Origin of the sequence: Mesorhizobium shonense (assembly GCF_040545255.1) — a bacterium.
GTDB lineage: Bacteria > Pseudomonadota > Alphaproteobacteria > Rhizobiales > Rhizobiaceae > Mesorhizobium > Mesorhizobium shonense.
Genome location: NZ_JBEPLM010000007.1, coordinates 224,647 through 280,165 on the forward strand (window position 1 = coordinate 224,647; position 55,519 = coordinate 280,165).

Below are 55,519 nucleotides of genomic sequence, written 5' to 3' on the forward strand. Positions count from 1 at the left end.
AGCGGTGCTCAATCATGTCCGGGCCAGCCGCGCAACTTTCGACGGCGACTTCGCCATTTCGATCGAGGATATCCGGCCCGGATGGGGGACAGACGACTTGCTTGTCCTCACCTATGTCGAGGCGCAGCAGCGCGCCGGCAAGCAGAGCCGAAGGCGTTCGAGCGCCGTCTTCACCACCAATTCATCGGCACCGAACGGCGTCGAATGGCGACATCTGCATGAAACCTGGCTGCAGATGCCACAAGACTGAACAGGCAAAGTATGAAGTCGTGCAACGAAAGGGGAACAGCAATGACAAAGAAACTATTCCAGATCGGCACCGCGCTCGGTCTGCTGATGGCGGCCAGCGCGGCGAATGCGGCCAACTGCAAGATCACCGTGGGCCTGGTGATGGAACTGACGGGTCCGGCAGGCGAATACGGCCAGGCCGGCGCGAAGTCGGTCGAGATGGCGTTCCGCGACATCAACGATGCAGGCGGCGTCCGCGGCTGCGATCTCGCGACCGACACGCGCGACAGCCAGAGCCAGGGCAACATCGCGGTCGACGCCGCGACCCAGCTCGTGCAGGTCAAGAAAGTGCCGGCCATCATCGGCGGCATCATCTCGTCGGTGTCGATCCCGATCCTGACCTCGGTCACCGCGCCGGCCAAGGTCGTCCAGGTGTCGCCCGCCTCGTCCTCGCCGACGCTGACGGCGCTGGGGCGCGAAGGCAAGACCAGCGGCTTCTTCTTCCGCACCATCACCTCGGATGCGCTGCAGGGTGTCGCGGCCGCCAAATACGCCATCGACAAGGGTTTCAAGAAGCTGTCGGTCATCCATGTCAACAACGACTTCGGCGTCAACATGGTGGCCGAATTCTCGCGTGCCTATAAGGCGCTGGGCGGCACCATCGTTTCCGACACGCCCTACAATGAGAAACAGTCGAGCTACGCGTCGGAAGTCACGGCGGCCATGGCCGGCGAGCCGGACGGGCTTTATCTCGTCAGCACGCCCGTCGACGGCGCCACCATCGCCCGCACCTGGGTTTCGCAGGGCGGCGTGCAGAAATTCCTGCTCAATGACGGCATGAACAGCCCCGACTTCATCGACTCCGTCGGCGCGGACTATCTGAAGGATGCCTACGGTACGTCCTCCGGCACCAGCCCGACCGCTTCGACCGATTATTTCAACAAGAACTATAAGGCCTTCTCCGGCATCGAGCCGTCGAATCCGGCGGCCGACCGCTCCTACGATGCCGGCGCCATCGTCGGGCTTGCTATCGCCATTGCCGGCTCGGAGGAGCCAGCCAAGATCAGGGATGCGATCTACAAAGCGGTCGATCCGGCCGGCACGCCGATCCATGCCGGCAAGGACGAATTCGCCAAGGCGCTCGGCCTGATCAAGGAGGGCAAGCCGATCCGCTACGAGGGCGTGATCGGCCCAGTGTCCTTCGACAAATACGGCGACATCACCGGCCCGTTCCGACTTTGGAAGATCGTCGACGGCAAGGTGACCACCGACGGCGAGATGACGACAGACGACGTTAACGCCCTGCAGGCGAAGCTGAACAAATGAAGTGTTCGACACGCAGAACTGGGCCCCGGATCGCTGATCCGGGATCCAGCGACCGCGGATAAGTAAGTCAGTATATCTTGCGTTTCCGGGGTTGTCCGACGTCAGAATTTGAGTGCCCGAATGCGACGTTCGGCGCCCTTGGTGAGAAAGACCGTTTAGCGGCCAATCGCGGCCGTTGAGGGTGCCTTTTGCGCTTCCTGAAATCCGACATCCCAAGCGACCACACCGGCCGACCTGCTCACAGTTCCGGACCTTGGCCGCCAGGGCAAGCAAGGTCGGCACACGGACTGCGAGCGGACAACGGAGACCCCTTATGAATGGACCACGAACTCTGGTGGCCCCCTCCCGCCTTTGGGTTGTAGGTCCGCTTCGAAATGCCGATTTCGTATCAAATCGGTCGGCGATTAGCGCAATCGCCGGCTTCGCAAAGCACCTGTTGGGCCAATTGCAGGTCCGATGTGGCAGATCCCTCGGTAAACTTGCGGTAGAGCGCCGCGAGCAGGTCGTGAGCTTCACCGCCCCGATTCTCCTTGATCCACAGTCGGGCTAGGCTGGTCGTCGCGCGCAACTCCCACAAGTCAGCGGATTGCCGCCGCGCTATTGCGGCCGCGTGCTTGAACCGTGCCTCGACCTTGGCCTGATCAACAGTGGGCAGTTGCAGCATCAGTTCGCCTGTCAGCCGATGCAGCTCCGGCTCGAACCAGCGCTCGCCGGTTTCACGCACTCGGCCTAGCCCATCGGCGAGCAAGTCCAAGCCCTTTTTCGCCCCGCCGGCCTGGGTTTCGACGTGCGCGAGCAAGCTTAGAAAGAATGGAACAAGGAAACCGGCTCCCGTCGTCTGCCAGGACACTAAGCCTTCTCGAATCTGCGCAATGGCCGGCTGCAACTCGCCCGTCTCCCCCAGCGTCCAGCCTCGAACGACCATACCCGCCCCGACGAAGTGCGGAGACCCTTGTGCTCTCGCGAGCGTGATCAGTGAATTCGCCCGTTCCCGGGCTTCTCGCCAGTCGCCGCGAAGCTGCGACAGGATGCAGCCATAAAGTAAAGCATAACCCAGCGTGTTGCGGTGAGATAGCTCCCTAGCGTCCGCCAACGCCTCGTTGCTCCTCGTCTGCGCCTGCTCGGGATAGCCGAGAGTTAGCAGGGTCCAGGATAGGACCGACAGCCCTGCCACCCGAGGGTCTTGGGCGAACAGGAACGCGAGAGAGCGATGTCGCTGTGGATCGTAAAGGGCGAGCGATCGCTCCAGATTTTCACGGGCAACGGTCACCTCGCCGCGAAGGAAGGCATCGGTTCCGACGATGCGGTTGCCAACGACCTCGGCGGCCAGATCCTGTTCTTCCCGCGCGCGACGCAGCAGTTCCTCTCCTGCCTTCCGGCCCGCCTCCAGCTCCGCCCGCACGACATGGAATACCCAGTCCCCGTAGAGGACAGGGAAGAGCCGATTTGTGTCACCGAGCCGTTCGCATAATTCGCGCGCTCGCGCGTTGGCCCGCCCAACTTCTGGCGCTGCCCAGCCCTTGGCAGTCATCAGCGCGACGGCAAGGGCGACTTGCAGTTCGAGTTCCTGCCGCCATTGCGTGCCATCATCAGGTAGGGCTTCAAGCAGCTCCAGCCCTCTTGTCAGATGGGTAATTGCTTCCTCAGTTGCGGAGCGAGCAATCTCCGCTTGCCCTGCCTTGAGCCAGTAAGTGATCGCTGGTTCCGGCAGTCCCGCCTCCGTGAAGTGCTGGGCTAGAAGTTCGGGTTGCGTTTGGACCATTTCCGGGAATCGCTGCTCGATTGCATTGGCGATTCCCGCGTGCAACCGCTGTCGTTTCGAGCGCACAAGTGTCGCATAGGCCGCGTCGCGCACGAGCGCATGCTTGAAACTGTAGGTCGCCTGCGGCGAAATCCCGTGGCGGAACACCAATCCCGACGCAATAAGGTCGTCCAATGCTCGCTCCACCTCGCTGGTCGGCAACGGCACGGCCGCCATGAGCAACTCGTGCGAGAATTCTCGTCCGATTGCGGCCGCCACCTGCGCCACCTCCCTGGCGGGGGCAAGTCGGTCGAGCCGGGCCAATAACGACTCCTGAAGCGTGGTGGGGATCGCTATGGCCGACAGTGGACTGGCGAGAGCGTAGTGATCGCCCTCATCTCTTAGCAGGTTGGTCTCGATCACGGCCCGCGTCAGCTCTTCCACGAAAAGCGGCACGCCGTCGGTTTTGGCGACGATCTGGTTGAGCAATTCGGTCGGCAGAGCCCTGCCGCCGGTCAGCCGCTCGACCATCGCTGCGCCTTGCCGTCGGCTCAAACGACTAAGCGTCAGTGCGGTGACGTGAGGATAGTGCATCCACGGTTGCAGGAACTCGGAGCGGAATGTGATGAGCACCATCACCGGCGCGCCCTGCACGCGGTCAATCACAAGATCTAGCAACTCCAGGGAGGTCGGATCTGCCCAATGTACGTCTTCGTAGACAGCCAAGACGGGCTGGCGCGCTGCGAGCCCAATGAGCTGATCGACCAATACCTCCAGCGTCCGTTCCTTCTGTCGGTGCGGGCTAAGCTCCAACGGCGGATAGCGGTCGTCTGCTGGAAGCGACAACAGCGCCGCGAGCAGCGGGACCGCGGCGACATCTTCCGTCGAAAGCGCGACCAGTGCCTCGAGTTTATTCAGTCTCACTCCGGGAAGGTCGTCTGCGGCGAAACCAGCCGCCCGCTCCAGAAGACCGATCACCGGATGAAGCGGGCTGGCCTGATGGTACGGCGAGCAGTAGTGACTCACAATCGTATGCGGTTCGCTTTCTAGCCGCCGACGTAGGGCACGGACGAGGCGTGACTTGCCGATGCCAGGCTCACCGGCTAGCAGCACAACCTGGCCTTCGCCTTCTTTGACTGCTTCCCAGTGCTTGAGCAGCAGTCCAATCTCATGCTCGCGACCAATTAGCGGGATGAGGCCCGCCCCACGCATGGCTTCGAAACGGCTTTCCGCAGCGCTTTCACCAAGCACGCGCCAAGCACGTACGGAAGCAGGAAAACCCCTTAGCGGGGGAAGGCCGAGTTCGGCGAGATCGAACAAGCCACCGATCAACTGCCGCGTGCGAGCTCCAATAACCACAGTTCCAGGCTCGGCCAGACTTTGCAGACGCGCGGCGAGATTCGGCGTTTCACCGACTACCGTCCTCTCACGCGCTGCACCTTCACCGATCAGTTCACCGACAACTACGAGGCCTGTGGCGATTCCGACACGGGCTTGAAGCATCACGCCGTGCACCGGTTGCAGATCCCGCACTGCCTCGACGGCTGCAAGCCCCGCCCGCACCGCCCGTTCGGCCTCATCTTCGTGAGCGTGCGGATAGCCGAAGTAGGCTAGCACGCCATCGCCCATATATTTGGCGATATGTCCCTCGAACCGTGCAATCGCACCCGACACCGCGCCTTGATAGCCACGCAGCAGTTCGCCCATCTCCTCTGGATCGAGTCGTGATGAAAGCGCAGTCGAGCCAACTAGGTCAACAAACATCACAGTGAGCTGGCGGCGCTCCGCCGCCGGGAGCGACATGGATCTGGTTGCTGTAGATGTATCTCTACCTGGGCTGGTCGCTTGCCGATCGATCTCGCGCAGCGAAGCTATGGCAGCAAGCAGTTTGCGGCGGTGCCCGACTGAAGCGACGCCGAGTCCAATCAGGTCCTCGGCGGAAAGATCTCTGAGGACTTCATCATCGATATCGTTTTGGCGGAACGCTTCCTCGTACTGTCCCAGTCCTTGGTCGCGCAGCCAAGCACCGACGTCCATGGCTCCTTCTCCGTGTGTTCGGAGCGCAAGGTTCTGCAATATACTCCAAAAAGCCTCCGAACGGCACTAAGAAAACCCTCCTGCGGTGTCGGGACATGTGACGGCTACGACCGGATTGGGTATCTCGGCTTGCCGTAGTCCTTTTCAACGGGGAATGGCAGAGAAGGGTCAGCTCACGACGACGCACGCAGGATGCCTGAAGGTCCGTTTCTGACTATTCGAGCCTCGAAGCTGCCCGTCAGCTTCTGATGCGGTGGACGGCTCTCCTCCCGCCCAGCGATATGATTGTGGGGCCAGAGCTGGAGGAGATCTATGATGGGCAACGTTACTACGATTGGTCTGGATATTGCGAAGTCAGTGTTTCAAGTCCACGGGGTGGATGCGGCGAGTGAGGTTGTCGTTCGCAGGAAGCTGACGCGCGGGCGCGTGCTGGCATTGTTCGAGAGCCTGCCACCTTGCCTGGTCGGAATCGAAAGCCTGCAGCTCAAGCCTGCAGCTCATCGCACTATTGAGCGGCAAGAGGTTCGTGGCGATTCTGCTGGCGATACTGCCCTTGGGGAACGACGCATCCGGGCCACTGTTCGAGGATCAACCGCAAGGCTTGACAAAGTTTGCCTCTCAATGGATCGTAAAGCGGTTTACTAAAGCGCTTTACAAGACGCTGTAGCAAAGGAAGCTGCATGAGCGACAGAACCGCCAGCCTGAAGGACGTCGCCGGGGCAGCCGGCGTTTCCGTGGCGACTGTCTCGCGCCTGCTCAACGGCTCGCTCTCTCTTCCCGAAGAGACTCGCAAGCGCATTGAAGACGCAATCCGCGACCTCAACTACAGGCCCAACCCGCATGCGCGTCGCCTCAGCCGCGGCCGCTCGGACACAATCGGCCTGGTCGTGCCCGACATCGCCAATCCGTTCTTCGCCGCCTTCGTTGCCGCGGTCGAGGCGGAAGCCGACAGCCGCAACCTGGCAGTCTCGCTTTTTGCCACGCTCAACCGAACCGGCCGCGAGGTAGCTTATCTGGAGCTGATCGAGCGCAAGCATGTGGACGGGCTGATCTTCGTCACCAACCATGCCGACGACGGCCAGCTCGCAACTCACATCAACCAGGTCGGCAAGGTCGTCATCGCCGACGAGGATGTGCCGGGTGCGGATGTGCCTAAACTGTTCTGCGATAACGAACAGGGCGGTTACCTCGCTGGTCGCCACCTCGCCGCGCACGGGCATCGCGAAGTGCTGTTCGTTGGCAGCGAGCAGCAGATGATCAGCGGCCGTCGTCGCTTCGACGGCTTACGCCGCGCGCTGCGCGAGCATTGGGGCGAGGACATCGTGCCGGCAAGCTATCGTGGAAACTACACGGTCGAGTTCGGCCGCGAGGCCGCCCGCCGCTTCATCGCCAATGGCATGCCGGGCACCGCGATCTTCGCCACATCGGACGAGATCACCATCGGCATGATCGAGGTCTTCCGGGCGGAGGGCATCTCGGTTCCCGGCAACGTCTCCATTGTTGGGTTCGACGACGTCGCGCCCTTCCACCTGTTCGCGCCGTCGGTGACAGCCGTGCGCCAGCCCGTGCGGGACATCGGCAGACGGTCGCTGGCGCTGCTTCTCGAAACGAATTGGCAGGATCTCGCGTCACCGGCGCCGCAGGAACTGATGCCAGTCGAGATCGTGGTGCGGGAATCCGTTGCCCCGCCCGCGAAACGTTAAGCCGGCAATGGAAGAAAACTTCACAGAGGAGAAACGAATATGACCTTGACCACAACTCGCAGAACCTTCGCTGCAGCTCTCGGCTTCACCGCACTCGGCATCTTTGCCGGCGCGGTTTCGCCTGCCGTCGCGCAAGACCAGAAGACCTACGCGCTGGTGCAGATCAACCAGCAGGCCCTGTTCTTCAACCAGATCAACCAAGGCGCACAGAAGGCTGCGGACGCCGCCGGCGCCAAGCTGGTAATCTTCAACGCCAACAACGACGCCGCCGCCCAAAACAGCGCCATCGAGACCTACATTCAGCAGAAGGTGAACGGCCTGATCGTCGTGGCCATCGACGTCAACGGCATCATGGCGGCGGTCAATCAGGCGGCGGACGCCAAGATCCCGGTGGTGGCGATCGACGCCATCCTGCCCAAGGGTCCGCAGAAGGCGCAGATCGGTGTCGACAACGCCAAGGCCGGTGCCGACATGGGCGCGCATTTCCTCGACTATGTTAAGGCCAACATGGGCGGCAAGGCCAAGATCGGCATCGTCGGCGCCCTCAACTCCTACATCCAGAACGTGCGCCAAAAAGGCTTCGAGGACGCCATCAAGGGCAAGGACGGCATCGAAACGATAGCTGTGGTCGATGGCCAGAACGTGCAGGACACCGCGCTTGCCGCCGCCGAAAATCTGATCACCGGCAATCCCGACATGAACGCGATTTACGCCACCGGCGAGCCGGCGCTGCTCGGTGCCATCGCTGCCGTGGAGAGCCAGGGCAAGCAGGACCAGATCAAGATCTTCGGCTGGGACCTGACCGCGCAGGCGATCTCGGGCATCGACAAGGGCTACGTCACGGCCGTCGTTCAGCAGGATCCTGCCGGCATGGGCGAGGCCGCCGTAAAAGCGCTCGACACCATTACCAGGGGCGGCAGCGTGGACAAGAACGTCGCGGTGCCGGTGACCATCGTCACCAAGGACAATGTCGAGCCGTACCGGGCAGTCTTCAAATGACCGAGCACCAGGCCGCAATGTCTGCCGTCGCCGGGGGGACTTCCCCCCGGCCTGCCGGCGGGCCCGCCGACGGCGCGGCGCCACGCGTTTCACTGCGCGGCATCGTCAAGACCTTCGGCTCGCACCAGGCGCTCCGCGGCGTCGATCTCGACATCTATCCGGGTGAGTGTCTCGGTCTTGTCGGCGACAACGCCGCGGGCAAGTCGACGCTGACCAAGATCATATCCGGCACCTACATTCCCGATGGCGGTACCATCACCATCGAAGGTCGGCCGGTGGTGCTCTCCGGCCCGGCAGACGCGCGTTCCCGCAACATCGAGATGGTGTTTCAGGACCTTTCCCTGTGCGATCATATCGACGTGATAGGCAATCTCTTCCTTGGGCGAGAGCGCACCAAGGGGCCATTCCTCGATCACCAGGCCATGCTCGAAGGCGCACGCCACATGCTGGAGGCTCTTGAGATCCGCATTCCCCGCCTCACCGCCAAGGTGGAGAAGCTGTCTGGCGGCCAGCGGCAGGCCATCGCCATCGCCCGCGCCGCAGCCTTCAACCCGAAGGTACTGATCATGGACGAGCCCACCTCGGCGCTCGCCGTGGCGGAAGTCGAAGCAGTGCTGGCACTGATCAAGCGCGTCAAGGCGCGCGGCGTTTCGGTTATCCTCATCACCCATCGCCTTCAGGACCTGTTTCGCGTCTGCGACCGCATCGCCGTCATGTACGAAGGCACCAAGGTTGCCGAGCGCCGGATCGGTGAAACGGACCTCGAAGACATCGTCAAGCTCATCGTCGGAGAAGGCGCACACCAATGACCGTCTACACCGAAAGGGCGAAAGGCTCGCCATGGGCCGACTTCCTGGCTGAGAACGCTCAGATACTCTCCATCGCGATCTTCTTCTTCGCATGCATCGCCTTCTTTGCCGTCGGCACGAACACCTTCCTCACCGTTGGCAACATTCTGAACATCCTGCGACAGGCGGCCCCCATACTGATCGTCGCTGTGGCGATGACCTTCGTCATCATCACAGCTGGTATTGACCTGTCAGTCGGCTCGCAGGTGGCGCTGGTCAACGCGCTGGCTGCCATCCTGATGGCTGCAGGCCTACCATGGCCTGCCACCGTTCTGGCCATGCTGGCCCTCGGCGTGCTGACGGGGCTTGGGCAAGGCTGGTTCGTGGCCTATCAGGACGTGCCAGCCTTTATCGTCACGCTCGCTGGCCTTTCCATCCTGCGCGGGCTGGCACTTTACCTCACCCAGGGCTATTCGATCCCGATTGAGAACGCTGCAGGCTTCCTCATGCTGGGCCGCGGTGAAATCGTCGGTATCCCAGTTCCCGCGCTCATCGCTGTGGTCGTAGCCGTCGTCGGCTATGTCACGATCCGCTCGACCCGCTACGGGCGGCAGGTGGTGGCGGTCGGCTCCAATATGGAGGCGGCGCGTCGCGTCGGCATGCCGGCGCGCTGGGTCATCGCCTCGGTCTACATGATCTCGGGCATTTCCTGCGCCGTCGCCGGCCTGCTTATCGCCGCTCGTCTTGGCTCGGGTTCGTCCAACGCGGCCGTCGGCTTCGAACTGCAAGTGATCGCAGCCGTTGTCCTTGGCGGCACCTCGCTGATGGGCGGGCGCGGGACCATCCTCGGTACCCTGCTCGGCACGCTCACCATCGCCGTGATAGGCAATGGCCTTATCCTCATGCACATTTCGCCCTTCTTCACCCAGATCGTCACCGGCGCCATCATCCTGATCGCCATCTGGCTGAACACCCGCATCTTCAATGCCAAGTTCCGGCTACCGAGCAGAGCGGGAGGCAAAGCGAAATGACGGCCACCCCGCTCTCCGAGGCGCATGTGCGCTCGGGCAAGGTGATGACGGTGGCCGGGCCGGTCGTCGCCTCCGACCTTGGCATGACGCTCATGCACGAGCATGTGCTGAACGATTGTTTGTGCTGGTGGCACAGGCCGAAGGAGCCTGAGCGGCAATATCTGGCTGGCGGCTTCGTGTGCATCGAGATCCTTTCGGAGCTGCGCCAGGACCCCTTCGTCAACCGCCACAACATCACTCTGGACGATGAGGCGCTGGCGGTGAAGGAACTGAAGCAGTTCGCAGCCGTCGGCGGGCGCACCCTGGTCGAGCCTACCTGCCAGGGCATCGGCCGCGATCCGCTGGCCATGCGCCGAATTTCGGCGGCGAGCGGGCTCAATATCGTCATGGGCGCCGGCTACTATCTCGCATCCTCCCACCCGGCCAAGGTGGCGTCGATGTCAGCCGACGACATCGCCGCCGAGATCGTGCGCGAGGCAGTGGACGGCGTTGAGGGCACCGGGGTAAGGATCGGGCTGATCGGCGAGATCGGCGTTTCCGCCGACTTCACAAAAAGCGAAGAGAAGTCCCTGCGCGGAGCCGCCCGCGCCCAGCAGCTGACGGGGCTGCCGCTTATGGTGCATCTGCCCGGCTGGTTCCGTTTCGGCCATAAGGTGCTCGACATCGTTGAGGAGGAGGGGGCGGAGCTGCGCCACACGGTGCTGTGCCACATGAACCCCTCGCACGACGATTTCGCCTATCAATTGTCGTTGGCCGCTCGCGGCGCCTTCATCGAATATGACATGGTCGGCATGGACTTCTTCTATGCCGACCAGCAGGTGCAGTGCCCGAGCGACGACGAGGCGGCGCGTGGCATCGTGCGCTTGATCGACGCCGGTTATCTGGATCGCATCCTGATCTCGCACGACGTGTTCCTGAAGATGATGCTCACTCATTATGGCGGCAACGGATATGCCTACGTGCCGAAGCACTTCCTGCCGCGCCTGGGGCGACATGGCGTGCCGGAGGCCGCGCTCACGCGGCTGATGCATGACAATCCGCGCTTGGTCTTCGACGCGACGGTCTGACGTTGGAAGGCCCCAATTTCCCATAGAAGAAAGCGAAAGACGACATGACAAAGAAGGTTCTCCTGGTCGGCGAAAGCTGGGTAAGTTCGGCCACCCACTATAAGGGCTTCGATCAGTTCGGTTCCGTCACCTTCCATCTCGGCGCCGAGCCGCTGGTAAAGGCGCTTGAAGGCTCAGAATATGAGCTGACTTACATGCCGGCCCACGAAGCAGTGGAGAAGCTGCCCTTCGAGATGGCGGGGCTAGACATCTACGATACCATCATCCTGTCCGACATCGGGGCGAATTCGCTGCTTCTGCCGCCGGAGGTGTGGCTGCATTCGCGCACCGTGCCGAACCGGCTGAAGTTGCTCAAGGCCTGGGTGGAAAAGGGCGGGGGCCTGCTCATGGTCGGCGGCTACTTCTCTTTCCAGGGCATCGACGGCAAGGCCCGCTGGCGCCGCACGCCAGTGGAAGACACACTGCCCGTCACCTGCCTGCCCTATGACGATCGCGTCGAGATACCCGAAGGCACCGTGGCCGAGATCGTCGCCGCGGATCATCCGGTCATGGCGGGACTGACCGGCCAGGCATGGCCGCCGCTGCTTGGCGTCAACGAGGTTGAACTTCGGCCAGGTACTAATGCTGAGCTGCTCGCGCGCCTGCCGCAGGACCAGGGTGGCTTTCCGCTGCTTGTGATTGGCAGCCATGGCAAGGGCCGCACGGCGGCCTGGACCTCTGACATCGGCCCGCACTGGCTATCGCCGGCCTTTTGTGCCTGGGAAGGCTACGGCAGGCTGTGGAAGAACATCCTCGGCTGGCTGACCGCCGAGCGCTGACCTCAAAGGTGCGCCAGGATCGCTCTCATTTCCTCGATGCTCGGAAAGGCGCCCAGCGTGCCTTTCCGCGACACGGTGAGTGCGCTCGCTCGGGTCGCATGGATGAGCGCCAGTTCGTCAAGGCGGGTGCCGCGCAGGAACGCGGAGGCCAGGGCCACGCCCATAAACGTGTCCCCCGCGCCGGTGGTGTCCACGACGTTAGCGGGCATCGCGGCCACCCGCAGCGGAGCACCGCCGCCGCTGAGCAGGGCGCCGTCCGCGCCGAGCGTCAGGACCACATCGCGTACGCCGCGCGCATGCAGCACGGCGGCGGCCGCGTCGCTCGACTCGCCCGTCAGTGCCATCGCCTCGCCTGCATTGAGGAAGGCAAGGTCTACCAGCGGCCACAGATCCTGAAAGGAAGGCCTGAGCGGCGACGGATTGAAGGCTGTGACGATGCTGCGCCGGCGCGCTTCGCGCAGCAGCGCCTCTGTCGTCACCTCGCTCAGATTGCCTTGGAAAACTGCAAGGTCGCCCGGTTGTGCTTCGCGGATAGCAAGCAGCGCATCCTCGGGCCGAAGGTTCTCGGCCGCGTCCGTCGTGGTGACGATGGCGTTCTCCCCGTCGGGAGTTGTGAATATGATGGAGAAGTCGCTGCTGCGGCCCTCCTGTCGCAGGAGTCGGCATTCGACTGGCTCGGCGGCGAGCCGTTCGGCGATGCTCTGGGCGCGGAACTCCACACCCACAGGCGCTACGAGGGTGGTGCTCAGGCCGCAGCGGGCCATGACCACCGCTTGGTTTGCGCCCTTGCCGCCGAGATCGCTGGAGCCGTGGCTGCCGAAGATCGAGGCACCGGCCAATGGCCACTGTTCGACCCGGATGGTCTCGTCAACCGCCACATTTCCTATGACATAAGCATGCATGAACACTCTTCCGAAGGACTTTTGAAATGCAGCAAATCTCGGACAATCCCGCCAGCGCCATAAGGGAAATATTCGGGCGCGACAAGGCGCTGATCGGCATGATTCATTGCCCCGCCTTCCCCGGTGCCCCCCGTTATCGCGGCGCCGATATGAAAACCATCTACGATACCTGCATGCGCGATGCCGAAGCCCTTATCGAAGGCGGGATGCATGGCCTGATCATCGAAAACCATGGCGACGTGCCCTTCTCGAAGCCTGACGACATCGGCTATGAGACGGCTGCCTTCATGTCGGTCGTCACCGACCGCATCGCGCGCGCGGTCGGCGTGCCGCTTGGCATCAATGTGCTGGCCAATGCGCCGATACCGGCCTTTGCCATCGCCGTGGCGGGAGGCGCGAAGTTCATCCGCGTGAACCAATGGGCGAACGCCTATGTCGCCAATGAGGGTTTCATGGAGGGCCGCGCGGCGGAGGCCATGCGTTATCGTTCGACTCTCAGGGCCGAGCACATCAAGGTCTTCGCCGACAGCCACGTCAAGCACGGCAGCCACGCCATCGTCGCCGATCGCAGCATTGCCGAGCTGACGCGCGATCTCGCCTTTTTTGATGCCGACGGCGTAATTGCCACCGGCCAGCGCACCGGCAACGCCGCTACCATCGAGGAGATCGAGGAGATCGCCGCCGCCACGCATCTGCCGCTGCTGGTCGGCTCGGGCGTGGACAAGACCAATGTCGTGGGGATCCTCAAGCGCACAAGCGGCGTCATCGTCGCCTCGTCGCTGAAGGCAGACGGCGCTTGGTGGAACCCGGTCGACATCGAGCGCGTGCGCGCCTTCCGCGCCGCTGCCGAGCCGGCTCTGGAAGCCTGACGGATGACGGGCGAAACGCTGTCGGAGCGCATTTTGCGCGAAAACGAGGCCGTCTTCGAAGCCATGGTTCGCCACCGCTTCACCACCGACATCGAGGGCGGTCATCTGGCGGGCGAGGTGTTCGACCGCTACCTTGTCTACGAGGGCGCCTTCGTGGATACGGCCATCTCGATCTTCGCGCTTGCCACCGCCAAGGCCGGCACGATCGAACAGAAGCGCTGGCTGATCGGTGTGCAGGATGATCTGGCCAACCAGCAGATCGCCTATTTTGAACGGACACTGGCGGCCCGCGTCATCGATCCCAGCAGCTTCAATCTCGGCGATCCGCGCGTGAAGGCATTCTGCGCCGGGATGCTGGACATAGCCGAAAAGGGAGCATTCCTCGACACCATCGTTGCGATGTTTGCGGCGGAATGGATGTACTGGACCTGGTCGAAGCGCGTCGCGGCCGCGGCCATTGCCGATCCGCTGCTCAAGGAGTGGGTGGCCATGCACGCCGGCGATACCTTCGCCAGGCAGGCTGGATGGCTGAGGCAGCAGATCGACGAGGCGGACGCCAGCCTCGATGATGCAGGGCAGGCCCGGCTCAGCGCCGTCTTCGGCCGCGTGCAGGCACTGGAGATTGCCTTCCATGATGCCGCCTATGGAAACATTGTATGAGCGAGCCTCGGATAGACGCCGAGCGTTTCTTTAATCGTCTCGATGCCTTGGCCAGGCCAAGGGAGGTGTCAACCGGCAGGCGCTTTCGCCGCAGGACCGGAGCGCGCGACGCCTTCTGACGCAGCTTAGTCGGGCACGAGGTTTCGGTGTTGCTCAGGACGCGATCGCCAACTTGTTCATTCGCGCGAAGGCAAGGTTCGCGTAGCCTTCAGACAACCTTTTGATTTACTTGCGGAAACGGTGGCGGCTGCGACGCTGGCGGTGCATCCGAATAGCGGAAGTGCGATCGGATCGGTCTGACGTTTATGAAAACACCGCCTAATTCATGGGGCGCCGATTTCACGAGTCAACGATCAGTCCGCGCAGGTAGCCTTCGAGCATCGTCGAACGGCGGAGAGGCTTCGCTTTCCCGTTCAGCCAGGAGGTTAAGGTCGGCGACGGGCAGTCGCGCCAGGGTCTTGTCCACGGCCTTGCCCCGCCACTCGTCGGCGTCGAGAACATACGTCGCCCACATGCCGTAGCGGGCAGCACGCGCTCTAGACTGCGCAGCGAGATATCGCGTCACCGATGATGAGCGAGGCCTCCGACGCCGCCGCGCGGCTTGTTCGAAAGCATCGACTTGATGGCGGCCCATGCGCAGTCTGTGAGTTCGTACCGCATGGTTCGAGGCTCCGTTTTGAGGAGCTGGAATCACACATCCGGAGTCGGTGTCAAAGCCGACAGGCATCGCGTCCCGCCTCGGCGCAAACTGCGGCTCTCATCGAGTAAGACCCAGACGGGTCCGGCAACCCATCTACTCCGACTATGGACGCCGGCGGGCGGGCTGAGGTTATCGGATCGGCATGACGAAGGACGATCCTCCACGCGCCTTCTTCCCGCCGGAATATGATGGTGACCCGAGCGCAATCGGTACCAGTTTGTCGCCACCACCGACTTTGGATCGCAACCGCTCGATCTCGATGGTGTATCCCAAGTCCGCCGTCGCGTACTCGGAGATGCGCTCAAAGCCGGTGGCCTCGCCGTCCCGGTAATTGGTGGCAGCCCGTTCCATGGTCGCGGCGGCCTTTTCCCACCCCTTCGCCGGCGTCCGAACGGATTAGCGATAATGACGTCATCCCGTTGCGAATAGAGATCTTTCAGAGGTTCAGGATCGCCCTTCACGAAAGCATCTAAAGCGAGATGATCCTGCTCGAGGAGAACTCTATACGAAAAGCCGCCCCCCGCCCGCGAGCTTCAATCAGTTGCGCTCTCCGTGGCAAAATGGTCCCTGGCGGCGTTTGTCCTGGCACTGTTGGCTCTAATATTTTCGACGCTGACCGGCAACAGGTTGGAAGGACCATGAACGACCGGCAGTTTGCCATGATGAAGTCCCTGCTCGAAACAAGGCAAGTCATCGCCGAAGACGAGCCAAGGGAGCATCTCGCCGACCATGATATGTGCTTGAGGCTTCACGAGCGTCAAATCTTCGAGCGTGCAGGCAAAGATCGAGAGCTCTCGTGGGTTTTCGTAGGAGATCGGTGACCCGCATCGCCCGCAATGCGTGCGCTCGACACCATCCGATGACTCGTACGATATCGGCCTTCCCCGGGTGTAACGGAAGTGCGCCTTATCGATATTGAAAAACGTCACGAAAGCGCTAGAACTCTGACGCCGGCAGCTCTCGCAGTGGCAATGGACTACGTCGAACATTGGCCCCGTGAGTTCATAGCGGACATTCCCGCACATGCATCGGCCTTTCGTCGTCTGCGTGCCTTCCATGTCTAATGCTTCAGGCTTGGAATGTTCAGAGCTCATAGTAAGCCTCCTTAGTTGAGCCCCTGGGTAAACTCCCCCTGGGGTAAGCACGGCAGCGAATGGTGCCGGCACGAGCCATATCTGGCCGGAGCAGCGGTGGGTGAGTCCGAGCGTCACTGCTCGTCGACCCGCCTAGCACCCCCTAGCGCAACCCGCTTCGCTGGCCCAAGTCGCGCAGCAACTTCTCGTCATCGGGTCGCATCCTGTTTGCCCGAATGAACAACTCGTTGCCGTTTTCCGGGCTTTCGCTGTTGACCACCTGTGCCAACTGCTTCGCCTCGTCAGTCCGGCCGGCTGCGGTCAGCGCCAAGACCGCAACACGCCTCACATGGGCGTGAGCGTTGCGATGGAGCGTAGCGCGCAAGGCCCAGGCAGCAGCCTCGTCGGCTCTTCCGAGTCGCAGCAGGGAAATGGCGCGCACCGCCTGGTTAGGAGCGAGGAAGGGATCGAACGGCGACAGTTCTCTTGCATGGTCGGCTGCCTGGATGGCCATCCTGGCATCCCCTGAGTGGGCTTGGATAAAGGCTCGCGAGTAATGCCCGAAGGCATATGAAGGGCTGAGGACCGTGGCGCGCTCCAGAGCCTCGGCGGCTTCTTCGCGCGCACCGACGATCCAGAGCGCGCGCCCGAGAGCGCAATGCGCCGCGGGGTCGTATGGATCGACCGCCACCGCGCGGGCCGCAAGATCGTGAGCGAGCCGGCCTTCCGCGGAGAGATGCGACGGATCAAACAGATACGCTCTCAAAAAATGTGTAAACGATAGGCTCGCATAGGGACCTGCAAAGCGCGGGTCGAGGTCGATCGCCGCCTTGAACAGATCCTCGGCGACCGTATTGTCCTGGCCGGTGAACATGTGCATGTGCCCCAGGCCACGATGATAGGCCTGCCATGCGTCCAGCTCGTGAAGAGGCCGCCGGACCGCGATATTGCGCTCCGCGAGATTGACCTCGTCGGCGATCAGCGTTGCGATTTCGTCGGCCAGGGTCTGTCCGAACTGCGAGATGGATGCGAGAGGCCTCGAGAATATTTCGGAGAAAATCACATGGCCACCGGCGGCCGCGATCAACTCGACATCGACCCGAAGGGTCGCTCCATCCAGCGTGATGGTGCCGGCGCAGACATAGTCGCAGCGAAGCAGCCGGGCGGCCTTCAGGCTGTTCAGCCCGACCGACGACAAGGCCTGCAGTGAGTTCGCCGCGATGACGAAGACGGTTCGCAGTCGGGCAAGGTCGCGGATGATGTCCCGCAGCAACCCGTCCCTCAAGACGTGGAGGTGCCGGGAAGCGATGTCCTCGAGCGCAAACGGCAGCACCGCGACCGCCGGCCTGTCGCGCCCGGAGGTGCGAACCGGCTGCGCTTCGGCCGATCGTGCCGACCCCACAAGAGGCACCGTCGACCTGCTTTCATCGACCAACAAGTCGAAAGCGCTCTGCAACGATCGTTCGCCGGGCAGATCCGCATCGGCGTGGGGTGTTACAAGCGTATCGAGCTGAGTTTCCGGTGAGGGACTTCGCTGCCCGAAGTCTTGTGCCACTGCTTGAGGTTCTACACTGGTGGCGCCGCGACCCTTTGCTTCGTCCTGCGATTGCAGCGTGAGCATGTAGCCGCGCTTTGCAACCGTCTTGATCAGAGCTGCCCCGTCGTCGCCAAGGACGTTTCGAAGGTCGCGGATCGTCTGTGTCAATGCGTCATCGGTTACGACGAGCCCCTTCCACACGACCTCGAATATCTGATCCCGGCTCACCACGCGGTTTGCGTGCTCAACGAGAAATACCAACAGCGAAAACGTCCTCGCGCGGACATCAACGGGTCTGCCCTTGTCCAAAAGGAGACCCCGCTCCCGGTCGAAGGCGCATGCGCCAAGCCGGATGGTGGCCCTGTCGCGATTATCGGCCTCTCCCAACGGCGTCTCCCTTGAAGAGCGCGCCCTACAATAGCGTAGCTAGGCATATTAGGAAATTCGCAACTATAACCCATCGTGACCTTGGCGCGATCCAATTTCATCTCGATTTCGGAAATGTTTCCGCTGGGTATCAGGCCTGGCGCTGAAAGCTCGCCTAGTCTCCACCTGCCGCCCATGAAAAGGCGGCTAGATAGGAGAGAACGCCATGGCCACCATCGAATTCCCCCACAGCGCGGCGGCGGGACGCAAGGAGAGCCGTGCTGTCCATTGCCTTTTGGCGCTTCTGCACGGAAGCGCTGCTGCCGTTCTGTGGCTACCGCGCTTTTGGGTACAACGCAGGCAGCTTGCGGTCCTCGCGTCGATGAGCACTCGCGAGCTCCTGGATATCGGCCTGAACACCTGCGACATCGCCAACGCCCTCGCGCAGCGAAATGACCAGGACCCGACAGTGTATCTGGCAAATGTCGTCCGCGAGCGCAGGTTGCGCAGGCAGGCTTAGGGCATTGGTCAAAGACTTGAACATCCATCCGGCCTGGCACTGCGGATCGAGACCGCTTCCGCGCCAACTGCGCTTAAACTTGCTGGTTGAACCGCTACCGGCGCAGTGTCGTGTGTTGGCCGCCGGTGGTTCGCGCCGGGAACGGCGGAAGCGCCGTGAGCGCCCTGGTGTTTCCCATTGTGGCAGGAAACCAATGGCTCATTACGTGTTACTGTCGAATTTCACAGATCAAGGCATCAGGACCATAAGGGACACTCAGAAGCGTGCTGAGGCCTTCAAAGAGAAGGCGAGCAAAAGCGGGGTCAAGATTCACACCCTGTTGTGGACGCAGGGCAAGTATGACGTCGTGGTGGTTGCCGAAGCAGAGGACGACATTGGCGCGACCGCGCTAGGCTTATCAATCGCATCGATGGGCAACATCAGAACCGAGATGCTGAGGGCGTTCGACTCTGCAGATATGGGCAAGATACTGGCCAAAATGGCCTGACGGCTGCTTCACCGACGCGTTGGTCGAGGTCTGCGCTGGGCCGGGGCGCTCGGCGCACACCTCGACTAGGGATGTCTCGTCACGTCAGATCATCGCAGCCCGATAGCGGATCATGCACGCAGCAGGCGCTTGAAAAAGCCGCTTATCCCGTTTGGTTAGGGACCACAACATGTTGCGAAGGATGGACGAGGGAGTCCCTGCCCCCTCTTCCGGCATGGAGGGGATACAGTCGGCATGACAACATTTGCGAGCAATCCCCGGTAAATGGTATTCTCATATTAGAAGGGCGCATCATGCAGATTATCGACCATAGCCTTCAGCCGACTGAAGAGTGGCGTCCCGGGGTGTTGACCAAGATGCAGGTTTCTGCAGCCACCGACGCAGCCGCACTCTGCATATTTGAACAGTGGGTCGCACCGGGAGCTGGCACACCGTCTCACACCCATCCCGTCGAGGAAGTCTTGACCGTTCTGGAAGGTCGGGCCGAGCTTTGGTTGGGCGATGAAAGAACAACGGTGTCAACGGGACAATCCGTCATCGTGCCGGCTGGCAGCTGGCACGGGTTTCGCAATTCCGGAAGCGTGACATTGCACATGCAGGCTATATTGGCCGCGCCAGCCTTCGAGGCCTCATATAAGGAGCAGCCCGAAGTGATCACACGCTGGGCTACTGCAAAAGCCTAAGTCTGCCATCTGCGATGACGGCAACGGGTCGAGTTCAGAAATTCGAACTGAGACACACGTCGCCGAGACAGAGGGCCGTGAAATAAGGCAGGACTGTTGCCAACGAACGTTCGGCCCGAGTCGAGATGGCAATGCTCCTGCCATTTTAGCAAATGCTGGCCCGGAACCGTCTAGCGAGCCTGTGCGATCGAACTTGTGCCCCTCGGCGCGAAGAAGCACGTCCACCTGAATCTCTGATAGGCTTCGAACTTCATATGGGGAGTGATCGTTCGGTAAAACGTCATCAGACGCTCGCAGATATGGTACCGATCGTCCGGCGCGGCCTGGACACGCTCCCTGGGAATGAACCACTCTGCTTCTTGTGGCTCGTTCATGTAGGCGGGGCGAGGTAATCTGACGTAATAGCCGCCTTTGGTCTCCCTGACGACATCGGAATCGATAGGGTGGCAATCCTTGTTGCCGCAGCAATCATATTGAAGAACCGGGTCAGTCTTGCCGGTGTACCAATCGTGGGCGTTCGCATCGTTGGCTAAGACAAGCCACATCAATGCAATAGGTCTTTGGAACTGTCGCATGGATCAGCCTCTCGCGTTTGCATAGCATATTAGTAAATGCTAATCTATTAAATGAAGCCGCATCGCCCAGCGCGACATCCAACGGGTCACCTGGCTTGACCGCGAATGGTGTTGTGGACGATGACGACTTTCGGTCGCCGCCGGGAGCGGCTCTTCGATGCACTTGGTCAGCACTCGACAACGCGCTGGGCTCGCAACCCTGATGGCCACGGTTGCGGCGCTGGAGAGTGGTTCTGCGTTAGCGCATAGCGCTGATCGGACCTGGACCTATCCGCCAGCGTGCTGTCACGGCGATGCAGTCACCGGCGAATGTGACAGGATACCTGCCACGACAGTAACGCCCCGGCCAGATGGCTACGTCATCATCTTGCGGCCGGGCGATCACCGGAAAGTCACTCATCAGAACCGTTATTTCGTTCCCTACGACGTGGTGATTCCATCCGGTGATGACAATTTTCACATCTGCCTGCATCCCACCGAAGAAGACGGGAATTGCTTCTTCGCGCCGGTCGACGCGATGTGACTCTTTTCAGGCCTCTCGGAAGTCCTTGAGGGAGGAGTTGGCAAGGCTTCTCTCCATGGAGCGTGCGGCGCATTCGAAACAAGCAGTATTCGCAGCGGTGCCGTCCGGCCACCTTTCGGCATCCGAGGCAGCGCGGACCTGAGTCCGCATCGGGCGTCTCGAGGCGCGCTCTCCGTGGTCCGCGCCCATCGATGAAGCGAGCCGCCGCTCGGTGGCAATCGCCGAAGACGCGCGATCCCGATCCGCAGGCGCTGCTGGCCCATCCGAGTAAGCCGGCGCGGCCACTGCTCCTCACCTCCCCGTAAGCGCTGTGACGTGCAGAGGGGACTGCCGTCTAGTTCAGCACCCTCTGATCAATCTCCTCGACACTCCTTGTCCCCGTCAGCGCCATGGTGACGGAGAGCTCCTTGCGCAGGATCTCGATCGCTTTCGCCACGCCGGCCTCGCCGCCGGCGTCGAGGCCGTAGACGTAGGCGCGCCCGACCAGACAGGCGCGGGCGCCCAGCGCCAATGCGCGCATCACATCCTGGCCCGAGCGCACGCCGCCGTCGAACAGCACCTCCACCTCCGAGCCTACCGCTTCACGACACGAACCCAATACGGCGGATCGAAGTCGAGCCGGAGCCACAGAGCGAAGCTCAGGGCGGGCAATGCAACGATGGACGTCGAAAAGAAGGCGGGGCCGTCTGCCGAATCTGCAAAAAGAATAGCCCAAGCCGCACCCCCGCACTGCGCGTGCGAGCGTCAGGAAGCGTGAAAACACGCCCCCTTTGCGGGGCATAGATCGGGAGCGCCGATAAGCGCGGTATTGCGGCCCGCCGCCTTGGCCGCCAGGCTACCGCCGCCAGAAGTCACGGTGGGCAGCGAGAAGTTCGTCCTCAATTTCGGGGAAGGGGCCGTGAACCTCGATCTTCTTCTGCCCGGAGCCGAGCACAACGCGCGAGGGCAGGCTCATCGTCGGGTTTTCAGGATGGTCCCCAGTCAGCGCGAGAAGCTTGGTCTCCTCGAAGCCGTAGACCAGACGGCCGATATTCGCCCAGTAGAGCGTTCCGGTGCACATCGCGCAGGGCTCACCGGTTGAGACCAGCGTGCAGGTCCAGAGAAACTCCGGCGAATAGGCTTCCGCCGCGCGCCGCGCAAGTTCGGTCTCGGCGTGATGCACGGTGTCGATGTTGCCTTGGCGCATGAGGATCGCGTCGTCGGGGCCGACCAGCACCGCACCGAAGGGATGATGGCCATGCGCGGCAGCGTCGCGGGCAACAGCATCTGCCGCGAGTATGTGAGCGATCATCCGGTCGCGCGTCATATCAATACTCCTGTACTCCTGTGTGGCCGCCCCATGGAAATCCTCGCCTTGGATATAGCATATTAGCGAGCACTAATTCTATGACGGAAGTCGCATCGGCCGGCGCATAGGTCCAATCAGCCGTCCTCGGTGCTAGTTGGCTGACGGCCGCGCCTTTGCCGGGACGATGCAGGTCAGGCCCGGCTCAGCGCCGTCTTCGGCCGCGTGCAGGCACTGGAGATTGCCTTCCATGATGCCGCCTATGGAAACATTGTATGAGCGAGCCTCGGATAGACGCCGAGCGTTTCCTTAATCGTCTCGATGCCTTCGCCAGGATCGGCGCCACGCTTAAGGGAGGTGTCAACCGGCAGGCGCTTTCGCCGCAGGACCGGAGCGCGCGACGCCCTCTGACGGAGCTTAGTCCGGCACGAGGTTTCGGTGTTGCTCAGGACGCCATCGCCAACTTGTTCATTCGCGCGAAGGCAAGGTTCGCGTAGCCTTCAGACAACCTTTTGATTTACTTGCGGAAACGGTGGCGGCTGCGACGCTGGCGGTGCATCCGAATAGCGGAAGTGCGATCGGATCGGTCTGACGTTTATGAAACCACCGCCTAATTCATGGGGCGCCGATCTCACGAGTCAACGATCAGTCCGCGCAGGAAGCTTTCGGGCATCGTCGAACGGCGGAGAGGCTTCGCTTTCGCGTTCAGCCAGGAGGTTAAGGTCGGCGACGGGCAGTCGCGCCAGGGTCTTGTCCACGGCCTTGCCCCGCCACTCGTCGGGGTCGAGAACATACGTCGCCCACATGCCGTAGCGGGCAGCACGCGCGCTTGCCTGCGCAGCGAGATAGCCCGGGCGCCAGTCGGACGCCGTGACCCGTGCCCAGCCCGACTGAAGCATGAGAAGCGCGAGATCTTGCCCTGCCGCGGCGCAGAGACCAGTCAGCGCGGCCGCCCCGGCAGCGGACGTCGAGATCGTGCAGACAACCTGCCTGCGGCCAACAGCCCTTTTCAGCCACGCCTTTGCCAGCGCCCCGCAGGGGACCGGCTTGAGCACCGAACGCGACCCGTAGGCCGTTGGATCGAACGACCATTGTGCAGGCTCGCAACTGTCGATGCCAGCCAGCCGGACCATTACGGCTTCTCGCGGAAACCAAAGCGTGTGGCCGTCGATGACTGCAGCGCCGCCCGCGATTGTAGCGGCTCGTACCCGTGCGGGCCGAGCCTTGTTGCCCGCAGCGTCGGTGGCGCCGGCGAGACAAGGCGCGGCGATCGCCAGTTGCAACAGGACTAGGCCTGGCGTTGATATCCTCATTGGGCGCCTCGCTTGGCCTGCCTTGCGCGTGCAAGCAGAAAGGCAGGATGCTGGACGTCACCGAACTGCCAAAGGCCGGCATTTCTGTCGCGGGCCATCTGTTCGACGACGGCGTAGGGCGGGTATTGCGGGAGCCCGTCAGCCCTGACGGCTGCGAAGGCAAAGCCCGACGCGATGAGGAGATCGGCGAGATCGAGCCTGTCGGAACCGACGCTTGCCGAGCACGCGACATAGGTCGTGGCGGCACTCGTGAAAAGCACCGCGCAAGTCGGCCTTGTGTCGCGCACATAGGCGCCAAGCACCGCCAAGGAGGCTTCGCCGCAGTCCCGTCTCTTGCCGCTTCGGTCGGTATAGGTGCTTCCGCGCAGGCACGCCTGGACGCCGTAGAGGCGATAATGGCGCCCGTCCATGGTCCAGCTGTCGCCGGTCTCTAGCGTCACACCGGGCAGGAGCGTAAAGCTCGCGGAACCGGCTTCGCTGCTAAAGCCGGCCGAAACCGTGATTGCCAATATTGCTGTTCGGATTACGGCTTGAATTTTCATTGACCCTTGATCCTTGGGTCGGCCCACATGCCATAGCCGCTGCGGCCAATCTTTTCGGCCTCCATCAGTTCGGGACGGGCAGGGGAGCCGTCCGTCTTTCTGGCGATGCGGTGGCTGCCGAGGGAGACCAGTTGCTCCTCGAACATATCCACTGAATCGAGGCTTCCGGGAAAATTGTAGTAGCCATAACAGGTCGCATCCTGGACCTGCGCTTGCTGCTCGGCGAGGAATGCGCGGCACAGGATCACCCTTGGCGACTGCAAAAGGGTCGTCAGCCCATGCCTGGCAAAGTCCGAGCAGCTTCCGGTGTAATTTTCTTTGCGGTTCACCATGTCGCCGGCGCAAGGCTCTATGCCGAACAGGCGCAGCGACAGCTTTTGATCGACCCGGATCTCGGTCGCGGAGGCCGCCTTGTAGCCATTGGACGAGGCGTATCCTTTGCGATCCACAACCCTTGACTGGCCATCGTAGTATTCGACCACCAGCACCGTCTTGCCGGGCGTCGCAAGCGAACGGATGTAAGCCTTGTCGACAGGTGGCGCCGCGACGGCGGAGGAAGCCGCGGCAGCCGCGGCCATGCTGCCGAGGATCTTCAGACCAAAACGCATTTCATTGCCTTTCTGCTTGTTCGTTGTCGCGAGCTCTCTTGCTATTCCTGCTTGACATACCAGGTATCCTCGATCATTTTCCAATCAAATTGATTAGTCAATCTGTTTTCGCAGGAAAGGACCGGCAATGGCGCGCAGGCCGAAATTCGCAAAGGGCGCGAAGCTTGCAGCACTGTTGGCAGTGTGCCCCCTGGCGGCATTTGCCCTGCCGGCCGAGTCGGCCGAGAAACAGCTTATATTACCAGTTGTTAGACAAATTGAGGTCCAGCACGCTGACACCCGCGCAGCGCGGGACGATTATGTCCTGAAGGCTTCGGACACGAGCGCCAGCATCCAGCTGACCGGCGCAAGAGACGACCGAGAGCTCAGCTTCGCCCATCAATTTGATAATGCGGAAGACCGATCCAGCGTTAGCGCTAAGGACCAATCCCAGTCCGCAGGCTCCAATCAATTCGGTAACGTCCGTCCAACGCGGGCAATGTCGGGCACTGGCGCTCGCCCCGGCGCATGTGGCCCGTCCCCCTACGAGCCCGACCAGATCGCAGCGCTGGTGATAGCGGCCGCCAAGCGTCACCGGGTCGAGCAGTCGCTTGCGGTGGCGGTCGCCGCCGTCGAGAGCGATTTCGACCGAAATCGCAACTCACCCGCCGGTGCCCGGGGACCCATGCAGCTGATGCCGCAAACCGCGGCGCGGTTCGGCCTCGATGACCCGTGCGAGCCTGTCGCCAACATCGACGCCGGCGTACGCCATCTTGGAGAGCTGATCGAGGAGTTCCAGAACCCGATCCTTGCGGTGGCTGCCTACAATGCCGGCGAGGACCGCATCTATCAATATGGCGGCATCCCGCCCTTTTCCGAGACGGTCAGCTACGTCGCCAAGGTTCTGAACCATCAGCTTGGCATCTCGGTCCCGCGGCGCGCGAAGAACGGCTCACCTTACAAAGGATCCGCAGTTTCGCCTCTCGCCGATCGCGGGGTGATCACCCCTGACCGCCGCCGCCAGTGGGCGGGCGGGGTCATGCAGTTTTGAGCCGAAATTTTCCAAGGAGCGCTACCATGCAGCCAATCTCGAGTGCGACGCAAACGATGAGGGGGCGTGTTGTCCTCATCATCTGCCTCGGCGCGGCCTTCCACTTTGCCGGCGCGGATCTCGCTTTCGCCCAGGGTTCGGGTGGCGCCTTTGCGCCGCTCGAGACCGCGGTTCAGATGATCGTCGACTTCATCACCGGCCCGTTCGGCCGGCTGCTGGCGATCATCGCGGTGATCAGCCTTGGTTTCCTGGCTTTCGCGGGACGCCTGTCATGGTTCACGGCAGGCGCGGTCGTGCTCGGCATCGGCCTGGTTTTTGGGGCGCCGGCGATCGTCGACCAGATGATCTCGGCCGTCGGTCAATAGGTGGCCTGAGAGAATGACCGACGAAAAACCGACCCTGACGCCGCTGGTGATTGGTCTGACGCGGCCGCCAATGATGTGGGGCATTCCCTTGAATGCATTCTACATCATCGTGGGCGTCACGCTGATTGCCTTCCTGGTGACCGCGAGCTTCTGGTCGGCGTCAATCGCACCTTTTGTCTATCTCACGCTGTTTGGCTTCTGCAGCCGAGACATTCGCATCCTCGACCTTGCCCAGGTTGCCGGCCGCCGCACGCCGCGGACGCCGAACCGGCTCTTCTGGCGCACGAATTCCTACGGACCATGACCATGTTGAACATCGTTGCCGAAGAGCTGGGTTTTGGCCGGGAGAGCCGGCGCGATCGCGCGATTGTCGCCCACATTCCCTATACGCGCCATCTTGCCGACACCGTGATTGGCCTGGAAAGCGGCGCGATCGCAAGCGTGATCAAGCTTGATGGCCTGTTTTTCCAGACGCAGGACCAGGCCGAGCTCAATATGCGCGCAAGCGTGCAGAACACGATGATCCGCGCGCTTGGATCCAGCCGCTATTCGCTGTGGTCAACGATCATCCGCAGCCGGATCGACCCGGCGATCGCGGGCGCGTTCACCGATCCGTTCTGCGCATTGCTCGACCAGCGCTACATGGCGCAGCTGCGCGCCAAGCACATGTTCAACAACGAGCTCTACCTGACCATCGTGCGTGCTGGCATGCGCGGTGCGCTTGGCGTGGCGGAGGCCGTCTCGAGAGTGCTCGACAGGACCTCCGGCGCCGCGGTCGCGGAGCGCCGGCTCCAGGAACGTGTCGCCGAACTCGAGGAAGTCGCCGGCAACGTCGTGCGGGAGCTTCAAAGCTATGGCGCGCGTGCCCTCGGCATCATCTATCGCGGTGGCGACCCCTATTCGGAGCCGTGCGCGTTCTTCAATGCGATCCTGAACTGCGGTGTCTCGCAGCCGATGCGCCTGCCGCGCATGGGCATCGCAAGCTACGTCGGATCCTCGCGTCTGCATTTTTCCCGGCGCGTGATGCAGGCGCAGGGTCCAACCCGGTCCGACAACCGTTTCGGCGCCATGCTGTCGATCAAGGAATATCCGCCGTTTTCGGCTCCCGGCATGCTCGACGGCCTGTTGCAGGCCGAGCATGAGTTCATTTGCACCCAGTCGTTCACGCTGGCCGACAAGCCGATCGCGCAGGAGCGCATTTCACGGCTGCAGCGACAGATCCAGGCCTCGGACGAGGCCGGCAGCACGGTGGAAACCGACATCGACTTCGCTTTCGACAGCCTCGTCAATCAGGAGGCGGTTTTCGGCTATCACCATTTCAGCCTGCTGTGCGTCTCGCGCGACCTGGCGGGCCTCGACAAGACGATCGCCGAACTCGGCTCCTGCCTTACCGACATGAACATCAACTGGCTGCGCGAAGACCTCAATCTGGAGGCTTCGTTCTGGGCGCAGCTGCCGGGCAACCACGCCTACATTGCCCGACGCGCGATGCTTTCGAGCGCGAACTTCTCCGGCTTCTCGTCGATGCACAACTTCGCCACCGGCGCGGTGGATAGGCTTCACTGGGGACTGCCGATCTCCATCCTCGAGACGACCTCGCAGACGCCTTACCATTTCAACTTCCATCAGCGCGATATCGGTCACTTCCTGGTCACGGGTCCGACCGGGTCCGGCAAGACCGTGGTGCTGACTTTCCTGCTTGCTCAGGCCTTCCGCATAAGGCCGGAGCCGAAGGCTGTCTTCTTCGACAAGGACCGCGGCGCCGAGATCTTCATCCGCGCCGTCGGCGGCGCCTATGAGGAACTTCAGCCGGGCGTGCCGACCGGGTTCAATCCGCTTCAGCTCGAGGACAATCCGGTCAATCGCGAGTTTCTCTCGCGGCTCATGAAAGCCATGCTGCAGCCGGCCGGCGAGGGCGGGTTCACCCAGGACGAGGAGGACACGCTTGAGCGCGCGATCGCCCGTATCGGGCGCGAGCCCCTCGAGCAGCGCACGCTTTCCAATCTCTCAGGCCTTTTGATGGGCCGTTCGCGCGCCGACGCCAACGATCTGCAGTCGCGGCTGAGGCCCTGGTTCGAAGGCGAGAAAGCCTGGCTCTTCAATGCCGATCGCGACGTCCTTTCCTTCTCGGGCCGGCGGATCTTCGGCTTCGACATGACCCACATACTGGACAATCGCGAGGTGCGGACGCCGGCGCTGATGTATCTCTACCATCGCCTGGACGAGCTTTTGACCGGCGAACCCGTCCTGATCTTCATGGACGAAGGCTGGAAGCTCCTTCAGGACCCGACCTTTTGCGCCTTCATCGTCGACAAGATGAAGACGATCCGCAAGCTGAACGGCATCGTCGGCTTTGGCACACAGTCGGCTGCCGATATCGCCCGCGCGGCACAGGCGCACACGCTGATCGAGCAGTCGGCGACCAACATTCATTTTCCCAATCCTCGCGCCGACGAGGAAAGCTACATCGGACGCTTTGGGCTGACGGCCAAGGAATTCGGCTTCATCAGGAACACGCCGCCCGAGCGGCGGACATTCCTCATCAAGCACGGCAACGATTCCGTCATTGCGCGGCTCGATCTTTCGGCGATGCCCGACATCGTCAAGGTGCTGTCCGGCCGCAAGGAGACCGTCGAGGCGTGTGCAGCGCTGCGTGCGCGCCTTGGCGAAGAGCCTGAGCGATGGCTCTCCGAGTTCTGTGGATGGGGAGAGGCGACATGATCAGGCGGTTCCCCATTCTCTTCAGCCTGCTTTGGTCGCCGGCGCTTGCCGATGTCGCGACGATCGACGGCACCGTGCTCGATCCACGCCAGCAGCGCGACAAAACCGCGACGCAACTCGATCGGATCGATCGTGACCGGTACGGCAAAAGCCAGGGCATCACGTGCGCCCTCTACCGGCCTGGCCGCAAGAACGATTCGGTCGCGGCCGCCAGGGCCAATCCGACGATCGCGGGGCTGGTGCGACGCATCGCCCGGGAGGATGGGATCGACGAGAACCAGTTCCTGGCGCTCGTCTATCAGGAAAGCCGCTTCAATCCTTGCGCCAAGTCCGGCGCCGGGGCTCTCGGTCTTTCGCAGCTTATGCCGGGCACCGCCGGCGATCTCGGCGTCAATCCTTACGACATCGAGCAGAACCTGCGCGGTGGCGCACGATACTTCAAGCAGCAGCTGCGGCTCTTCAACGGCAATGTTGCGCTGGCGCTCGCGGCCTATAATGCCGGGGCGGGCAACGTTCAGAAATACGGCGGCATCCCGCCGTTTCGCGAGACACAGGGCTACGTTGCCAGCATCACCCACAAATGGTTGCCGGCATTCGGCGGATCGGACAAGTCCGGGATACCGCTGAGCTATGGCGGCGGAAGCGCTGCGTTCGAGGCCGCGCGCGACTCTTCGTTCAACGCCATGGGGCTGACGGCGGCAATGGCCGACGGCTCCGGCGATGTGCGCTCCTGGCTCGAGCAGCTCGGCGCTGTCACCACCGGCACGGTCCAGGACAGCTGGGATCAAAACAGCGGCGCGCGCAACGCAAACATCGAAATGCTGAACCGGCTCATCCTGCTCGGCACCGCCTTCGCGGACCTCACCAATTCGCGCAATGCGCTGTCGCTGAGCGACATCTCCGGATCCAGCCGATCCGGAGGCTACGGAGGCGCTTCGCGGCCCCCCGGCAAGGATTGCGCCCGGAACGCAGGGGCCAGGACCACTACCGAGCGGCCTTGCACCACCGGGAGCGACGGCGAAACCGCACTGCAGCTCACACCCCAATGAAGGAGGAAATCATGAGACGGATATCTGCCGCGGTATTGGCAACCATGGCCGCGCTGTCGCCGGCAAGGGCCGACATGCCTGTCATCGACAAGACCAACTATGCCGTGGCGCGCAAGACCGCCGACACCACGGCAAAAATCCTCGACACCAACAAGGACGTGCTGGCGACGGTAGAGAAGACGCTTCAAGCCGTGACGGGCGATCGCGGCGGCGACGCCGGCTCGCTCAAGGATCTGGCGATCGGCAATGGGTTCAGCGTCTCGTCGGTTCCTTCATTCGACAAGCTGCTCAAAGACGGCATGCCGGACTTCGGTGCGATGAACGGCAACGTCGCTGAAGCCGCATCGACATTCATCAACGGCCTGAAGCTGGTCAGGTCGCTTTCGGGCAAGGAAGGCAGCGGACTGGCGAGCGACAAGTCCTACGAAGAGCTGATGCGCACCGTGCTCGGCGTCGCCGCGATGATCAACGGCTCCAGGCAGGCGGTCGAGACACGCCGGGCCGCGCTGGAAGGTGCCGGCCAGGGCATCGGCCAGGCAACCGACGTCAAGGGGTCGATCGATCAGAACACGCAATTGCAGGTACAGACGGGCCTGACGCTGAACGAGATGATTGGCGTGCTCGGCGCCGGCGTGCAATCGCTGCAGGCCGAAAACCAGCGGCGCCTGACCGACATCTCGAACACGCGCAAGGCTTTGACCTACGAATGAGACACCGCCACGCAATTCTGATTGCGGGTGCGGCGGCCGTGGTCGCTGTTTCGGGCTGTGGCACGCCAAGGGAGAAGACCGCGCCCTGCAAGCGGCCCGCTGTTCTGTCGAGCTACGCCGTAGCCGACGAATGCGGCCCGATGAAACAGGTCAATGACATGCGCGCCGAGGAAGCCATCCGGGCACTTCAGGCCGGGCAGGATAGCGATGGATGATTTCATCGGCGCGCTTCTTGAGCGGATCGACGCTTCCGGCGAGAATTTCTCGCAGCGCGCGTTCGAGGCGCTGAGCGCGGACATCGAGCCGCTGCTGCGCGTTCTGTTCGTGCTTGCGGTCCTGCTCTACGGGGTCCAGCTGGTGCTCGGCACGTCGCGCCTGAGCGCTGCCGAGATCATCGGCCGGCTCGTCCGCGTCTTCGCGATCCTGATCCTGGTCGGCAAATGGGCCGACTTCAACACGCTCATCTACGACTGGCTGACGAAGGTCCCGGAAGCGGCCGGGCGAGCGATCCTGGCCGCTTCGGCGACTGGCATGACCGAGCCCACAAATGGGTTGTCGCAGATCTGGAAGACAGCCAATGTCGCAAGCTCCGCCTTTGCCGAGCAGGCTGGCTATCTCTCGGTGCTGCCGGCTCTGGTCGGCCTGATCATCATGGTGTTTGCCGGCCTGTTCGTGGCGATCGCGCTTGGCATCCTGGTGCTCGCCAAAGTCATCTTGTGGGTATTGCTCGGCACCGCGCCGATCTTCATCAGTTGCATGTTCTTCAATGCCACGCGCAGCTATGCGCTTGGCTGGCTGAACCAGTCGCTGCTTTATGCGCTGATCCCGCTCTTCGTCTATGTGATCGCCGCATTCCTGATTGCGGCCATGCAGCCCGAGTTGACCAAGATCGATCAGATCTCCGGCAGCCGCGAGCTCAAGCTCAGCGATTTCGCGGCTTTCATCATGCTGTGCATCGCAGGCGCTTTCGTGCTGTTCCAGGTGCAGTCGCTGGCCCAAGGCATTGTCGGTGCATTCGGCACACCGGTCGGACATGAGGCGCGGCGCCAGGCTTATCGCGGCCTCGCCTTGGGCCGCGCGGCAGTAACCTGGTCCGCCGGCACCAACGCCGCCGCGCATCGGGCGCAGGCGCGCTTGTCGTCGGCCTCGTCATCTTCAGGAAGCGCCATGCAACGAGCGATCGTTTCGCAGGGAACGCCGAAATAGCCGGCAAGGGAAATGGCTTGAGTGAAGACATGAAACCAATGGACGAGACCTCGAACACCATGCTTCGCTCCTATTTCCAGCAGGGAGATGTCTGGGAAGAAGAGATCGTGAAGCGGGCAAAGCGTTCGACGCGGCTCGCCTGGTTCTTTGCGCTTCTTCTTGCCGGGCTGGCCGCGCTCGGTCTCTCGGCCGTCGTGCTGATGCTGCCGCTCAAGAGCTTCGAGCCCTATATCGTGACGGTCGATCGCGCGACGGGCTTCATCGAGGTCAAGTCGGGGCTGACGAGACCGACGAACCTGACCGAGCAGGAGGCGGTCACGCAAGCCAATGTGGTGCGCTATATCCGCAACCGCGAGGGTTACGACCCATACGCCATCGAGGAGAATTTCGGCATCGCCGCCCTGCTGTCGACGGCGGAGGCGGCGCGCGACCTGCAGGCGCTGTTCAGCCCCGCCAACCCCGAGAACCCGGCCAAGATCTATGGCCGGCTTAAGCGGGTTCTGGTCGAGGTCAAGTCCGTGACCCTGCCGAATGCCAGCACCGCCATCGTGCGCTTCTCGACGACGCAAAAGAGCGAGACGGAGGCAACCGTCCAGCATTGGATTTCCGTTGTCCGCTTCCGCTACACCGATACGCCGGTGCGCAACGAGTGGCGGTTCGAGAACCCGCTTGGCTTCCAGGTCTACAGCTACCGCCGCGATCAGGAGACGGTGAGCCCGGAGCAGGGAGGATGACGGCCCGCTGCCTGGGGGCATGTCTGGCGCTTGGCGCGACCGTGACGGCGGCTTTCGCGGCACAGACGCCGAAAGCAGGGGCGCTCGACCCGCGCGTCAGAAGCGTCGTCTATCAGCAGAACAACGTCGTGCAGGTCTTCGCCACCTATGGTGTCTCGACCATGGTAATCTTCGACGAGGACGAGAAGTTCGAGACGATATCGCTTGGCGATACCGAAAGCTGGCAGGTGGTGCCGGCGGAGAAGGGAAACATCCTCTTCGTCAAGCCGGTCGCCAGGAATGCCGCGACGAACATGAACGTCGTCACCGACAAGCGCATCTACTACCTCGAGCTCCAGGACCATGCACCGGGCGCGGGCCGGACGGTGTTTGGCATCCGCTTCGTCTATCCCGACAAGGACGTCGACAGCGCTCTGCGCCGGGAGGCCGAGCAACGGGCCTCCTGGCCGAACATTTCGGCGATCGACAAGGCCAACATCAACATCGACTATTCGTTTTCCGGCGACACGGACCTGAAGCCGCTTCTCCTGTTCGACGACGGCAAGAAGACCTTCTTCCGCTTCGACCGCCGGGTGCCGGCGATCTTCGCCGTCAATTCGGACTTCTCGGAAACGCTGCGCAACTTCCGCCGCGAGGGGGACTATGTCGTCGTCGACGGCACGGCGGCCCAGTTCACGCTGAGGGACGGCAACCAGTGGACCTGCATCTTCAACCTGCGCAAGCCCGATCCGGGCGCGGCCGATCCCGGCGTCCTTGGACCGGTTGAGGACCTGCAGGCAAAGAAGCGGCGCGGGAGCGGCAACTGATGCAGCGGGCTCCCGAACTCATTGCGTTGGGGCAGGGCGATGATGCCGAGATTGCCGATCGCTCGCTCCGTCGCGGCCAGCTGATCGGCGGCGGTCTGCTTGTCGCTGCCGGGCTCGTCGTGGCCTATTTCGCGCTCGCGCAAAACAAGCCGACAAGAGACGTTGTGGACGGCGAGGAAGAATTCTCGACCACCGGCTTTCGGCCGCCTTCCTTCATGCGCGAAGCGGGCAAGCAGCCGGAGCAGCCAGAACCGAAGGTGCTCGAGCTGCCGCCGCCACCGCCGCCAGCGGCCGCCGAGGAGGAGGTCGACACCACGCAATTCAATGTGCCGCCGCCTCCCGAGCCCGCCGAAGTTGCGAAAGCGCCTGAAGCAGCAGTCGCCGCCGATGACGGTTTCCCGGAGCGCTACCGCTCGAAGATGGTCATCTACGACCAGCGATCGGATGCCAAGACCGAAGGCAACCGCGATGAGGGCAATGCCGCGACCGTGGCCGGGCAGGACCGTTCAAGCAAGTTCCTGGCGGCGGCCACCGGCCTTCGCGACCGGTCGGCGAAAGCCCGCAACATCGACCGTGTCGACGCCATGGTGCCGGAAGGAACGCTGATATCGGGCATCCTCGAGACCGCAATCATCAGCGACCTTCCCGGGCAGATAAGGGCAATCGTTTCGCGCGACGTCTATTCCTTCGACGGCCGTCGCGTGCTCATTCCAACAGGCACCCGGCTCATCGGCGAGTACCAGTCGGAGATAACGCAGGGCCAGACGCGCATCTTCGTGGTCTGGACGCGCATGCTGCGCGACGACGGGGTGAGCATTCGGCTGGATTCGATCGGAGCCGACAGCCTCGGCCGGTCTGGGTTAACCGGCCACGTCGACAAGAAGTTCCGCGAGCGTTTCGGCGCGGCGATCCTGCTTTCGATCGTTGGCGGCGGCGCGAGCTATCTCACCGGCTATGGCAGCGACAGGGCAGGCGGTGGCGAGAATTCCCAGAACGCCGAGGAGACGGCGCGCGAGACGATCGCCCGGACGTTTTCTGACATGGCCAACCAGGCGCTCGGCGACAGCCTGAAGATCAAGCCGACCATCAGCGTGAGCCAGGGGGAACGCATCTTCGTCTTCGTGCGCCAGGACCTGGATTTCTCGGCCATGTATGACGATCCTGTAACAGAGGCGCTGAAGGAGGTCCGTCGTGAACGTGGCCTCAGGTGAGCTCGTCCGCCGCGACCGGCATTATTTCCTCTACCGCGCGCTCGCACCGCTGAAGCGCTTTCTCGACGATGAAGACGTGGTCGAGATCTCGGTCAACCAGCCGGCGGAAGTCTATGTCGAACGCCTTGGCGCCGATCACATGGAGCACCATCGGATACCTGAGTTGACCAGCGCCGAGATCGTCAATATCGGCGAGCGCGTGGCGGCGACAACCAACCAGTTCGTGAGCGCAAGCAACCCGCTGCTGAGCGCGGCTCTCCCTTCAGGCGAGCGCATTCAGATCATCCTTCCGCCGGCCGCACCCGATGGCGGCGCGCTCTCGATCCGCAAGCATCGGGTGAGCGAGCTTACCCTCGAAGACTATCGCGACAGCGGCGCGCTCGAGGGTGTGGCGATAAACATGCAGGGCATGAACGAGACGGACCGGCTGCTCGCCCACCTGCTTGGCGAGGGCGACATATTCGGCTTCATTCGCTCGGCCATTGCAAATCGCGTCTCGATGCTGATCAGCGGCGGGACCTCGACCGGCAAGACGACGTTCCTCAACGCCTGCCTGCGCGCCGTCTCCCGCCACGAGCGCATCATCACGCTGGAGGACACACGCGAGCTCACCCCCACCCAGCCGAACACGGTTCACCTTGTTGCCTCGCGCGGCGACCAGGGAGCCGCGCAGGTAACCCTTCAATCCCTTCTGGAGGCCTCGCTCAGGATGCGTCCTGACCGGCTTCTCGTCGGCGAGGTGCGCGGCACGGAGGCCTTCGCCTTCTTGAGGGCAATCAACACCGGCCATCCGGGCTCGATGTCGACGGTGCATGCCGACACGCCGCTCGGTGCTTATGAGCAGCTGGCCATGATGGTCATGCAATCCGGCCTGTCGTCGGCCTACCCGAAGGCGGATCTGATCTCATACATTAGAAGCGTCATCCCGATCGTCGTCCAGCTGCGCCGCGATGGCGGCCGTCGCGGCGTCTCAGAGATCCTGTTTGCGCGCGAGAGGGGGACGACGCCATGACCGGTCTCTTGCGCGCTCTCTACCTGAGCTTCAGCCTGGTGATCGGCTATCTCGTCTGGACGCTTGGTTACGGGATCGCCTTGCAGCTGATCTATCGCGATGGCCGCATGCTGAGCGCCACCATCACCGCCGATCCGCTAGCGCCGTTGCGACAGCTGATGGCTTATCCGGACTCGGGCGTGCTTCGCTCGGTGGCGCTTGCCGCAATCGTACCCGCGCTCTTCGGTGCGGGCCTGGTGGCCTATGCAGGGCTTCGCCCGGTTTCACACCCGCTTGGCGATGCACGGTTCCAGGATGCCATGTCGCTTCGCAGGGCAGGGTGGTTCGGCAAAAAGGGGCATATCCTTGGGCGATATGGAAAGAAGATCCTGCGCGTCGACGATGAGCGGCATCATCTGGTGATCGGGCCGACGCGCTCCGGCAAGGGCGCCGGCTATGTTGTGCCGAACGCGCTTACCTACGAAGGCTCGATGGTCGTGACAGATCTCAAGGGCGAGATCTTCAAAAGCACGGCCGGCTATCGCAAATCGCAAGGCAACCAGGTCTTTTTGTTTGCGCCGGGCTCGGCCAGGACGCATCGCTACAATCCGCTTGATTTCATCCGCACCGACCGCGGCGAGCGCACCACCGACATCCAGAACATTGCTTCGATCCTGGTGCCGGAGACGGTAGACTCCGAGAATGCGATCTGGCAGGCGACGGCCCAGCAGATCATGGCCGGCGTGATCAGCTATGTCTGCGAGAGCGTCTATTATGAGGGCCGGCGAAACCTCGCCGAGGTGAACTCCTTCTTCAACAGCGGCGTCGACCTGCAGGCGCTGATGGCAGCCGTCAGGGAGAGCGAGCCTTACCTGTCGCGCTTCACGCTGGAAAGTTTCAACGCCTATCTTGCGCTGTCGGAGCGCGCGGCCGCGTCGGCGCTGCTCGACATCCAGAAGGCGTTGCGCCCGTTTCGCAACGAGCGCATTGCGGCTGCGACGAGCGTCACGGACATGGACCTGCGTGCGCTCAAGCATCGGCCGATCACCATCTACCTGTCTCCCGGCATCACCGACATCACGCTGCTGAAACCGCTCTTGGCCTTGTTCGTGCAGCAGTTGCTCGATCTCTTGATGCTGGATCACGCAAACCTGCCGGTACCTGTCTATTTCCTGCTCGACGAGTTCCGGCAGCTGAAGAAGATGAGCGAGATCACCACGAAGCTGCCTTATGTCGCTGGTTACAACATCAAGATTGCCTTCGTCATCCAGGACCTGAAGAACCTCGACGAGATCTATGGCGAGACGGCGCGCCATTCGCTGATGGGCAACTGCGGCTATCAGCTGGTATACGGGGCCAACGATCAGGTGACGGCGGAAACCATCTCGAAGAGCCTCGGCAAGCGGACGGTGCGTTACACGACGGAGTCGCGATCGATCGAGCTGATGGGGTTGCATCGCCGCACCAAGGTCGAGCAGCTTCGCGAACGCGACCTGATGATGCCGCAGGAGGTTCGCCAGCTCTCTGCCGACAAAATTGTGATCCTGGCCGAGGCGCAGGCGCCGGTGCTTGCCGACAAGCTTCGCTTCTTCCGCCAGAAGCCCTTCCACCGGATGGAAGCGTTCTCGAGGGCACACACGCCTGAGGTCCCCGCGGTCGAGCTGATGCCGCCAACGACGGTGCCGGCGCTGACAGAAACCTACAGGAGAGGTTTGGACGTCCGCGAGCCGGACCCTGCGGCTCCCGTCCAGTCGTCGACCGGGAGCACACAGTTTGCCAGCGGCCAACCTTCTTCGGCTCCGCTGTATAACGCGGCGCGGCCAGCGAGCTCACCGGCGTCTTTGTCGGCAGGTCCTGCCTCGCGGTCGGGAGCTGCCGCATCGATTGGAGAAGAGGAGAGCCTTTTCTCCGACGACACGAAGGCTCGATTGCTCGAAGCCAATTTCACCAGGGCTGCCCGGAAATTGCGGAAAATCGTTCGGGAGAAATCTAAAGCAGAAGGAGGCGTTTCCGGCCGCGACTGGGGGGGTATTTTCGATGCGACCGTGCCGGACCCGGCCGAGCAGATGTCGCTGGATTAGGATCCGGCTGTGGTACTGCGAGGCGTAACGCGATCCCCGTGCTGACGAGCGCTCAAAGCGGGTGACGGACGTTATGAACCTCGGGACAATCGGGCTAGGAGGCATTTCGAGATTAAGATACGGAGATCGATAACAGCGTCCGTCCCATATCATCCATGAGGGCTTTCCTCCAGCAGCGGTGAAATGGCCAGCAGTCTCTTGATCCTCTCGAGCTTCAGCTGGGCCAGCTTTCTCAATGACTTTTCGGAAGCCTCTTCCTTGTTCTCGACGACGAAGACGAGTGTGACGAAATCGAGCAGAAATTCGTCGATTGCTGACGCCAATGATTCAGAGGTCCTGAAACGAGCAAGGAGGCTCCTTGCCTGTTCGATACCGTCGGCATTTGCGTCGCCGATCAGCGCTTCGACAGCTTCGAGATTTTTCAAGGAAAGCCCTCCAAACCGCGCCATCAACTCCGCTGGTTGCGAAAGGTTCCCGTATCGAAACCGGCGGACGCTGGAATGCTTACGAGAAGCGTTGCAGGCAAGGCGCAGTCAAGCAGATTCGGCGCGCGACGCTTATCGAATATGAAAGTTCACGCAGCCTGCGACAGACAGATAACGAGGCGTATGTGAAGGCTCGCTACTCCGGACACTATGAGATTGGCGAAGAGGCTCTTGTGTGGCTCGGTCAGCGGACCGAGCAATTGTAAACGTGCGCAGCAGAGATATGCCGTGAGCATCTTGTGCGGATGCGGGAGGCACGTGAATAGCGATGCCGATCGTCGCTTGGTTGGGGATTCGAGTCCCCCTTGGGAGAGGGGATTTCATGGATCGTCGGGCTGCAAAGGAGCGGCCCAAGCGTTTCGTGAAATTGCCCATAATTCCTTTGACGGTGCTGGAATAGTTGCTCTGTCGAGAGCAATAGGCAAGCTAGCTGGCCGCAAGAGCTAAACGACTGATAAGGCAACATTATCATTCGTTTTGTCACGCCGACAAGCTGTGCGTTTTTGGCCAAAATTGATGGCGCAAAGCGCACGGGCATTTTACCCTCGAAAGCATGATTCGCCTCGATCCCGCGACTTCCAACTCCGCCGCCGCGCCCTCCACCGTCCCGGCTTGGTCGCTCGCCGTTGGCGCGCTGCATGATGCCGACGCCGCCTTCCGGGCCGGCGCCGCCTTGGGCGCCCTCGACACGCTTGCTCGGGCGCAGCCAGCCTGGGCAGGCGCCTGGCGCCAGCGGCTGCGCTGAAATGCGCCGCCGCCAGCATGCGGCTTGCCGGTCGCGCCGAGGACGAAGCCGCCTTGCGCGACGCCTGGCAGCTTTGCCCGGCCGGCGCCGATCCCGGTCCCGCCGGCGCCATTTTTGGCGCCTGGCGCCAGCTGGCACTGCAGCCGCCGGCGGTCAGCGCCGATCGGTTGGCAAAAGTGGCCGAGATGCTCGGGCTCGCCTGGGACGATGAGGCTCGCGCCAACCTCTGCACGAAGATCGAAGAGGTGGCGGGGTCGCAGCGGCCGGCGCCGTTTGCCGCCGCGGCAATCGCCACCCCGCGTCGTCGCCACGCGTCCGGATTCAGAACTTTTGGCCTGGTGGCTCGCCGACCTGGTGCTGGCGCAGGGCCTGCGCTGGCCGCGGCCGTTGCCGCTCCTAATGGCGCAGGCTTTTGGCCCGTCCTTCCGCGCCGAGGGCGGCGGCAAGCGCATCCGACCTGGCGAAAAAAGCTTTGAGCTCGAGGTCTGCCTTGCGCTGGTGCAAGCGGCGGCCGAAGCCTGCCGACTGGCCGCTGAGTTGTCGCGCCGCGCACGAAAGACTCCTGGCAGTGGCGCCAAAACTGCGCGCCAAGGGCGCCGGCGACGTGATTTTTTTGCTGCTCAATGAGGATGCCGTCGCCGGATCGCTGACGACGAAAAACCTGTCGCGTTTTGCGGTGCGACGCCTGTTCGAACGCCTGCAACAGCTCGAGGCCGTGCGCGAGCTCTCCGGCCGCAGCAGCTTCCGGCTGTTTGGGCTGTAGCGATGAGCCAAGCCTCCGCCCGCCGCAAGCCGAACGAGCAGCCGGCACTGCTGGACACCGAGCTCGAGCACCTGCCGCCGGAACTGCGCTGGCGCGAGTGGATGGGCCGCGTCGAAGCGGTGATCTTCGCGGCAAATGAACCGGTGTCGCGCGAGGTGTTGGCGCGGGTGGTAGGAAGAAACTGCAACATCGAGCTGGTCCTCGACGACATTCGCGCCGAGCTCGTCGGTCGTCCCTATGAGCTGGTCGCGGTCGCCGGCGGCTGGCAGCACCGCACCAAAAAGGTCTTTGGCGACGTCATCCACGCCGCTTTCGGCACGCCGGCGGGGGAGGGTGCAAAAGAGCTGTCGCAGTCGGAGGCGCTCGTGCTGATGTGCATTGCCTATTTCCAGCCGATCACCCGTGGCGAGCTGTCATCCTTCTTCGGCAAGGAGGTGTCGCGCGACCTGATCGGCGTGCTGCGCGCGCAGGAGCTGATCGCCTCGGGGCCGCGCAGCCCGCAACCCGGTGCGCCTTACACCTATGTGACGACGAAAAATTTCCTGTCGCAGTTCGGGCTCGACACGCTGCGTCAGCTGCCGGATTTCGAGGCGCTCGAGGACGCAGGGCTGCTGTCGAAGGAGAAGCTGCTGGCCGGCGACATCATGCCCGGCGTTCCATCCAACCGTCAAAACGCCGACCAAGAGATCGAGGATTGACCGTCCGCTGGCGCACAGCAACCGCTGGCACTTGCGTGTCGGAAATGTATGGCGGTTTTCGGACAAGCGGCAGTTCCGCGGCAAAGGCGCTCGTATTTCCCCTAGTGAGCCCGGGCCGCTTTCTCGCATGGGGATTTTGTAGCCGGGACTCAATGCGACCGCATTTGCGTTGCAATGCAGGCGGCCACTGTCGGTAGCCGGCAGTAGAGTTGGTGATTTAGAAGTGGACCACCCATCAATCCGCCTCTGATGCTCTGTCCTGTTAAGAGTCTTTGATTAGGATGTGTGGGAGCGTCGTCCTTGCCATGGTGGCGCTGGCGGGGACTTTGGGAAGGTCATTGCAATGGCATCGGCACAGCAATTGATTGGGCTCGTGAAGAGTCACGCCGAAGGCGACGGAGAAAGGTTCTTCGACCTCGCCATGCAGCTTGCCGCGGCCGAAGAGCAAAAGGGCCATGCCCGCTTGGCGGAGCAACTGAGGCAGTGGGCCGAAGCTGGTCAGCAGCCCGCAAGGCCGGTGCGCGCGGCGCCAACCCCGATTGCGGCGCCTCGCGGCGATCTGGCTGCGTTTCTCAGCGCGAGCTACCCCACAACCCGACTCAATGACCTGATCCTGCCTCAGCACATCGAAGATGAGCTGTCGCAAATCGTCACCGAAACGCGCATGACCCAAAGGCTGGAGGAGAAAGGCTTGCGGCCGCGCCGCCGTGTGCTCCTCGCCGGCCCCCCCGGAACCGGCAAGACATTGACGGCTGAGGCACTCGCCGGCGAATTGAAGTTTCCGCTTTTCACCGTGCTTCTCCATGGCTTGATCACGAAGTTCATGGGGGAGACAGCTCAGAAGCTGCGGATGATCTTCGACGCCGTTCGCACCACTCGCGGCATCTATCTGTTTGATGAAATCGATGCGCTCGCAGCGTCGCGCGGATCGGAGAACGACATTGGCGAAGCGCGGCGTATTTTGAACTCGTTCCTGCAATTCCTCGACGAGGACACTGGCCCTTCGATTGTGGTGGCGACCACCAACCTTCCCGAGATTCTCGACCGGGCGGTTCTGCGCCGCTTTGACTTGGTATTGCCCTATCAACTGCCGGATGCTGACGCGATCGAGAAGGCAATGCGCCGTCGGCTGCGAGGCTTTGACGTCGATGCCGTCGACTGGGAGGATGTGGTTGAACACGCCGAGGGTCTTTCCACAGCCGATGTTGTGGCGGGAGGGGAAGACGCGGCACGACGTGCGGTTTTGGGTAATTCAAGCGAAATCAGGACCTCCGCGGTGGTCGCGTCCCTCGAGCGCCGCCGGTCACTGCATAGCATAGGGGTGGCAATGCATGCCGAGGGACAAACGGCACTTCATTCTCAACGCACTGTCAAAAAGCGAAAAGTTCAAGCCAAAAGGCCAGCCCACAACAAAGCATCCAAGTGATGTTGCTGATCGAGCCGGTCATGCCCAGGCCCTGCTACAGGCGATCGATCACCTTCCCGACGTAAAGGCGGAAGGAACCGCAGGGGTCTATCTCGATGTCGCTGGAAGGCCGGGCGAGATCATGGTCACCAAAAGCCTCAATGCCAGCGGTCTGTCACTTCTGCGTTTCGAGGCCGGACAACCCGCCGCCAACCAACCCCCTCGGGCGACAGTCTTTGCGACGGGCGACGCTCTGACAAAGCTGCGCCAGAAAGTCGATGACTTTGCGACCAAGAACCGTCTGAAGAAGGACGGCACCGAAGGGCGACCCTTCAATGCGGATCTCGTGCAAAGTATCGGCGCCATCGTCGAGGCAGGACTTCGCGCGCTGTGGCGCAGTCCTGCCGCAAGGTTCCCCGAAGGCGATGCCGCTGTTCCATGGGAACTGTGGCTGGATAAGGCCCAAGCTGCGGGATTCATCGGAAACGCTGCTGAATACGGGGTTGCCATAGGGGCTGATCGGCTTGAGTTTCCAGAAGACATCGTCGTTATCGGGACTGCTACAAGAGAAGCGCTTGCCTTGGCGGTGCGGCGACTTGGAGGTGTCCGCGCTCTAGCGGCGCCCACGGTCACCGCTGACTATTTCGACGCGATGCCGATTGAAGAGCAGGCTGAATGGCTCGACAATTTGGCCGGGTGGACGACATTCCAAGTGCTCGACGATCCGGGCTATGTCACGCTGCTCGACAGAGGCGTCAGTCGCGCCCATCCGCTTGTTCAGCCTGCCCTCAATGTCGACGACAGGCATGCCGCCAATCCTGCTTGGGATGTTGGGGACTTCGTCGGTCACGGCACGCAACTTGCGGGGCTGGCGCTCTATGGCGACTTGACCGTGGCCCTGCAGACGATGCAGCCGATCGAGATCCGGCACCGGCTGGAGTCGGCCAAGATCATACCGGACGCGGGTCACAATCCCTATCACCTGCTTGGGGCATTGACCCGCGCTGGGATCAACGCGGCGGAACGCACCGCCGATCGGCGTCGCACCTTCGCCATGGCGAGCACGACGGAGGAGGATACGCCGCACGATGGTGCTCCCACCTCATGGTCCAGCGAGGTGGATCAGTTGACGGCAGGAGTTTCCGGCGACAAGAAAATTCAGCGACTGATGCTGATCTCGGCCGGAAACACCGTCCAGAACATGTTTGGCAACGCCGACTACCTCGCGGCCTGTGACCAACCAGACAATGAAATCGAATCGCCAGCCCAGGCTTGGAACGCCATCTGTGTGGGTGCCTATACCGAGAAGAATGTCCTGCCAGCCGGCGAGCCAGGTGCCCCGGTCGCGCCGGTTGGAGATCTTGCACCGTCGTCTCGGACCGCGAGCTGGTCCTCGCATTGGCCGCTGAAGCCTGACGTCGTGTTTGAAGGCGGGAACTGGGTGGTCAACGGGCCACCGCCGCCGATGCGGCATCCGGCATTGTCTCTTCTCACTACCGACCACACTTTCCCACTCCGAGCGTTCACGACCTGCGGGGACACCAGCGGCGCAACGGCTCTTGCGGCGAAGGCAATTACGGAACTGTGGTCGGACTATCCAACGCTGTGGCCGGAGACGGTCAGGGCGGTGTTCGTTTCGTCGGCTCGTTGGACGCCACAAATGCACAGTCATCTACCTGCAAATCCTGGGAAGGGTCATTTCGCTCCGTTGTTCAAGCGCTATGGATTTGGCGTTCCTGACATGGAGAGGGCGCGCCGAAGCGCTTCCAACGCTCTGACGCTCATGGTTCAGGATGAAATTACGCCATACCGCCTAAGCGACAGCGGTGGCTCGGATCATGTGCATAACGAGATGAGGCTGTTTGAACTGCCGTGGCCTGTCGAGGCCTTGCGCGAGCTGGTCAACAGTCCTGTCACCTTGAGGGTCGCTCTAAGCACCTTCATCGCGCCCAACCCTTCGGAGCCTGCTCGGGGCTCCAAGTTCCGCTATGCGTCGCACAATCTGCGCTTCAAGCTCAATCGGCCAAACGAAAGTCGTGCAGCGTTTATCGCGCGCATCAGCAAAGTCGCTGAGCAGACGGATGATGAGCCTATCGATGAGGACGATGGCTGGACGTTCGGCCGCAATCGCCGCGACGTCGGGTCGATGCAGATTGACCAACTCACCTGTTTCGCTTCGGACCTAGCCCGCCGAAACATTCTGGCCGTTCATCCCGTAGCTGGCTGGTGGAAAACAAGGGCGATCGAAAATCCGCATGAAAGATCCGTTCGATTTGCGCTGGTCGTCGAGATCGATGCGAGCGAGGCTGAGGCGGATCTCTATGCGGAAGTTCAAGCGGCGGTCGAGGCGCTCAATGCGGCGCAGGCAGTCGTCGTCTGAAAATGAGCGCGACAGACGACTAATGGCGGACGCCTGACCAAAAAGCAGACGCCAAGCCTCATGAACCGCAATCGACTAGGAGAGCGGCTTGTCCGAGCGAAAGCAAGCCTCTATCGGCTTCGCAGGAGGCAGCAAGGTGCCACACCCAGCATTCCGCCGAAGAGTAACCGACGCTGGAAGCCTCGTTTCAGCAAAGCCTCTACCGCGAGCGCAAACCAGGTCGAACGCTTCTTCTCCAAACTGAAGCACACCCGTCGCGTCGCCACACGATATGACAAGCTTGCTGCCAACTATCTCGCTATGGCTCAACTCGCCTCAATGCGGCTTTGGCTTCGCGCTTATGAGTCTCAGCTTAGTCCGTTAGCTGCTAAAGGACGGACTATGCGGCCCGAATATCGGAGCAAGCCGCTCCGCAGACTCTGCACCTCAGCTTCAATTTGAAATCATCGAGAGACAGTCCCTTGTCGGCGTAGGCGAGAAGTCGATCGCTCGATATGATTGCTTGCTTAGCATCCCATCGGCAGGCCCACGTGGGGCAAAGCACCCTCATGTTGACGCCGCTTTCGGCCCAGGAGCGCAGAGTATGCATTGCCTGGTCCAAGCCGTCCAGAATTGCGGTCAGCCGAACCGCTTCACCTTTGGCCCAAACGTCTGCGTCTCCCTCCTGTCGGCCGATGGAGGCACTGTGAATTTTGAACCTCGTTTCCTGCGGCGTTCCGCTCCGTCCGCGTTTGTAAGCTGTGGTCGTGTCCCGGCTTGCCATCGCCACGTAGTCGAACTCGGCCTCGCGGGTGTCATGGAAGGTGACCCTGATCGAAGGATCGTCCGATGCATGATAGTGATCCTTCGCCCCGTAACGGATTTCATAGAAATCCTCGAACGGGAACCCGTCGTAGTCCGTTGTCTTTCGCAATGTCATCGCGTGGGTGCGGAGCAAGTAATCCTTGGACTTGTTCCAGCGAAGCGCAATGCTGGCAAAGGTGGTCAGTGAGAGACCTTCGATCGGCGGCTGGTTTCCTTTGAGGCCGTTGTGATGGATAACGTGATCTTTATAGACAGTAAGTCCTCTCATTCCCCACGCTCGCTCTTTAAGGTCAGTCCACCTTGCGACAGGTGCCGATGTTGATCGACGGCGTAGCATCCGTCGCATCCTGGCCGTTGATGAAGCCAGTGTCTCTGATCGTCATATAACGGAGCTCGTCCATATTCATGCGCAGCTGGTAGAGAATGAGGTCACAACCGAGGAAGCCATCCACTGCGCCGATGTAATTATCCTCGTCAAGGCACGACATCGGAATGCCGGCGGGCATGCCAAGGACGTCCACTTTGTAGGACATCGCGTCCTCGTCCTCGCCCATTCCGTTCTTTTGCGCTTTCACACCTTGGGCCTTTAGCGTCAGCACCAGGGATTCACTACCGTCCAGCTGGAATCCTGTCCCGATCCACTTCTTCGATTTGATGCTCCAGGCGATCCCTCCGGCGGCGATGGGATGGCAAACGTACCTTCCCTCGAACTTGTTCGTGTTGACGTACATCCGGCTGGCGCTTTGTGCCTCCGACGTGATGGTTGCCGCGAAGATCGCGACCAGAAGTGCAGTCTTTTTCATTCACCCGGTACCCGTGTTGCCGCGTTGCCTATTGGTTATCGTGCGCATGCCGTCAACCGGGTTCTTTGTGATCCCAACAAGAGGGGCCGAGTCCGCCACATTCTCGCCGGCTATTCGGGGTTTCAGCCGCCGCATCTTTGCGGCTCTTGGGAGCATCGGAAATGAGCATAGAGGACGCGGGCCGCGGCCGCCTGCGCAGAATGGACTGGCTGGAGGTCACGGTGACTTTGGCGATCGCGTTCGCGCTCAGGCGGCGAGGCTCCTGATGCGTTCCGGGGTCTCTTTCATTTTTCCGACGGCGGGATGATCAGGCCGGATCCATGGTTGGGCAGGAGGATGCGGCTCTCCGCCTTCTCCTTGCCCGGAAGCAGCGCTTCCAGCTTGGGTAACTGCGAATGGTGCAGGAGCAGCACTCCGAGCTTGGCGGCGAGCTGGCGGGCTGAGGGGGTGTAGTCTCCGCTGGACACAACGACCGCATGCGCCGCGTCGACGTATCCCGCCGCGGCGTGGACCTCCTGGACGGCTTTGTTGCCGACGGGGCCGCTCGTGTAGAGTTTGCACTGTATCGCGGCCGTCCGCCCACCCTTCTTGGCGATTATATCCACACCCTGGCCGCCGGATGCCTTCGTCGTGGACGCGTCCCATCCGTTCTGCCGCAGGATTTCCGCGCACCAGCGCTCGTATTCGACCGGATCGCCGGAGATGAAGGCCGATGCTGGGGACGAGGTGGCGGCTTTGACCCATGCCTGCACGATAAGAGTAATCTGGCTGTCGAAGCTGGCGACCGTATCCTCGCGGCCGGCGATGCCCACCGATTTGCGGAACCTCGGCAGTTCCTTCCTCCAGGCGTCGAGGAGTTCCGCCCCGTACACGTCCTTGGTCACCAGCTGCCGATAGCGGAGCGTCAGCGCGTCCTTGTGTCCGCGGGCGATCTCGTGCCACCGCTTGATGTCGTCGTGCTGTCGCTGTTCCTCGGCAGCAGCGTCATCTGCGATCTTCTGCCTCAGCAACGCGTCGGAGCGGGACTGCGCGCGGCCTTCCGCGATCTTGAATACGAAGTAGAGGACTGCCCAGGCGACCAGCGCCAGAACCCCGGTCCAGAACCAAAACCAGAAATCGCCTCCGAAAAACCACCAGATCATCCCCGCGATAATCGCGGGCGCAACGAAGATGTTAAGCAACTGCTGTCCCCAAGGATTCCCTTCCCACAAGCCGGATATCACCGGAACGCGACTTGCGCTAGCTTCGCCGCTGACTGTGTTATGCTCCCAAAAGCTTTGGGAGACACATGGGGCATGTTGAAAATGTAGCCGCAGCGGTCAAAGCGCTGCCGCCGGTCTTCCCTCCAGATTACTTGCGGAAGTGGGGCGAAAAGCGTTCCGCGCCCCGTCTCCGCACGCTGTCCTACACGCTGGCGCAGTTCGCCAAGAACCTGAAGCGTCGGCCGATAGCCGGATGGATGTCGCGATCGGAGAGTACGAGGCCGATCTGCAGTGGTTGTACGAAACCTATTATGTCGGCCACTTCCACGTCTGTTGGCCGTCGACCCGGCTCGACTGATTAGGATGTAGACTCATTACTGCGTAGCCAGATACGGACGGAGACGAGTTTGAGGGCAGTGAGGTAGTTTTCTGCCAGCTCGTCATACCGAGTTGCGATGCGGCGGAACTGCTTGGCCTTGTTGAAGAAGCGTTCGACGAGGTTCCGGGCCTTGTATAGGAAGCACACAGGATCCCTCCGGTTGGCCTTGGGCGGGATGTTGGCCCATGCCTTTTTCTCGATGACGGCATTGCGCAAGGCCTTGGCATCATAGCCCTTGTCGGCGAGCAGCCTGGCTCCCTCCGGCAAATCCTTGATCAAGTCTGCGGCGGAGGCGATGTCACTCATTGATCACCTCTCCCCCTCCCACTCGACTGTACGGTGTCAAACGGCGTTGAAGATTGACCCCTTATTGGCGTGCAATATTGACCCCCTAAGGTCGGTGAGCTGATCCCAATCCGTCGAGGCTGCTCGGGTTGCGCACCTGGCGGTTCAGCGGGTTGGGGTTCAGGCCGCGACGAAATCACGAAGCCGCTCGGTGAGGTCTGCCGAAAGGAAGAGCTGTTCGGAGCCGGAGACAGGGGACGAAACGACTGGGGAGATAACGCCCTTCGACGGCCCGGCGTGATGGACATCGCGCACGCGGACGATCGAAGCCGTTCGCGCGACGCATTCATGATTTGCGCGAGGATTCGGTCCGCGTGATCGACGGAACGACAGGCGATTTCGAGCCGCAGAAGAAACGGTGCTGGTCATCGTCGTGCGAACGAGAAGCGCCACCGGTTTCGACCGTGAAGTGAATGAGGCCGTTCGTGGGATACGACAACGGCGCCGCGTGATCATCGGCGAGGCGCTCAAACTCGACCGGCCCGGCCCACCATTCGTCGGCACGGGGCGAGTAATTCCGCCAGCGACTTCGCGCTTATCGAGGCCGACGTGGCGCACATCAATCCCAGGCTGACCTACCAGGCGAGCAAGGACGAAGACACGTGGCACAGACGGTTCAAATCGAAGAGCATCGAGATCGACTATCGCTGGGTCCACGGGCTGCGCGTGTCTCCGCCCGTCATCGCCGATCACGAGGGAGAGATAGTCATCGTCGGCGGCATGCATTGCTACACTCTGGCGCACCATTACGACGCCACGCGGACGCCCCTTTGATGGGCCATCTCGGCGATCTCCCGATCACTCGGCAGCCTGTGCGCCTCTCAGACGAGCGGCAAAGGTTGCGGGATCGGACCATATCCGGGCCGCTCTCATATAAAGGTCCGCTCCTCTCGTTTCGATGGCGTCCTCGTCCCATTCCTGAACAGCGTTCAAGCCCTGATTGATCGGCAGGAGCGAGTTAGCCATCATAACGGGGCGCTTCTCCATCCAGCCGAGATTCGATTGGGAAGAGTTGAGGCCCTGCATCAGTATCGTCAGATTTCCGAAAGTCTGAACCATACGGTTCCGCCGTTCCGTCGCGGCAGCCCTTGCATCCCCATCGGGAGCTTGTAGCGCTTCCAAGAACTCCATTCCCTGAGAGCCATCCCATAGCGGCCAGTTGTCTATCCATTTCTGCGGCATGAGGTGCTCGATCGAGGGCTGCTGCTGAAAGACCAGCGGTTCGTTCCACCCGTTCGCGAAGGAGAGATTGATCCGTCCTAGGATGTGGACCAGCTTTGCATTGCCCAAGTCGTAAGCCGGATGACGCATCCAAGCATCCCGGAAGGCGGTGTCGCTAGGCCAAACGGCAGATTCACCCGTCTGTTGCGCCAGTTGTTGGATGAGGCTTGCCGAGGTAACGCCGTTCCGGCGCAGGTTCTTCGTCAGCTGCAGGAAAACTCGATTGTAGTTCTTAGTGTTGTATCCGCAAACCGAGCGTCGAAGGAGATACGACTCCAGAACTTCCGTAATCGCACCCCACTCCATCGGCGAAATGTCGCTATCCATCATCAACAACAGAAGCGGATAGGCCGTGCGGATATCGAAGGCTTCGAGGAATACGGCGAGATGATAGACCGTATCGCCTGGCGTCGGTTCGAGAATGCGGCGGAAGTTCCTGCCATGGCGCGCGAGGGTCTGTAGTTCCTCTTCTACATTCTGGAAGGGACGGCGGCGTTCGATCCAATTCCGGTACTCTACGAAAAGGTGTTTGACCGGAATGTCCTCCTCGAGCTGACTCGCAAGGAAATGCTGCATGAAGAGGTCGCTTCGCGGACGGATCAGACGACCCTGCTTGACCTCAACCCGCCAGAACTCGTCGTCGAAAGGCTGCCAGTATGTATGATATAGGTTCTCCTGATCGTGGCCTGCGCGGGCAGCGCGCAGGAAGATGTAGTTTCGAAGCAGATCTGCCGGGAGAAGGGGCTCACCGCGGGCGTTCAGTGTTTCGAAGATGACCTGCGCGTCGTCACCTTGCTGCAGATCGATTGTTACAACCCGAAGGAGGTTTTTGAGCGCCTGGAAACAGTCGAGAAGGCGAGTCGACAGCGGGAAGTCGGTGCCGATAGGTGGCTCCTCGGCGGAGCCGATGAAAAACTCGCGCAGCTGATCGTGGAAGAACAGGTAGGCTTGGACCATGCGAGGTCGAGGTTCGGGCTTTCGAGCATACTTGCGCCAGACGATAGGGTGTCGGCGCTCCAACTCCGCCCGCGAACCCGATAACAGCACGTTCGCGAACTGCTCACGGTCCACCAGTGTTGGCCAGACCTTGAACCTGTCCACCGCAGGATCCGCCAGCATTCCTTTGTTTTCGGTGAAGCCCTCACACTCCATCGCGAGTTCGATGCACTCGTTCTCGCGACAGAAATCTCGGAAGGCGGCCAGGAAGAGTTGGAACGTCGTCAACCGTTGCTGACCGTCAATCACCTGGCGCTTCTCAACGTGGGTAACGGGCGTCTGCTTCTGATCGAGGACCATGGCGCCGAGGAAATGGACCGGAGCGTCCTGCCGGCCTTCGATGCTTTCCATGAATTTGCGGGAAATGTCCTCCCAAAGCGGTTCCCACTGCTGCTCCTGGCTCCAGACATACTGCCGCTGAAACAAAGGGATCTCGGCCCGCATCTTGCGCTCGAAGATCGCCAGTAGAGAAACAGCATTCGCATCCATGTATTCGCCCCCCCGCGTTTGAGCGGAACGTATCCCGAAGGAATTCGCTTTTCAAACCGCGCTATCCGATTCCCAAAACTTTCCCATCGTCCAGTTCGCGCCTGCAGATCTCGGCTCTCGATGAGCCGCTTCGGGCGGCTCCGACATCGCATTCAACTCATTCGAATGCTGCAACGTGAGAGCTTCGCGCGAGATTGCTGGACGAGAAAAACCCTCCGCATTCGTTGCGCTGGGAGCAGTTTTTGCACTCGCCTGCGTATTCATTCTTCCAATCGCTGATCGATCGTTTTGCATACTTGCGAATTGATTCGTCGAGCAGGCAGAGCTGATGGTTGTAGACTGAAACATTGATCCTAGCCGCAGCCAAATATTGCACTGCCTCGCGCAGCTCGCTCCGGTAGTCGTACGGGTCCATCCAGAGCTTATCCATGTTCGCCCTTGTGAAGCCGGTGATCTCAAGCCCCATGAACGTCACGTGATCGACGAAGGTCAGGTTTCTGAAAATGAAATCGGACAGATCGCCGAGCCCATCATATGTCTGCTTGTGAACCACAACCCGTATCTCAACTTCAGCCCCAACGGCCTTCAGGTTCATGATCCCACGAATTGTCTCATCGAACGCGCCCTTGGATTGAACCACATAGTCGTGGACCTCCGGGTCCGCGGAATAGATCGGTATGCCTATCGAAAGGCGGCGATGCCCAATCGCTTGATATCGCTGCGCGAAGGCCCTGTCCTTGAATGTCCGGCCGTTTGAAAGAATGTGGATTGGTGTGGAGGGCAGGTGGTCGCGGGCACAAGACAAAATCTCGAAAAAGTCGTCGCCGACTAGCGTTGGCTCTCCGCCGGTGATGCCGAGAAACGGTGTCGTCGCGGGCAGCAGCGGCAGCACATCTATGATTTCTCGCGCTAGCCAGCGATCATCAACATCTTTCGGCGGCTGAGAGCACATCAAGCAGAGGTGGTTGCACCGCTCGGTCACAAGGAAATAGTTCGCGTTAGCCTCCTTTCGAAAGAGGACGCGCACCGCCTTTCGATCCGGTGCAAAACGGATAACATCCCCTTCGCAGAGGTAGGAAAAGTAATCGGGCAGAACGATCAGCTGTCGGTTTGAGAAGATCTCCTCAGCCTCGGCCTGATGCTCTTCAAAGGTCACGACCCATCGGCAGTCAGGAGCAGACTTGTCACCCCGGAAGAGACAGGCGTCATGGTCTGGATTCGGTGCCCGACCCGCTGGTGAGGTCACAAGCCGGAGTGCCGATCGAGGGGCGGACGGTTCGATGTTGGCTGACGAGGCAAATCCGCTCAAGCGTAGCATCTTAGTTCGCCCAGCTCAGAAACAGCTCACGAATAGCAACGTCGCTTTCCATGAGCGCAATCAGTCTTTTGAAGATCGACATGTTACGATTGCAGAAGCCGGAGCGGGTCTTGAGACCAACGAAGTCGCTATGCGTTGCGGTGTGGAACACCGGGTCGGAACCACAAAACGGCTCGTAGGCGCACTCAGAACACATTGGGACCGAACCCGCGAACGATTGCTCGATCGGATCCAGCAGAGCATCTGCCCCAAAGATCTCCGAATAGGTGTTTTCATGAACATTCCCGAGCAGGAACGTTTTGTCGCCCATTTCAGCTAGCATCCGAGCCTCGTCAGAGGCATACACGCTGGCGTCGTAGTTGTAGACAACGGCTGAGATACCGATGCCAGCTGGGCTCATAAGGTCCACGTATCCCGGCTCGAATGGCGTCAGCATCTTCGTGAGGATGGTCGCCGCGTAAAACTCTTTGAACGGAATTCCATTCCGATTGAGCTCAAGGATGTAGTTCAGCCCTTCGAAATAGAAATCCAGCCAGCGGTCCACGTCGTAAGCGGCATAGAACTTCGTCTTGACGGCGAAACCGTATGGAGAAAGCGGTCGAAGGAAAATCCCGGGGAACTGCAAGCTAACGTATTCGTCGATGATCGTGCGGACTTGCGAGAGGCTGGCCTTCGTAGTGGTCATCAACGCGCTGACGCGCTCATGGCCGAGGACGTTTCTAGCCTTGTGAATGCCTGCGACGGCCAACTCGTAGCTGTTTTTTCCGGGGCGGGGGCGGTTGGCGTTGTGAAGAGCAGCCGGGCCATCTAGCGATGTGGAGATCAGGATGCTGTGCTGGCGGCAAAACTCTAGCATTTCGTCCGTCACGACGGCGAGGTTGGTCGTGATGACGAACTGCAATGATCGCCCGGCTGTGTGATTGATCTCCTCTGCTCGGCGCACGACATGCTGGATCAAAGGGAAGTTTAGGAGGGGTTCGCCGCCTTGAAACTCGATCTTTATCGCCGGGCTTGGAGATTGAAAAATAAGCGCCAATGCCTTCTCGGCAGTCTCCTCCGACATGTCGAAGGCCGAGCGATCTTCGCTTTGACGAGAAACCTGACAGTACGGGCAGGAATGCTCGCACCTGAGGGATACGACCATTATGTGGAGCGAGGTGAAGTTCTCGAGCCTCTTTGTCTTGGTGCGAACCTTGAGCGCCAGCAGGTCTCGCCCCAAATTTGACGAGGCATCGAACAGAAATTGTCGGCTGCGAAGACGAGAGTATGCTGGATGGGTGCTTGGGAGTTCGTGCTTGACAAAGGAAGCCAGCACAGCGCGCGGCAGTACTAGATATTCACCGGCTTGGTTCGTCAGGACATACCGTTCGTCATCCAGTGGCGAAAAACGGAAGTAAGCCAGCTGGTACGTGTCGTCCACTGGTCGGCGAAAGTCGCTCACCGGAGCAAACCTAGTCATCGGACTGCAGGCCCGATCGGGAGAAGGCCAACGCCAATACCGCGTTCCTAACGGACGCTGTCTCGGCGGCGATAGTGCCCCGAAGGTCTTGATCCAAGACCTCGAGCTGCAGCCTCTCTATCGCTGCGTCGGCCGAAGCTCGCCCGACCGCCTTGCTGAAGTTAATCGTGCAGACTGCGAAGCCGCCTTCGATAGTGATCTCGACGGCAGCGTTGCCGGTTACCCGGTACGCTGCGCGCTTCACACAATCGAGGCCGAAGACAGACAGATCAAACTTGGCCTGGGCAGTCCGGACGAGCTCGCTATCGCGAGGAGTGTCCGCCATCAGCAATAGCTGTAGCCAGAGCAGTGAGACCCGTGACTAGCGTGGCTCGCATGGCTGCTGTGATAGGCCAAAATTATGTCCGTACCGGTTGAGCGATCGAGCACCTCACCGTAGCCGAGGTCTGCGGGAGCGGTCCCAGCCTCAGCCAGCTTGGTCGAAGGCTGATTTGCCGATTCGACAAGCACTGCGGCCTGCACTTGGCCGCCAAGAACCATCGTGGCCGACAAGGCCATTGGTGACAGAAAACTGCGCTTTGACATTATCCAAACCCCCGTTTGCATCCGATTCATTAGCAAAGCAAGCCAACCCGAGCAAGTACCGATTGTGGAGAAATGCTTAAGCGTTCACTAATGTTCCGACACAATACTGTATTGCCCGACGACTTTCGGCGCTCAGAGCAAAGCTAGTTGCTCACCGAATTTTTGGGTCCTATCGCGGAAATCGCCTCCGACGTCACGGTGGCCACCTTGCGGCAGTCCATCAGAGGACTGTTGCGAAAAATGGCGCTCAATCCCGCTCGCCAGACGGCTACTCAGAAGCCCACGAGAAAGCGAAGACCACTTGGGATCCCAACAGCCTCTGGTCTCTGCGTGATACTTCCTGTGCCTCAATCCGATCGAGCAGCCTTCGGCATAGACAGCAGCAAATCTTTTTGAGCGACGGTGAGCCGAAATTGCAGGCCTTCAAGCCATCATTGAATGCAGGCGGGGCCGGCCGGCAGCGCTGCGAGATAAATGTGCGCACTTCGGCGCACTTTGGATCAGCTTTATGTTGGCTGGCGCCATTTACCTAGAATTGCTGAACCCCTTGCAGAAATATTCGCTTTAAGAGATGCTTAACCCTAAGCTGTGGGAGGGCTGGGGGTATGAGAATAAGGGCTTTGTGGGCACTTTGCGCCACGGCCGCGCTATGCGGTTGTCAGACTGGCAATCAAGCAGACTATGTTCAGATAGGTTATGGACCGAGTTTCGACGTTGCCCATGCTCAATGCGAAATGCAAAAGGGATCTGTAGACCAAGGCTATATTGCTATCGGATCTCCTGGCCTTGTGGCTGGCGCCGGCATTGGTAATGCCCTCGGCAATGCGATTGCCGAAGATCAGTACATGAAGAATTGCCTGATCATCAACGGCTGGAAGCGAGCACCTCACGGCCAAGGTGCTGCTGCGACGGCGGCCGTCGCTGCTGGCGCTTCGCCGACGCCCTACGGCATAGCGAGGGCCCCAGGCAGTTGGATCAACACGGCCTTGTTGGATTGGTCGGACGCAAACAAGAAATGCGCTGCCGGGGATAAGGCCGCCTGCGCGACGCGTGCCAAGCTCGGCGCCCGCTTGAAGGCCGCAGGTGTCATTCCGTCATCTGTATAGCTTTCAGTAGGTGAGACTTCGCTGAGCGGACCATGATTGTGAAACGACGAGCCGGATTCTTGATCGCTGGTTTCTTGGCTGTAAGCAGCGCATCAGCGCAACAGATGCCGCGCTATGACGTCGATGGGTATTGCCGCCAGGTCTCAGATATCAGCGGCGGATCCGATGTGATTTACAACGGCTGCATCGATATGGAACAGCAAGCTTACAATAAGCGGAAGGCAGAATGGACCTCGCTGCCTCAAAAAACCCGAAGCTACTGCGACGAAGTAGCCAGGGTTGGCGGTGGCGGATCATACTCGATCCTTGATGGCTGCATCGACATGGAAGTCGGCGCAGCAGGCTCAACACCAGCGTTTAAATATTAGCGGAACGGCCGGATGGGGTTGATCATCATAATCCTCGGCGCGCTGCAAATTCTATCGGGCATCATGGCCTACGGCGCTGCCGTCTCTGCAATTCATCAGATTCTTGGCGCTGTCTTGTTCGGCATGGGAGTTCTCAGTGTCGCACTGGGGTCGGCTCTACGGCAGTTGCAGGCCATTAGAGCGGCTACCGAACGCCATGCGGAAGCGATGGAAGTGCTCAAGAATCGGCGACAGGGGGCGGCGGCCTAACACAGGGAATGGCGATCGTGAGCTTATCGACCCAAGAGCAGATACTTATCGAGCAGCGCGTCACGAATGAAGCCAAGTCGGCCGGCGTCGCCTATTTGTTGTGGTTCTTTTTAGGCACCCTTGGCGCTCACCGGTTCTATCTGGCCCGAACAGGTTCTGCGATCGCCCAATTGGTGATGTTCATCTTCGGGTGGATGACCATCTTTATCGGCGTCGGCGCTTTCCTGCTGATCGTGCTTGCTATCTGGGTTCTGGCCGATGGGTTTCTGATCCCCGGCATCATCCAGCGACACAAGAGCAATGTTCGCAAACAACTCGGCATGGACATTTTGATTGCCTCAGGTGCGCAGGTTTCGATGCTCGACACGAGCAAGTGGTCGAAGCGCGATCGTGAGCGGCTGGCGGCGCAGGCGGCCCGTGAGCCTAGGGGATGA

At 61.3% G+C, this 55,519-nt stretch carries 54 protein-coding genes and 9 pseudogenes (2 of these 63 running past the window's edge); 41 read left to right on the forward strand and 22 right to left on the reverse strand.

The window, feature by feature from the left end:
* Together ABID26_RS19775 and ABID26_RS19780 are read left to right on the forward strand one after the other, a co-directional pair.
* Positions 1-250 carry the 3' portion of a DUF4440 domain-containing protein gene (locus ABID26_RS19775; RefSeq protein ID WP_354416067.1) on the forward strand. 173 nt of this gene lie to the left of the window's left edge, so the window shows 250 of its 423 coding nt (coding positions 174-423); the start codon falls outside the window, past its left edge; its stop codon occupies positions 248-250.
* A gap of 41 nt (positions 251-291) precedes the next feature.
* Positions 292-1,554 carry an ABC transporter substrate-binding protein gene (locus ABID26_RS19780; protein WP_354416068.1) on the forward strand — a complete coding sequence of 421 codons (1,263 nt, stop codon included), beginning with the start codon at positions 292-294 and terminating at the stop codon, positions 1,552-1,554.
* A 388-nt stretch (positions 1,555-1,942) separates the two neighbouring features.
* Here the strand turns inward: ABID26_RS19780 and ABID26_RS19785 are convergent, their stop codons facing one another.
* Entirely contained in the window at positions 1,943-5,332 is a 3,390-nt protein-coding gene (locus ABID26_RS19785) for an AAA family ATPase (protein WP_354416069.1), read from the reverse strand.
* Positions 5,333-5,647: 315 nt separating this feature from the next.
* Between ABID26_RS19785 and ABID26_RS19790 the strand changes: the two are divergent.
* From ABID26_RS19790 to ABID26_RS19820, 7 genes and pseudogenes are all read left to right on the forward strand, one after another.
* Positions 5,648-5,809 (forward strand): annotated as a pseudogene (locus tag ABID26_RS19790) (IS110 family transposase); the annotation flags it as partial.
* Between the two features lie 203 nt (positions 5,810-6,012).
* The gene (locus ABID26_RS19795; protein ID WP_292373416.1) at positions 6,013-7,035 is read left to right on the forward strand and encodes a LacI family DNA-binding transcriptional regulator; all 1,023 of its coding nucleotides are present in this window, start codon (positions 6,013-6,015) and stop codon (positions 7,033-7,035) included.
* Between the two features lie 39 nt (positions 7,036-7,074).
* Entirely contained in the window at positions 7,075-8,034 is a 960-nt protein-coding gene (locus tag ABID26_RS19800) for a substrate-binding domain-containing protein (protein ID WP_126098324.1), read from the forward strand.
* Between the two features lie 17 nt (positions 8,035-8,051).
* Positions 8,052-8,843 carry an ATP-binding cassette domain-containing protein gene (locus tag ABID26_RS19805; protein ID WP_435528592.1) on the forward strand — a complete coding sequence of 264 codons (792 nt, stop codon included), beginning with the start codon at positions 8,052-8,054 and terminating at the stop codon, positions 8,841-8,843.
* Positions 8,840-9,853 carry an ABC transporter permease gene (locus tag ABID26_RS19810; RefSeq protein WP_126098326.1) on the forward strand — a complete coding sequence of 338 codons (1,014 nt, stop codon included), beginning with the start codon at positions 8,840-8,842 and terminating at the stop codon, positions 9,851-9,853. The genes ABID26_RS19805 and ABID26_RS19810 overlap by 4 nt, the downstream gene beginning before the upstream one ends.
* A complete protein-coding gene (locus ABID26_RS19815; RefSeq protein ID WP_354416070.1) occupies positions 9,850-10,920 on the forward strand; it encodes a phosphotriesterase family protein in 1,071 nt (356 codons plus the stop codon). The genes ABID26_RS19810 and ABID26_RS19815 overlap by 4 nt, the downstream gene beginning before the upstream one ends.
* Positions 10,921-10,964: 44 nt before the next feature.
* Positions 10,965-11,738, forward strand: coding sequence for a glutamine amidotransferase (locus ABID26_RS19820; RefSeq protein WP_126098327.1), 774 nt, complete (start codon positions 10,965-10,967; stop codon positions 11,736-11,738).
* Between the two features lie 2 nt (positions 11,739-11,740).
* On the opposite strand, the gene ABID26_RS19825 is transcribed toward ABID26_RS19820, so the two are convergent.
* On the reverse strand, positions 11,741-12,640 hold the full coding sequence (locus ABID26_RS19825) for a ribokinase (protein ID WP_354416071.1): 900 nt from the start codon (positions 12,638-12,640) through the stop codon (positions 11,741-11,743).
* Between the two features lie 26 nt (positions 12,641-12,666).
* On the opposite strand from ABID26_RS19825, the gene ABID26_RS19830 reads away from it, so the two are divergent.
* The 3 genes and pseudogenes from ABID26_RS19830 to ABID26_RS19840 form a co-directional block, all read left to right on the forward strand.
* Entirely contained in the window at positions 12,667-13,509 is an 843-nt protein-coding gene (locus tag ABID26_RS19830) for a BtpA/SgcQ family protein (protein ID WP_354416072.1), read from the forward strand.
* 3 nt (positions 13,510-13,512) lie between these two features.
* Complete coding sequence (locus tag ABID26_RS19835) at positions 13,513-14,169, forward strand: TenA family protein (RefSeq protein ID WP_126098330.1); 657 nt, start codon at positions 13,513-13,515, stop codon at positions 14,167-14,169.
* Between the two features lie 55 nt (positions 14,170-14,224).
* Positions 14,225-14,365, forward strand: a pseudogene (locus ABID26_RS19840) (Zn-dependent hydrolase); the annotation flags it as partial.
* 150 nt (positions 14,366-14,515) lie between these two features.
* Here the strand turns inward: ABID26_RS19840 and ABID26_RS19845 are convergent.
* From ABID26_RS19845 to ABID26_RS19860, 4 genes and pseudogenes are all read right to left on the reverse strand, one after another.
* Positions 14,516-14,731 (reverse strand): annotated as a pseudogene (locus ABID26_RS19845) (thermonuclease family protein); the annotation flags it as partial.
* Positions 14,732-14,998: 267 nt separating this feature from the next.
* Complete coding sequence (locus ABID26_RS19850) at positions 14,999-15,220, reverse strand: hypothetical protein (RefSeq protein WP_245460223.1); 222 nt, start codon at positions 15,218-15,220, stop codon at positions 14,999-15,001.
* 182 nt (positions 15,221-15,402) lie between these two features.
* Complete coding sequence (locus ABID26_RS19855) at positions 15,403-15,963, reverse strand: GFA family protein (RefSeq protein WP_354416073.1); 561 nt, start codon at positions 15,961-15,963, stop codon at positions 15,403-15,405.
* Between the two features lie 142 nt (positions 15,964-16,105).
* Positions 16,106-17,866: a winged helix-turn-helix domain-containing protein gene (locus ABID26_RS19860; protein ID WP_354416074.1), complete on the reverse strand. Its 1,761-nt coding sequence runs from the start codon at positions 17,864-17,866 to the stop codon at positions 16,106-16,108.
* 205 nt (positions 17,867-18,071) lie between these two features.
* Between ABID26_RS19860 and ABID26_RS19865 the strand changes: the two genes are divergently transcribed.
* From ABID26_RS19865 to ABID26_RS19880, 4 genes are all read left to right on the forward strand, one after another.
* Positions 18,072-18,365 (forward strand): DUF1127 domain-containing protein, encoded by a 294-nt coding sequence (locus ABID26_RS19865; RefSeq protein WP_126098333.1) that lies wholly within the window; start codon positions 18,072-18,074, stop codon positions 18,363-18,365.
* Positions 18,366-18,558: 193 nt separating this feature from the next.
* Entirely contained in the window at positions 18,559-18,852 is a 294-nt protein-coding gene (locus ABID26_RS19870; RefSeq protein WP_126098334.1) for a GYD domain-containing protein, read from the forward strand.
* A gap of 293 nt (positions 18,853-19,145) precedes the next feature.
* The gene (locus tag ABID26_RS19875) at positions 19,146-19,535 is read left to right on the forward strand and encodes a cupin domain-containing protein (RefSeq protein ID WP_126098335.1); all 390 of its coding nucleotides are present in this window, start codon (positions 19,146-19,148) and stop codon (positions 19,533-19,535) included.
* A 732-nt stretch (positions 19,536-20,267) separates the two neighbouring features.
* Positions 20,268-20,633, forward strand: coding sequence for a hypothetical protein (locus tag ABID26_RS19880; RefSeq protein WP_145965072.1), 366 nt, complete (start codon positions 20,268-20,270; stop codon positions 20,631-20,633).
* 334 nt (positions 20,634-20,967) lie between these two features.
* On the opposite strand, the pseudogene ABID26_RS19885 reads toward ABID26_RS19880, so the two are convergent.
* The 3 genes and pseudogenes from ABID26_RS19885 to ABID26_RS19895 all read right to left on the reverse strand — a co-directional run.
* A pseudogene (locus ABID26_RS19885) lies at positions 20,968-21,234 on the reverse strand (alpha-hydroxy-acid oxidizing protein); the annotation flags it as partial.
* Positions 21,207-21,284, reverse strand: a complete 78-nt coding sequence (locus ABID26_RS19890; protein WP_245460325.1) for a hypothetical protein — start codon at positions 21,282-21,284, stop codon at positions 21,207-21,209. The pseudogene ABID26_RS19885 and the gene ABID26_RS19890, both read right to left, overlap by 28 nt.
* Before the next feature lie 184 nt (positions 21,285-21,468).
* Positions 21,469-21,939: a nucleoside deaminase gene (locus tag ABID26_RS19895; RefSeq protein ID WP_292344575.1), complete on the reverse strand. Its 471-nt coding sequence runs from the start codon at positions 21,937-21,939 to the stop codon at positions 21,469-21,471.
* A gap of 254 nt (positions 21,940-22,193) precedes the next feature.
* Here ABID26_RS19895 and ABID26_RS19900 point away from each other — a divergent pair.
* A pseudogene (locus ABID26_RS19900) lies at positions 22,194-22,394 on the forward strand (Zn-dependent hydrolase); the annotation flags it as partial.
* A gap of 162 nt (positions 22,395-22,556) precedes the next feature.
* Here the strand turns inward: ABID26_RS19900 and ABID26_RS19905 are convergent.
* The 3 genes from ABID26_RS19905 to ABID26_RS19915 are packed head-to-tail and all read right to left on the reverse strand — an operon-like array spanning position 22,557 to position 24,351.
* Entirely contained in the window at positions 22,557-23,201 is a 645-nt protein-coding gene (locus ABID26_RS19905; RefSeq protein WP_354416075.1) for a thermonuclease family protein, read from the reverse strand.
* 26 nt (positions 23,202-23,227) lie between these two features.
* Positions 23,228-23,773 (reverse strand): thermonuclease family protein, encoded by a 546-nt coding sequence (locus tag ABID26_RS19910; protein ID WP_354416076.1) that lies wholly within the window; start codon positions 23,771-23,773, stop codon positions 23,228-23,230.
* Positions 23,770-24,351: a hypothetical protein gene (locus tag ABID26_RS19915; RefSeq protein ID WP_354416170.1), complete on the reverse strand. Its 582-nt coding sequence runs from the start codon at positions 24,349-24,351 to the stop codon at positions 23,770-23,772. The genes ABID26_RS19910 and ABID26_RS19915 overlap by 4 nt, the downstream gene beginning before the upstream one ends.
* 157 nt (positions 24,352-24,508) lie before the next feature.
* Here ABID26_RS19915 and ABID26_RS19920 point away from each other — a divergent pair, with 157 nt between their 5' ends.
* Genes ABID26_RS19920 through ABID26_RS19945 form a run of 6 tightly spaced genes read left to right on the forward strand, consistent with a single transcriptional unit; the run spans position 24,509 to position 30,256 of the window.
* The gene (locus tag ABID26_RS19920; protein ID WP_354416077.1) at positions 24,509-25,411 is read left to right on the forward strand and encodes a lytic transglycosylase domain-containing protein; all 903 of its coding nucleotides are present in this window, start codon (positions 24,509-24,511) and stop codon (positions 25,409-25,411) included.
* 56 nt (positions 25,412-25,467) lie between these two features.
* Positions 25,468-25,776 (forward strand): TrbC/VirB2 family type IV secretion system protein, encoded by a 309-nt coding sequence (locus tag ABID26_RS19925; RefSeq protein WP_354416172.1) that lies wholly within the window; start codon positions 25,468-25,470, stop codon positions 25,774-25,776.
* A 13-nt stretch (positions 25,777-25,789) separates the two neighbouring features.
* Positions 25,790-26,080: a VirB3 family type IV secretion system protein gene (locus ABID26_RS19930; protein ID WP_126098341.1), complete on the forward strand. Its 291-nt coding sequence runs from the start codon at positions 25,790-25,792 to the stop codon at positions 26,078-26,080.
* 2 nt (positions 26,081-26,082) lie between these two features.
* Positions 26,083-28,497 (forward strand): VirB4 family type IV secretion/conjugal transfer ATPase, encoded by a 2,415-nt coding sequence (locus tag ABID26_RS19935; RefSeq protein WP_354416078.1) that lies wholly within the window; start codon positions 26,083-26,085, stop codon positions 28,495-28,497.
* A complete protein-coding gene (locus ABID26_RS19940; RefSeq protein ID WP_354416079.1) occupies positions 28,494-29,546 on the forward strand; it encodes a lytic transglycosylase domain-containing protein in 1,053 nt (350 codons plus the stop codon). Before ABID26_RS19935 ends, ABID26_RS19940 begins: the two co-directional genes overlap by 4 nt.
* Before the next feature lie 11 nt (positions 29,547-29,557).
* A complete protein-coding gene (locus tag ABID26_RS19945) occupies positions 29,558-30,256 on the forward strand; it encodes a type IV secretion system protein (protein WP_354416080.1) in 699 nt (232 codons plus the stop codon).
* On the opposite strand, the gene ABID26_RS19950 is transcribed toward ABID26_RS19945, so the two are convergent.
* Positions 30,247-30,477 (reverse strand): hypothetical protein, encoded by a 231-nt coding sequence (locus ABID26_RS19950; RefSeq protein ID WP_354416081.1) that lies wholly within the window; start codon positions 30,475-30,477, stop codon positions 30,247-30,249. The genes ABID26_RS19945 and ABID26_RS19950 overlap by 10 nt on opposite strands.
* On the opposite strand from ABID26_RS19950, the gene ABID26_RS19955 reads away from it, so the two are divergent.
* From ABID26_RS19955 to ABID26_RS19980, 6 genes are read left to right on the forward strand one after another with little or no spacing between them, the layout of a single operon-like run.
* Entirely contained in the window at positions 30,464-31,462 is a 999-nt protein-coding gene (locus ABID26_RS19955; RefSeq protein WP_354416082.1) for a TrbL/VirB6 family protein, read from the forward strand. The genes ABID26_RS19950 and ABID26_RS19955 overlap by 14 nt on opposite strands.
* 38 nt (positions 31,463-31,500) lie before the next feature.
* Positions 31,501-32,196 (forward strand): VirB8 family type IV secretion system protein, encoded by a 696-nt coding sequence (locus ABID26_RS19960; protein ID WP_354416174.1) that lies wholly within the window; start codon positions 31,501-31,503, stop codon positions 32,194-32,196.
* Entirely contained in the window at positions 32,193-33,002 is an 810-nt protein-coding gene (gene virB9, locus ABID26_RS19965) for a P-type conjugative transfer protein VirB9 (protein WP_354416083.1), read from the forward strand. The genes ABID26_RS19960 and virB9 overlap by 4 nt, the downstream gene beginning before the upstream one ends.
* The gene (gene virB10 / locus ABID26_RS19970; protein ID WP_354416084.1) at positions 33,002-34,213 is read left to right on the forward strand and encodes a type IV secretion system protein VirB10; all 1,212 of its coding nucleotides are present in this window, start codon (positions 33,002-33,004) and stop codon (positions 34,211-34,213) included. Before virB9 ends, virB10 begins: the two co-directional genes overlap by 1 nt.
* Positions 34,194-35,225 (forward strand): P-type DNA transfer ATPase VirB11, encoded by a 1,032-nt coding sequence (gene virB11 / locus ABID26_RS19975; protein ID WP_354416085.1) that lies wholly within the window; start codon positions 34,194-34,196, stop codon positions 35,223-35,225. The genes virB10 and virB11 overlap by 20 nt, the downstream gene beginning before the upstream one ends.
* Positions 35,222-37,285 carry a type IV secretory system conjugative DNA transfer family protein gene (locus ABID26_RS19980; protein WP_354416086.1) on the forward strand — a complete coding sequence of 688 codons (2,064 nt, stop codon included), beginning with the start codon at positions 35,222-35,224 and terminating at the stop codon, positions 37,283-37,285. Before virB11 ends, ABID26_RS19980 begins: the two co-directional genes overlap by 4 nt.
* A 149-nt stretch (positions 37,286-37,434) precedes the next feature.
* Here ABID26_RS19980 and ABID26_RS19985 read toward each other — a convergent pair whose 3' ends face one another.
* The gene (locus ABID26_RS19985; protein WP_354416087.1) at positions 37,435-37,710 is read right to left on the reverse strand and encodes a hypothetical protein; all 276 of its coding nucleotides are present in this window, start codon (positions 37,708-37,710) and stop codon (positions 37,435-37,437) included.
* Positions 37,711-37,877: 167 nt separating this feature from the next.
* Between ABID26_RS19985 and ABID26_RS19990 the strand changes: the two are divergent.
* From ABID26_RS19990 to ABID26_RS20015, 6 genes and pseudogenes are all read left to right on the forward strand, one after another.
* Positions 37,878-37,976, forward strand: a pseudogene (locus tag ABID26_RS19990) (nucleotidyltransferase); the annotation flags it as partial.
* 347 nt (positions 37,977-38,323) lie between these two features.
* Positions 38,324-39,278: pseudogene (locus tag ABID26_RS19995) on the forward strand (DUF1403 family protein).
* A gap of 2 nt (positions 39,279-39,280) precedes the next feature.
* Positions 39,281-39,976, forward strand: a complete 696-nt coding sequence (gene scpB, locus ABID26_RS20000) for an SMC-Scp complex subunit ScpB (RefSeq protein WP_354416088.1) — start codon at positions 39,281-39,283, stop codon at positions 39,974-39,976.
* Positions 39,977-40,319: 343 nt separating this feature from the next.
* The gene (locus ABID26_RS20005) at positions 40,320-41,402 is read left to right on the forward strand and encodes an AAA family ATPase (RefSeq protein ID WP_354416089.1); all 1,083 of its coding nucleotides are present in this window, start codon (positions 40,320-40,322) and stop codon (positions 41,400-41,402) included.
* Positions 41,308-43,761 (forward strand): S8 family peptidase, encoded by a 2,454-nt coding sequence (locus ABID26_RS20010; protein WP_354416090.1) that lies wholly within the window; start codon positions 41,308-41,310, stop codon positions 43,759-43,761. Before ABID26_RS20005 ends, ABID26_RS20010 begins: the two co-directional genes overlap by 95 nt.
* A gap of 132 nt (positions 43,762-43,893) precedes the next feature.
* A pseudogene (locus ABID26_RS20015) lies at positions 43,894-44,109 on the forward strand (IS5/IS1182 family transposase); the annotation flags it as partial.
* A gap of 31 nt (positions 44,110-44,140) precedes the next feature.
* Here the strand turns inward: ABID26_RS20015 and ABID26_RS20020 are convergent.
* The 4 genes and pseudogenes from ABID26_RS20020 to ABID26_RS20035 form a co-directional block, all read right to left on the reverse strand.
* Complete coding sequence (locus ABID26_RS20020; RefSeq protein WP_354416091.1) at positions 44,141-44,833, reverse strand: hypothetical protein; 693 nt, start codon at positions 44,831-44,833, stop codon at positions 44,141-44,143.
* A gap of 22 nt (positions 44,834-44,855) precedes the next feature.
* Positions 44,856-45,368 carry a hypothetical protein gene (locus ABID26_RS20025; RefSeq protein ID WP_354416092.1) on the reverse strand — a complete coding sequence of 171 codons (513 nt, stop codon included), beginning with the start codon at positions 45,366-45,368 and terminating at the stop codon, positions 44,856-44,858.
* Between the two features lie 284 nt (positions 45,369-45,652).
* Entirely contained in the window at positions 45,653-46,549 is an 897-nt protein-coding gene (locus ABID26_RS20030) for a restriction endonuclease (protein WP_354416093.1), read from the reverse strand.
* Between the two features lie 379 nt (positions 46,550-46,928).
* Positions 46,929-47,255 (reverse strand): annotated as a pseudogene (locus ABID26_RS20035) (transposase); the annotation flags it as partial.
* Positions 47,256-47,843: 588 nt separating this feature from the next.
* Here ABID26_RS20035 and ABID26_RS20040 point away from each other — a divergent pair.
* The gene (locus ABID26_RS20040) at positions 47,844-48,068 is read left to right on the forward strand and encodes a hypothetical protein (RefSeq protein ID WP_354416095.1); all 225 of its coding nucleotides are present in this window, start codon (positions 47,844-47,846) and stop codon (positions 48,066-48,068) included.
* 24 nt (positions 48,069-48,092) lie between these two features.
* Here ABID26_RS20040 and ABID26_RS20045 read toward each other — a convergent pair whose 3' ends face one another.
* The 4 genes from ABID26_RS20045 to ABID26_RS20060 all read right to left on the reverse strand — a co-directional run bounded on the left by ABID26_RS20045 (position 48,093) and on the right by ABID26_RS20060 (position 53,108).
* On the reverse strand, positions 48,093-50,000 hold the full coding sequence (locus ABID26_RS20045; protein ID WP_354416096.1) for a DUF262 domain-containing protein: 1,908 nt from the start codon (positions 49,998-50,000) through the stop codon (positions 48,093-48,095).
* Between the two features lie 157 nt (positions 50,001-50,157).
* The gene (gene hxsC, locus ABID26_RS20050; protein WP_354416097.1) at positions 50,158-51,156 is read right to left on the reverse strand and encodes a His-Xaa-Ser system radical SAM maturase HxsC; all 999 of its coding nucleotides are present in this window, start codon (positions 51,154-51,156) and stop codon (positions 50,158-50,160) included.
* A 163-nt stretch (positions 51,157-51,319) separates the two neighbouring features.
* Positions 51,320-52,759 (reverse strand): His-Xaa-Ser system radical SAM maturase HxsB, encoded by a 1,440-nt coding sequence (gene hxsB / locus ABID26_RS20055; protein ID WP_354416098.1) that lies wholly within the window; start codon positions 52,757-52,759, stop codon positions 51,320-51,322.
* A 10-nt stretch (positions 52,760-52,769) separates the two neighbouring features.
* Positions 52,770-53,108, reverse strand: a complete 339-nt coding sequence (locus ABID26_RS20060) for a hypothetical protein (RefSeq protein ID WP_354416099.1) — start codon at positions 53,106-53,108, stop codon at positions 52,770-52,772.
* Positions 53,109-53,967: 859 nt separating this feature from the next.
* Here ABID26_RS20060 and ABID26_RS20065 point away from each other — a divergent pair.
* A complete protein-coding gene (locus tag ABID26_RS20065) occupies positions 53,968-54,468 on the forward strand; it encodes a hypothetical protein (RefSeq protein ID WP_354416100.1) in 501 nt (166 codons plus the stop codon).
* A 59-nt stretch (positions 54,469-54,527) separates the two neighbouring features.
* Entirely contained in the window at positions 54,528-54,836 is a 309-nt protein-coding gene (locus ABID26_RS20070) for a hypothetical protein (protein ID WP_354416101.1), read from the forward strand.
* Positions 54,837-54,848: 12 nt separating this feature from the next.
* Complete coding sequence (locus tag ABID26_RS20075; RefSeq protein ID WP_354416103.1) at positions 54,849-55,085, forward strand: hypothetical protein; 237 nt, start codon at positions 54,849-54,851, stop codon at positions 55,083-55,085.
* Between the two features lie 17 nt (positions 55,086-55,102).
* Entirely contained in the window at positions 55,103-55,519 is a 417-nt protein-coding gene (locus ABID26_RS20080; protein WP_354416105.1) for a TM2 domain-containing protein, read from the forward strand.
* Positions 55,516-55,519: the 5' portion of a hypothetical protein gene (locus tag ABID26_RS20085; protein WP_354416107.1), read on the forward strand. Its footprint extends 191 nt past the window's final position; only the first 4 of its 195 coding nucleotides appear in the window; its start codon is at positions 55,516-55,518; the stop codon falls past the right edge of the window. Before ABID26_RS20080 ends, ABID26_RS20085 begins: the two co-directional genes overlap by 4 nt.

Coding starts and splice junctions, on each gene's coding strand:
- ABID26_RS19780 (WP_354416068.1), top strand. CDS start 292: ATGACAAAGAAACTATTCCAGATCGGCACCGCGCTCGGTCTGCTGATG.
- ABID26_RS19785 (WP_354416069.1), bottom strand. CDS start 5,332: ATGGACGTCGGTGCTTGGCTGCGCGACCAAGGACTGGGACAGTACGAG.
- ABID26_RS19795 (WP_292373416.1), top strand. CDS start 6,013: ATGAGCGACAGAACCGCCAGCCTGAAGGACGTCGCCGGGGCAGCCGGC.
- ABID26_RS19800 (WP_126098324.1), top strand. CDS start 7,075: ATGACCTTGACCACAACTCGCAGAACCTTCGCTGCAGCTCTCGGCTTC.
- ABID26_RS19805 (WP_435528592.1), top strand. CDS start 8,052: ATGTCTGCCGTCGCCGGGGGGACTTCCCCCCGGCCTGCCGGCGGGCCC.
- ABID26_RS19810 (WP_126098326.1), top strand. CDS start 8,840: ATGACCGTCTACACCGAAAGGGCGAAAGGCTCGCCATGGGCCGACTTC.
- ABID26_RS19815 (WP_354416070.1), top strand. CDS start 9,850: ATGACGGCCACCCCGCTCTCCGAGGCGCATGTGCGCTCGGGCAAGGTG.
- ABID26_RS19820 (WP_126098327.1), top strand. CDS start 10,965: ATGACAAAGAAGGTTCTCCTGGTCGGCGAAAGCTGGGTAAGTTCGGCC.
- ABID26_RS19825 (WP_354416071.1), bottom strand. CDS start 12,640: ATGCATGCTTATGTCATAGGAAATGTGGCGGTTGACGAGACCATCCGG.
- ABID26_RS19830 (WP_354416072.1), top strand. CDS start 12,667: ATGCAGCAAATCTCGGACAATCCCGCCAGCGCCATAAGGGAAATATTC.
- ABID26_RS19835 (WP_126098330.1), top strand. CDS start 13,513: ATGACGGGCGAAACGCTGTCGGAGCGCATTTTGCGCGAAAACGAGGCC.
- ABID26_RS19850 (WP_245460223.1), bottom strand. CDS start 15,220: ATGGAACGGGCTGCCACCAATTACCGGGACGGCGAGGCCACCGGCTTT.
- ABID26_RS19855 (WP_354416073.1), bottom strand. CDS start 15,963: ATGAGCTCTGAACATTCCAAGCCTGAAGCATTAGACATGGAAGGCACG.
- ABID26_RS19865 (WP_126098333.1), top strand. CDS start 18,072: ATGGCCACCATCGAATTCCCCCACAGCGCGGCGGCGGGACGCAAGGAG.
- ABID26_RS19870 (WP_126098334.1), top strand. CDS start 18,559: ATGGCTCATTACGTGTTACTGTCGAATTTCACAGATCAAGGCATCAGG.
- ABID26_RS19875 (WP_126098335.1), top strand. CDS start 19,146: ATGCAGATTATCGACCATAGCCTTCAGCCGACTGAAGAGTGGCGTCCC.
- ABID26_RS19880 (WP_145965072.1), top strand. CDS start 20,268: ATGCACTTGGTCAGCACTCGACAACGCGCTGGGCTCGCAACCCTGATG.
- ABID26_RS19895 (WP_292344575.1), bottom strand. CDS start 21,939: ATGACGCGCGACCGGATGATCGCTCACATACTCGCGGCAGATGCTGTT.
- ABID26_RS19910 (WP_354416076.1), bottom strand. CDS start 23,773: ATGAAAATTCAAGCCGTAATCCGAACAGCAATATTGGCAATCACGGTT.
- ABID26_RS19915 (WP_354416170.1), bottom strand. CDS start 24,351: ATGGCCGCGGCTGCCGCGGCTTCCTCCGCCGTCGCGGCGCCACCTGTC.
- ABID26_RS19920 (WP_354416077.1), top strand. CDS start 24,509: ATGGCGCGCAGGCCGAAATTCGCAAAGGGCGCGAAGCTTGCAGCACTG.
- ABID26_RS19925 (WP_354416172.1), top strand. CDS start 25,468: ATGAGGGGGCGTGTTGTCCTCATCATCTGCCTCGGCGCGGCCTTCCAC.
- ABID26_RS19930 (WP_126098341.1), top strand. CDS start 25,790: ATGACCGACGAAAAACCGACCCTGACGCCGCTGGTGATTGGTCTGACG.
- ABID26_RS19935 (WP_354416078.1), top strand. CDS start 26,083: ATGTTGAACATCGTTGCCGAAGAGCTGGGTTTTGGCCGGGAGAGCCGG.
- ABID26_RS19940 (WP_354416079.1), top strand. CDS start 28,494: ATGATCAGGCGGTTCCCCATTCTCTTCAGCCTGCTTTGGTCGCCGGCG.
- ABID26_RS19945 (WP_354416080.1), top strand. CDS start 29,558: ATGAGACGGATATCTGCCGCGGTATTGGCAACCATGGCCGCGCTGTCG.
- ABID26_RS19955 (WP_354416082.1), top strand. CDS start 30,464: ATGGATGATTTCATCGGCGCGCTTCTTGAGCGGATCGACGCTTCCGGC.
- ABID26_RS19950 (WP_354416081.1), bottom strand. CDS start 30,477: ATGAAATCATCCATCGCTATCCTGCCCGGCCTGAAGTGCCCGGATGGC.
- ABID26_RS19960 (WP_354416174.1), top strand. CDS start 31,501: ATGGACGAGACCTCGAACACCATGCTTCGCTCCTATTTCCAGCAGGGA.
- virB9 (WP_354416083.1), top strand. CDS start 32,193: ATGACGGCCCGCTGCCTGGGGGCATGTCTGGCGCTTGGCGCGACCGTG.
- virB10 (WP_354416084.1), top strand. CDS start 33,002: ATGCAGCGGGCTCCCGAACTCATTGCGTTGGGGCAGGGCGATGATGCC.
- ABID26_RS19980 (WP_354416086.1), top strand. CDS start 35,222: ATGACCGGTCTCTTGCGCGCTCTCTACCTGAGCTTCAGCCTGGTGATC.
- scpB (WP_354416088.1), top strand. CDS start 39,281: ATGAGCCAAGCCTCCGCCCGCCGCAAGCCGAACGAGCAGCCGGCACTG.
- ABID26_RS20005 (WP_354416089.1), top strand. CDS start 40,320: ATGGCATCGGCACAGCAATTGATTGGGCTCGTGAAGAGTCACGCCGAA.
- ABID26_RS20010 (WP_354416090.1), top strand. CDS start 41,308: ATGCCGAGGGACAAACGGCACTTCATTCTCAACGCACTGTCAAAAAGC.
- ABID26_RS20020 (WP_354416091.1), bottom strand. CDS start 44,833: ATGAGAGGACTTACTGTCTATAAAGATCACGTTATCCATCACAACGGC.
- ABID26_RS20025 (WP_354416092.1), bottom strand. CDS start 45,368: ATGAAAAAGACTGCACTTCTGGTCGCGATCTTCGCGGCAACCATCACG.
- ABID26_RS20045 (WP_354416096.1), bottom strand. CDS start 50,000: ATGGATGCGAATGCTGTTTCTCTACTGGCGATCTTCGAGCGCAAGATG.
- ABID26_RS20065 (WP_354416100.1), top strand. CDS start 53,968: ATGAGAATAAGGGCTTTGTGGGCACTTTGCGCCACGGCCGCGCTATGC.
- ABID26_RS20075 (WP_354416103.1), top strand. CDS start 54,849: ATGGGGTTGATCATCATAATCCTCGGCGCGCTGCAAATTCTATCGGGC.